Here is a 57,671-nt window from a genome sequence, read left to right as displayed (position 1 = left end):
GCAGCGAGGCGAGGTAGTCAGCAACCCCGCCGATTGTGGGTGCGTAGGAGCGACCGTTGTCATTGACGACAATCACGACCCGGCGCCGTTGGTCAGCGGCGATGTTGTTGATCGCTTCCCAGGCCATTCCGCCGGTCAGGGCGCCGTCGCCGATCAGGACAACGGCAGTGCGATCCTCCTCGCCGTTCAACACGCGCGCCCGCGAGATGCCATCCGCCCACGAAAGCGACGCCGAGGCGTGCGAGCTTTCAACGACGTCGTGGACTGATTCAGCACGGGAAGGATAGCCCGAGAGCCCGCCCTGCTGGCGCAGGGAATCAAAATTCTGACGTCCGGTCAGGAGTTTGTGCACATAGGACTGGTGCCCGGTGTCAAAGACAATACTGTCGCGAGGGGAGTCAAACACCCGATGAATGCCGATTGTCAGCTCAACAACGCCCAGGTTGGGACCCAGATGGCCGCCGGTTCGCGACACGGTACGGATGAGGAAGGCACGTATCTCCGCTGCCAGGCGGGAAAGCTGCTGTCCTGACAACCTGGTGAGGTCCTGTGGGCTGTGGATGGTCTCCAGGAGTCCCATCGCGCCTCCTTCTGCTACTTGTGATTCACGGCACCGGTGCGTTCTCACACGCTGTTAACTCTAACGCGGCCTGCCGCCCAGCCGTGCCCGCGGCCGTCGCGCGCCGCCGGTGCAACACAAAACACGCCGCTCCCAATACCGGGAACGGCGTGTTTTGCATGGACGGGGGCTCGGTCAGGACGCCGCTGCCAACTGGCGCAGGACGTACTGCAGAATTCCGCCGTTGCGGTAGTAGTCAGCTTCACCCGGCGTGTCGATGCGGAGGACAGCATCGAAGGTGACCGGACTACCGTCCTCTTCCGGAGTGGCCGTCACCTTGACGGTTGCCGGCGAGTTGCCGTTGTTCAGCTCGGTGACGCCCTCAATGGCAAACGTCTCAGTTCCGGTCAGTTTGAGCGTTGCAGCATTTTCACCGGCAGGGAACTGCAGGGGCAGCACACCCATACCGATGAGGTTTGACCGGTGGATACGCTCGTAGCTTTCTGCGATGACGGCCTTGACTCCGAGCAGCGCAGTGCCCTTGGCAGCCCAGTCACGCGATGACCCTGAACCGTATTCCTTGCCCGCGAGGACAACCAGCGGTGTCTCTGCGGCCTGGTAGTTCATCGCGGCATCGTAGATATAGGCCTGCGGTCCGCCGGTCTGCGTGAAGTCGCGGGTGAAGCCGCCCTCTACTCCATCGAGCAGCATGTTGCGCAGCCGGATGTTTGCGAAGGTGCCGCGGATCATTACCTCGTGGTTGCCGCGGCGTGATCCGTAGGAGTTGAAGTCCTTGCGGGCTACGCCATGCTCGAGGAGGTAACGGCCCGCCGGGCTGTCGGACTTGAACGATCCCGCGGGGCTGATGTGGTCGGTGGTGACGGAATCACCGAGCTTGGCGAGCACGCGGGCTCCCTCAATGTCCGCTACCGGCTCCGGTTGGGCCTGCATGCCCTCGAAGTACGGAGGCTTGCGCACGTAGGTGGAGTCCTCCGCCCAGGCGAAGGTGTCGCCCTCCGGGGTATCGAGCGCCTTCCAGCGGTCATCGCCGTCGAACACTCCCTCGTAGCCCTTTGAGAACATGGCCTCGTCAATCGAGGAATCGATGACCTGCTGCACTTCGGTGGGGCTCGGCCAGATGTCCTGCAGGAAGACGTCGTTGCCTGACTCGTCCTGTCCGAGCGGATCATTCTCGAAGTCGAAGTCCATGGTTCCAGCCAGCGCGTAGGCAATGACCAGCGGCGGCGACGCGAGGTAATTCATCTTGACGTCGGGGTTGATGCGGCCCTCGAAGTTCCGGTTGCCCGAGAGCACTGCAGCAACCGAGAGGTCGTTGTTCTGGATCGCGTTGGAGATTTCCTCCTCAAGCGGACCGGAATTGCCGATGCAGGTGGCGCAGCCGTAGCCCACGATGAAGAAGCCAAGCTTTTCCAGGTACGGAGTCAGCCCGGACTTGTCATAGTAATCGGTGACAACCTTCGAGCCGGGTGCCACGGAAGTTTTCACCCAGGGCTTCGAAGCGAGGCCCTTGTCCACGGCATTCCGGGCGAGCAGCGCCGCGGCCAGCATCACTGACGGGTTCGAGGTGTTGGTGCACGAGGTGATCGACGCGATGCTTACTGCACCGTGGTCGAGGATGAATTCCCGCCCGTCCGCCATATTGACCTTGACCGGCCGGGACGGCCGTCCGTTTGCCGATGCTGCAGCGGAATGCTTGAGCGTGGACGTCATGGCAGGGACGTCGGAGGCCGGGAAAGACTCCTCGAGCGCCTCGTCCAGCGCTGCGTCATCAGCGTTACCGGTGTAGTTGTGGATGTCCTTGCGGAACTGCTCCTTGGAGTCCGTCAGGGCGATGCGGTCCTGGGGCCGCTTTGGCCCTGCGATGGAAGGAACAACGGTGGACAGGTCCAACTCGATGTACTCCGAGAAACGGATCTCACGCGAGGGGTCATGCCAGAGGCCCTGTTCCTTGGTGTAGGACTCCACGAGCGCGACACTCTCTTCGGAGCGACCGGTGAGGCGCAGGTACTCGAGCGTGACGTCGTCGATGGGGAACATGGCGGCCGTTGAACCGAATTCCGGGCTCATGTTGCCGATGGTGGCGCGGTTGGCCAGCGGAACCTCTGCAACGCCTTCGCCGTAGAACTCAACAAACTTCCCGACGACGCCATGCTTGCGGAGCATCTCCGTGATGGTCAGAACTACGTCGGTTGCCGTTGCGCCGGCCGGGATTGAGCCGGTGAGCTTGAAGCCGACGACGCGTGGAATCAGCATCGACACGGGCTGGCCAAGCATCGCGGCCTCGGCCTCGATGCCGCCGACGCCCCAACCCAGCACGCCCAGGCCATTGACCATGGTGGTGTGGGAGTCGGTGCCGACGCAGGTGTCAGGATAGGCACGCAGCGTACCGTCTACCTCGCGGGTCATGACCGTACGCGCCAGGTATTCGATGTTGACCTGGTGCACAATGCCCGTTCCGGGGGGAACAACCTTGAAGTCATCAAAGGCGGTCTGGCCCCAGCGCAGGAACTGGTAACGCTCGCCATTGCGCTCGTATTCAATCTCCATGTTGCGCTCGATCGCCTCGGAATTGCCGAAGACGTCGATCTGCACGGAGTGGTCGATGACCATTTCAGCAGGTGCGAGCGGGTTGACGCGCGCCGGATCTCCGCCGAGCTCCTTGACAGCTTCCCGCATGGTGGCCAGATCCACGACACAGGGCACGCCGGTGAAGTCCTGCATCAGGACGCGCGCCGGAGTGAACTGGATTTCGGTACTCGGCTGGGCGTCTGCGTCCCAGTCTGCGAGGGCGCGAATGTGATCCGCAGTGATATTTGCGCCGTCCTCGGTGCGCAGCAGGTTCTCGAGCAGAACCTTGAGGCTGTACGGAAGGCTCTCGGCGCCTTCAACTGCATTCAACCGGAAAATCTCATATTCGGCACCGGCGACGTCTAGTACGCCTTTGGAACCGAAGCTGTCCACACTACTCATGTCAGGACTCCTCTCGCCGTCTTCTATCCTTGTTCCGGCGGGCGCGAGCTGCTAGTTAGGAGTACCTAAGACTCCAGCAGGAGCAGGTGTCGGGTTTTCGCGTCGATCATAAGGCCGCGAAGTCCACGCGGAACAACATTTTCATCCTATCGGTATGCAGCGATCGAGCGCTCACTCTCCGCGGAAGACTGCCACCGACTCCATGTGGTGCGTGTGCGGATACAGGTCAAGCACGCGCAGGGATTCAAGGCTCCATCCCGCCGCCGTGAAGTAGGCGGCATCGCGGGCGAAGGAAGCCGGATCGCAGGATACGTACACCACCGACTTTGCGCCGGTTCCGGTCATGGCCCGAACGACCTCCCTGCCTGCACCGGCCCGCGGCGGATCCAGCACGACGGCGTCCAGATGCGGCCGGCGCTCACGCAGCACCTTCTCCACCTTGCCCTGCACGATATCCACGTGGGCACGCCCGTGGAGATTCCTCCGCGCGTCACGGCTCGCTGCCGATGATCCCTCGACGGAGAGGACGGAACCCGCCTCACCGACGCGTTCCGCGAGCGCTGCGGTGAACAATCCCGCTCCGGCATACAAATCCGCCAACCGCAGGCCGGGCGCTGCATCGAGGCCCTCGAGCACCGCCGCTGTCAGGACCGCCGGGGCACTACGGTGGATCTGCCAGAAGCCCTCTCCGGTGACCCGGAAGCTATGGTTTCCAACGGTTTCACGCACCCAGGTCTTACCGCGGAGCTGCGTCAGCGAGCCCGTTTCAGGGTTCCACGCCGCCACCGACGCGCCCTGGATTTCCTCAGCTACCGTCCGGATCCTGCGGTTAGGCCGATCCTGTCGGGTGTTGAGCAGCACCAGCGGCTCATCATCCCCGGACCCCGCGGCGACTTCCACTCCATCCAGGCCGCTGAAGTCCAGGTTCCAGAGCGCCAGGCCATTGATCGCAGGAACGGCCAGCGGCATATCGGCCACCGGAATCAGCACGTTCGAGCGGTGCTCATGCATGGCAAGATGCCCGTCTGGATCGACGGCGAAACCCACCCGGGTGCGCCATCCCAGCCCGTCCGGCGCTTCATCGGGAACCGGTTCGACGGTGATGTCGCGCTCGATCTTTCCAAGGCGCACAAGCTGCTCCGAGAAGATTTCACTCTTCAGACGGCGCTGCGCGGACAGGTCGATGTGACCGAATTCCGCGCCTCCCACCGGACGGGTGCCGCGCAGTCCGGCGAGGCCGGCGTCAGCCAACGGCCATGGGTGGTTCACGCGGTCGGAAGAGGACTGGAGCACCTCCGTGGCGTCCGCGCGCCAGAAGCGGGCGTCGTCGTCGTGCTCGGTCAGGCGTGCCTTCACCACCTCTCCGGGCAGCGCGTGGCGCACGAAGATCACCCTGCCCTCGTGCCGGGCAACGCAGTGCCCGCCGTGGGCGGGCGGACCGATGGTTAGTTCGAGTTCTGGGTTCTGGGTCACCTGAGGTCCTGGGATTCGCGGGCGGCGTCGGAGGATGCCAACTGCCATGGCACGCTTGCCACCATAACCCCCGGCTCGAAGTGCAGCCGGGTCTTGATGCGCAGCGCGGTCTGGTTGTGGACCAGCTGCTCCCACCATTTACCGACGACGTATTCCGGGATATAGACCACAATGAGGTCCCGCGGCGAATTCCGCCGCATGGACTTGATGTAGTCCATGATCGGCTGGATGGTGTCCCGGTAGGGCGAGGCGAGGACGGTGATCGGCACCGGGAGCTCGAGCCGGTCCCAGTCCTCGAGCGTGCGGCGGGTCTCTTCGGCGTCGACATCAACCACGATCGCATCAAGTTTTGAGGGGCGGGACGCACGGGCGAAGGCCAGCGCGCGCAGGACCGGCTTGCGCACATGCGACACGAGAATGACGGCGTGGACCCGTGAGGGCAGGGCGCGGGCGGAGGCGGCGTCGTCGATCGCAAGTTCACGCGCCACCTGGTCATAGTGCATTTTGATGCTGAGCATGACCGCGAAGAGCACCACCATCGCAAGGACTGCGATCCAGGCTCCGAACTCGAATTTGGTCACCAGGACCACCACGAGCACTGCGGCGGTGAGTACAAATCCGATCGAGTTGATGGCGCGGGACTTGTTCATCTGCCGCCGGTGCTTCTTGTCGACGGTGCTGCGCAGTTCCCGGGTCCAGTGCTTGATCAGCGCGAGCTGGGTGGCGGTGAAGGAGACGAAGACGCCGACGATGTACAGCTGCACCAGCTGGGTGACGTCCGCCCGGAAGACAACGATCAGCGCAATGGCCCCGAGACCCAGCGCCATGATGCCGTTGCTGAAGGTGAGCCGGTCGCCGCGGGTACGCAGCTGACGTGGAAGGTATCCATCCTTGGCGAGGATCGATGCCAGCACCGGGAAGCCGTTGAACGCTCCGTGCGCGGCCAGCAGGAGGATGAGCGCAGTCGCTGACACAACCACGATGAACGGCAGGCTTCCGCCGTCGAAGATGGTTCTGGCAAGTTGGCTGATCACCGGGTTCTGGACGTAGGAGCCTCCCACGGGTTCACCACCAAGCAGCAGCTGCTCCGACGGATTCTGCACCACATGCACGCGGGTCGCGTTCGCCAGGTAAATAACCCCCGCCGTCATCGCCGACGCGACCACGCCCAGGACGAGCAGCGTGCTCGCTGCATTGCGGCCGCGCGGCGGTTCGAAACTCGGCACGTTTGCGCTCGGTGCCTCCACGCCGGTCAGCGCAGCCGCGCCCGAGGAGAACGCCCGCAGGATGAGCAGCGCTCCGGCCAGTCCTACCAGACCGCTCTCGAACGCCGGATCCGGAATGATCTCGAAGCGGGCACTCGGCGCCTCCCCCAGCGTCCCGGAGAGCCGCTGCACGATCCCGGCCACGCAGAGCGCGAGGATCGCCGCCATGAAGATATAGGACGGGACGGCCAGGACCCGTGCGTCCCGTGTGAATCCCCGCAGGTTCACAAGCACCAGAACGACGACGGCGCCCGCCGCCAGCGCGCTCTGCGTGCCCGCCAGGGCCGGCGCCAGCGAGATTAGATAGTGCGCGGCGGCGGAGACCGACACCGCCACGGTGAGGACGTAATCCACCATGAGGGCCGCGGCGACGGTCACGCCGGCCCCGTTGCCCAGATTGCGCCGGGCGATCTCATAATCGCCACCGCCTGAAGGATAGGCGTGCACTGATTGACGGTAGGACGCTATGACCACCAGCAGCACCACGATGACGGCGAGACCCACCCAGGGCGACACAGCAACAGCTGTAACGCCCGCCAGCGCGAGGGTGAGGAGAATCTCGTCCGGCGAGTACGCTGCCGAGGACAGCGCGCTGGTGGAGAACAGCGGCATGGCGATCTTCTTGGGCAGGGTCTCATGCCGGAGCCGGTCATTGCGGAACGGTTTGCCCACCAGCACCCGCTTGACGGCCTCGAAGAATGTCAGCACAGCCCACAGACTAGCGCGTTTGAGCGGCGTCGCCTCTACCGGACCACTACGCTTAGGTCTGACAATCGGGAAGCAGACAACCAGGGGTGGTCAGTGGCGCATTTCGTAATCATGGGTTGCGGCCGGGTGGGAGTCAGCCTTGCGCATACGCTCGACGAGTCCGGGCACAGCGTTGCGATCATCGATCAGGACGACCGCGCGTTCCGCCGGCTGAGGGGCTCATTCGGCGGCCGCAAGGTTACGGGTGTGGGGTTTGACCGCGACACCCTGAAAAACGCCGACATTGAAAACGCCTATGCCTTTGCGGCTGTCTCCAGCGGAGACAATTCGAATATCCTTGCAACCCGGGTTGCCCGGGAGATCTTTCACGTGCCGCACGTCGTCGCCAGGATCTACGATCCCGGACGGGCCGAAATCTACCAGCGGCTGGGAATACCCACGGTGGCGGCGGTCCGGTGGAGCGCCGACCAGGTTCTGCGCCGGATTCTGCCTGAACAGAGCATCAACGGTGACTTCCGTGAATCCTCGGGCAGGCTCATCCTCGGTGAACTCGCACTCCATGACGGTTGGCTCGGCAGGTCTGTGAAGGAAATCGAATCAGCGGCAGGGGTCCGCGTTGCTTACCTCACCCGATTCGGCGAGGGAATGCTGCCGGTCTCCGGGACCAGCTACCAGGAAGGCGATGTAGTCCACGCCATGATGGAAACTGTCGCAACAGACGAAGTGGCTCGGGTACTGTCGAAGCCGCCTCGGGAGGAGCAGGAATGAAGGTTGTCATTGCCGGGGCCGGGAGTGTCGGGTCATCCATCGCGCGCGAACTTCTCTCCAATAACCACGACATCCTGCTGATTGACGAGAAGCCGGAGGTGGTCGGCCGAAGCGGGTTGAAGGGCGCGCGCTGGCTGATCGGCGATGCCTGTGAACTCACCACCCTGAAGGACGCCCGGCTGGATGAGGCCGACGTCGTTGTCTCGGCTACCGGTGATGACAAGGTGAATCTGGTGGTTTCCCTCCTCGCGAAGAGCGAGTTCGGGGTAGGGCGCACAGTGGGCCGGGTCAACAACCCGAAGAACGACTGGATGTTCGACGACTCCTGGGGCGTGGATGTAGCGGTGAACACTCCGCGACTGATGACCGCGCTCGTGGAGGAAGCGGTGGAGATCGGCGACCTGGTGCGACTGCTGACGCTACAGACCGGTGTCTCAGCGATTGTGGAGTTCACTGTTCCGCAGGATTCCCCGCTCGTGGGACGGACTCTCGGATCGATTGAACTGCCGGCCGACTGCACGGCCGTGGCGATCCTCCGTGACGATGCCCCCATCACGCCCAGCCCCGATGATGTTGTCGAAGCCGGCGATGAACTGTTCTTCGTCGCTGCAATTGCCGCGGAAGACGCACTGAGAGCAGCTCTACGGCCCGCTTCCTGACAAGCCTGTGTCAGGCCGGGGGATGCTCCTTCTTCACAAGCGCCGGCCGGGAGACGAGCCAGGCGAACCAGAGCCCGAGCGCATAGAGCGGAACTCCCATCGCAACCCGGGCGGTGCCGAGCGCCGCGATATTGTCTGCCAGATACAGCGGCACCTGCACGATGAGCCGCAGCGCGAGCACGGCAACGATCAGCCAGGTGGCCAGCGAGTAGGCCCGGATCCTCGACGCGTTCCTGCGCCACTCGGTTCCCTCTCCCCGGATGAAGCCGAAGAGCAGCCCGGCCAGCGGCCACTTGACCGCAATGGAAACGACCATGCCCACGATATACGCGGCATTGGTGAAAAAACCCGGAAGGAAAAAGTCTTCCGCGTTGCCGGTCCGGTTGGCGACGAACGCGCAGATTCCCACACCAATCAGCCCGGACAGAGCCTGGGTGAGCGGTGTCTTGGTCAGCAATCGAGTGATCGTGAAGACGGCCGAGACGGCAAGGGCAACGATGAGCGAGATCTGCAGGTCCCGCAGGATGGTGAAAACCACCGTGAACAGAAGACCCGGAAGGATGCTCTCGGCCAGACCACGCGTACCCCCGATCGACTGGAGGACGTCAATTCGCCCGCTTTCGTCCTGACGAACCCCGGCCTTTGCCGCATACTGGCCGGCAAGCGCACTCATGCTCAAGTCTGGAACCGGTTCCCCGGGATTATCCGAGGCGTCGCCGCCGGTGCGGTCCTCAGCGGGCTGGTTCACAGTGACTCCTCAGGACGGCAGACAATCTCGTACCGCGGGTTGTGGATGGTGGGAATGCCGTCGATGAGGCTGACCATGCCCTCGAAAGCCAGATCGACTCCGGGGTCGATCCCCGGGATGCGGCGCTGACCGATCCAGACAAGCCGGACGCGGGTTCCCGGGGGCGCGGCTTCCGCGGCCGGGGAGGCAGCCCGCTGGGTGTGCAGGGCAATCGTGGCGTCGAACTGCGGCGCGGAGCTGCGTGGCAGAATCCTCACCCGTTCGACGAAGCCGCTGCCGGCGAACCGTCCGCGCGCCGGTAATGGAGCCGGTGCCGCTGCCGGGTTCCCTGGTGCACCCTGGTCAGCCAATGTGAGTGATCTCGGGGCCCCGCCGAAGCGGGTCATCCGGTGTCGCTTTTGGCTGCTCAGGCTGCTTCGGGGCTCCGGCGTCCTTCGGCAGCTTGAGCGGAAGGAGTTCACGCGGAGGCAGCGGATGGTCTCCTCGAACCACAACCACGTTGCGGAAGAGCTGCTCCATGGGCCCGGCGATGGCAGAATCCATGGCAGCGGGGCCGCCGAACACTCCCCGGAGGAACCACCTCGGACCGTCAACGCCGACAAATCTGGCAACGCGGAAACCGGCGCGGCCGTCCGGTGTCTGCGCGGGTAGCTTGGCAATCAGTTCAGTCCCGAACTCGCCCTGCCGCTCCGAGACGGTTCCGCCCTGCGAGCCCACCGAGGCACCAATCTGCTCACGGATTTCATCCCAGAGCCCCTCCGACCGTGGAGCGGCGAAGGCCTGGAGCTGCAGGTTGGAGCCATTGATATCCAGCGTCACAGCGATCACGCGTTTGGTCCGTTCCTCAACCTCGAGGCGGAGCTGAAGGTTCTCGGCAGCGGCAATGCGGAGGGCGCCGAGGTCGATGTACCCCGCCGCTGTGTCTTTCTCCGACTCATCGAATGGGCCTGTTGAAGCACGTCCGGGAGTCGGCTCAGCCTGAGCTGGAGCATTCTCTGCACCACGTTCTTCGCGGTCCCCTGCGGTTTCGTCAGGCGAGATCGATGCCGTGTCGTCTTGAGCTGTCTCTGCTGCTTCGCTCTGATGCTGGCTTTTCTTGCGGCGCCCGAAGATCATGATCGGGTTCCTCCTTCGATGGTCATGGGCAGCTGGTCGCTGCCGGTCGGTTGCGTCAGCGTGAGGCTTCTGCGGTCGGAGCGAATCCGCCCGTGGATCCGAAACCGCCGGCTCCGCGCGCTGAGTCCGGAAGGTTCTCCACCGCTACGAATGTCGCCTGCTCCACCTTCTGAATAACCAGTTGGGCGATGCGGTCGCCCCGGCGGAAAGTCAACGGCGCCGACGCATCGGTATTGAGCAGCGTCACGGCAATTTCTCCGCGATAACCGGCGTCTACCGTGCCGGGCGCGTTGACCACAGTGATTCCGTGCCGTGCAGCCAGCCCCGACCGGGGGTGGACGAACGCCGCGTACCCTATCGGCAGTGCGATGCAGACACCGGTAGGAATGAGTGCGCGCTCGCCCGGCTGGAGTTCAAAGTCGATCCTCGTGGACAGGTCGGCGCCGGCGTCACCAGCGTGTGCATAAGCAGGCGGCTCGAGTCCGTCGTCGAGCATTTTGATCTGCACGGATAGAGCTTCCGCGGTATCAAGCATGTCTTCTCCTGCACGATTCTTTGATGGCACGGTTCTTTGGGGGCGGGCACTGCACGCGCTGCTCACCGGCGCGATGCGCCGAAAGCGCGGAATGCGCCGGAGCCCTTTGCTCCTTTTACTCTAGCGCTTCCACCTGTGGGCCAGCGCCTTCGCGCCAGGATGAAAAGCGGTCGGAAAGGTGCTTAGCTAGCTGACATGCCTACAGGATCCGCCGGTGAATCGGTTCTTTACGAAGAGAAGTTGTGGCCGGCACCGTGGATCTGGATGGTGGTGGCCGGCGCAGCCGTCGCCTCGGTGTTCACGTTCATACCGATCAGCATCGAGGCGGGGATTGTTGCCGCCGTCGTTGTTGCGGCCGTATTGACCACCCTGCTGGTGCTGTCCACACCGCGAATTCGGGTAACCGCTGCGGAACTCCAGGTGGGCAAGGCACAGATCGAGCGCCGGTACCTCGGCGACGTCACGGCGTTCACAGGCGCCGACGCCACCGCGCAGCGCGGAACCGAGCTGCATGGGAGGGCCTACCTCTGCATTCGCGGGTGGATCTCGCCCGTCGTCAGGATCACGATCGAGGACGCAGAGGATCCCACGCCGTACTGGTTGACGTCGACGAGGCGGCCGGAGCAGCTCAAAGCCGCGCTGACCGCCCCGGCGCAGGGAGTGTGACGCTTCGGCACGCGACACGAACGGGTGAGAGCATCCGGAAGATAGCGGAAGTCAGCCTTCACAGTCCTTGCAGTAGGCCAACCCGCCCTTTTCCTTCGCAATCTGTGAGCGATGACGCACCAGGAAGCACGAGGCACACGTGAATTCGTCGGCCTGGGCGGGGAGCACGCGCACAAGCAGTTCTTCGCCGGAGAGGTCGGCGCCGGGAAGCTCAAAGCCTTCCGCAGCCTCCGTCTCATCCTCGTCGACAACCGCGGACTGCTTGTCCGTGCGGCGGGACTTCAGCTCTTCAATCGAGTCTTCGCTGACTTCGTCATCAGTCTTCCGCGGCGCATCATAGTCAGTCGCCATAGTTAGTAGTTCACGCTCCGGTGGATGTAAGTGGTCATAGGTGCCATGGTCAAATCCGCGCTACAGGAACGGTGCCGTAAAGCGCAGGAATCCTGTCCGTGTCACAACGCTGAGAGGGCCGCTTTTGTGCCCGCACCGCAGAGATTGTTGCTGATCGCTCCCTCAAAAGCCAATCAGAGCACAAGTTCCGCGCCACACCAGGGATGGAGTAGGAGCCAACCCCTTTGAATGGCAGAGTTTCACTGAAAGTAATGTATGTCGGCTGGAGGGTTTTTCATGCAGGAGCTACGGCTGGTAGGCGTGGATGAGGGCGGAGGTCATCTGCTGCTGAGCGGTGAGGGCGGGGCTTCGTTCCGCCTGCCCGTCAACGAGGCGTTGCGGATGGCGAGCTCGAGGCCATCCACACGTCCGGCGGCACGGCAGGAGCCGTCCGCTGATACCGAGCGGCCGGGCGGTGCAGCCAAGCGCCCCTCCCTTGCGCCCCGAGATATTCAGGCGAGGATCCGCAGCGGCGCAACCGCCCAGGACATCGTCGATGAGACGGGCGTCGAACTGCAGCACGTGCTGCGCTACGAAGGCCCGGTCCGCGCCGAACGCGACTACATGGCTCACCTGGCGCAGCGCGTGGAAGTCGCCTCCCCGCTGCCGTCCAATGACGGATACCGCTCCGCGTTCGGCGAAAACCCGGCCCAGCTTGAGGATATGGTGCGCTTCCGGCTGCGCGCCTTCGGAGTGGACCCTGATACAGCGCAATGGGACGCCTGGCGAAAGCCGGATGGTTTGTGGGCGGTCGTGGTCAGGTTCGAGCTGCCCACAGGATCCGCCGCCTCCGTCGGTGAGGAGCCGCCGGCGCAGTGGACGTTCAACCCGTCCCGGCGCGCGGTCCTCAACGCAAACCGCTGGGCGCAGGTCCTGAGCGAGCTTGAGCCGCTGGATGGTCCGCTGCCCTCCCGGAAGCTGAGTGCGGTCGCGGACAGGGTCTTCGATTTTGAAACGGATGCGGCCGTTGACTCCCCTGAAGAGGACGATTCCGACGAACTGCTCGAAGTACTGCGCTCACGCCGAGGGCAGCGGCTGGGTGCGGATGAAGACGGCGATGATGCGCTGGCCCTGATGCTCGCCAAGGGCCACATTCCAGCCGCTCACCCCCGCCAGGGAGCTGACGAGGCAGAGGGCACCGACGATTCCGGCAGCGCTGATCCGACTCCCTTCCCGGGGCTGAGCCTGGCTCCCTCCATTTTTGAAGGCAAAGACTCCGAAGACCACACGTACGACGACGGCACTCCCCGTCTTTTCGAAGGCGTCAGCACCGACACGCGTGAAGTAAGCGTCATCGCGAGGCCGCAGCGCTTCGCCCGCGACACTGACGAGGCTGCGGTTCCGCGGTCCGAGAGCAGGGGGTCGGACCGCCGCTCGGAAGGGTCACCGGAACGAGTTCCGGAATCGGAACCGGACGATGCTCCAGCCAAAGCAACTGATCAGAACGCTGACCGGAAACTGAAGCCCCGGCGTTCCAGCGTGCCCAGCTGGGACGAGATCGTGTTCGGGACCAAGGGCGACTAACAGTCCCCGGTCTCAGAGCCTTGCGGCAGCCGGATCGAAGGGCAGCGGCACGTCGCTGCCGGCGTGGGTGCGCGCAGTATGCGCCGTCACTCTGCGCATATGGTGCCTCCGGCAGAGCGTCTCATAACCGATCACCGGACCGGCCGGAAGATCGAGTTCATCGAGCCCTCCGCCCGTCAGCCGCGGCTGGCCGGGATCGCTTTCGGTGCTGGACGGTTCAACATCTCCGACCACCATCTGTTCTCCCTCGACGACCATGACGCCGTCAACCGTGCGCGCGTTGTGCGTGGCCCGGCGCCCGCACCAGCACAATGCCTCCACCTGAAGGACCTGCGTCCTGTCGGCCAGTTCAATCAGCCGCCGCGACCCCGGAAACAGCTGCGTGCGGAAGTCGGAGGTGATTCCAAAGGCGAAGACGTCTATGGCCATGTCGTCGACGATGCGCGCAAGCTGCTCAATCTGCACGGGCGTGTAGAACTGCGCCTCATCGCAGATGAGGTAGTCGACACGGGTTCCGTGAGTGCGGCTTCTGACCAGCTCCTCCCAGAAATCGGTGTCAGCGCGGACCTCAATTGCCTGAGTCATGAGTCCCAGCCGACTCGAGATGACAGACTCCCCCGCACGGTCATGAGAGCTGAAGAGCAGCCCGGCGCGTCCGCGGGCGCTGTGGTTGTGATCCATCTGCAGGGCAAGAGTGGACTTGCCGCAATCCATGGTCCCGGAGAAGAAAATGAGCTCGGCCATGGATTAGCGTCCGACCATTCGAACCGGACCGGGCCCCGGCTTCACCAGGGTGAGCAACGGCACTTCACGCTCGGCACGCGTGAGGGAGCCGTGCTGACCAACGATCTCGAGTGCTGACGCCGGGACCCGGCGGGTGTCGTAGAACGCTACCGGTTCCCTCGCTGCGATCAGGACATCCCCGATCCGAGGCTCGACGTCCGGCGAGACTGTCCCGAACAGTCCTGCGGTGATCGCCTCCTTTCGGGTGAGGATCCACGCATGCGCACTGTGCGCCGTCCGCCAGGAATCGACTAGACGCTGCATGCCGGCGTCAGGCAGGTCCGGCTCTGTATAGAGGTGAACCATGCGCGGCTCTCCTCCGGTATGCGCGACGCCGTCGACCAGCGAGGCATCAGCCGAGAAGTCGACGTGCTGCTCCGGCGCAACATCCACCATGCCGTGATCCGCCGTCAGCAGCAGCAGGGTGTGGGGCGGGACCTTCGCGGCGAGGGATCGCATGGTCCGGTCCAGGTCTTCAAGCCGGTCCCCCCACTCGGGAGAAGCACAGCCTGAGCGGTGCCCGGTCTTGTCGAGCTCATTCAGATAGAGGTAGACGAGCGCCTGATCGCTCGCACCCAGCGCCTTGCACACCGCCTGCACCCGTGCCTCGGGGGTACCTCCCGCCACGTACCTGCCGCCTCGCAGCGCTGCCCGGGTCAGCCCCGACCCGTCGAAGCGCGCGAGCCCTACGCTCGTGACTGGAAGTTCGGCTGCGACCCTCTCAAACACCGTGGGGTGGGGCTGCCATCGTCCGGGTTGCACCATGGCATCCCAGCCGCCGAGCATGTTCACCACTTTGTCCTGTGCAGGGTCCAGGACGTCGTAGCCCACCAGCCCGTGTTGTCCCGGCGCCAATCCGGTGCCGAGTGAGGCGAGCGCGGCCGCCGTCGTGCTCGGAAAGACGGATCCCAGCTTGCGGGACGAGTCGAGGAACTGCCGCAGGAAAGGTGCATGGCCGGAGCGTTTGCGCAGCAGCGCGGCGCCGAGTCCGTCCACCAGCACCACACACACCCGAGGCGCGGCCGGCAGGTCCAGTGCATTGGGAAATCCGGGGAGTCCGAGAGCTGACGCAGAACTGGTGAAGACCTCGGCGATGGTTGAGCGGCCGTAGGCGGGCGCGGCTGGGAGAGGCTCCGTGTGGAGCGGTGAGGTTGGCACGGGCAGGACTACCGCCCGTGATGGGCTCGGCTGAAACGGGTGGCCAGCCCGGGCTGCCTCCGGTTTGGTCCCGGCTGGTTCACGACGACGCCGGAGACGGCCGGATTGGCGGTGCTCACCGTGCGCAGGGCACGGGCGAAGGACTTGGCGTTCTGCACAGCCTGCAGACCGTCAGCTTCCGCGCTGACGCGAAGCACGATGTCTTCCTGTGCGATGGTGCCGGTGTACCCGTGATCGGCATCGCACTGCGGATCGCCGCAGCTCGCCGGTCCCATGTCCAGCCGCTGACCGCCGGACCAGGCAATGCCGAGGGTGAGTTCACGGACGGGATCGGACGGTTTGTAGTTCTGCGGCTGCGCGTACTGGTAGCTGAGCACAACCGAGCGGATCTGGCTGACCGGAACCGACTCGGTGGACACCTGCGCCGTTACTTGCTCTCCGGTGTCGTCCAGTTGTTGGTCATCCACGTGCGTGACCACCAGCATGTCCTCGGTCAGAACAAGGACGGTGATGTGCCGTCGAATTTCGGTCCGCTCGAAATGGGTCTCCAGATGAACCACGTGCGAGAGGGGTTCCCTGCCATCCAGGGCATCATGGACGACGTCGGCCACCAGCCGCGGGTAGAAGCCCGCTCGTTCGAGGGAGGCATCCAGGTCGCGGCGTTCCGCCGACAGCGATGGAGTCATGATTCCAGTGTGACTTATGCCGAGGGCGCACGCCTAACCGGCGTGGACCGCGGCACCGGCCCGGCGGGGCTGCCTGGGGCGAGTCAGTCGCGCATCGCCCGGCGTGCGCTGTCAGTGCGTTGCTGGGGGTTTCCTACGCTGATTTCTGCGCTGAGGACGGCGAGCCCGCTGGCTGAGACCAGAACCGGGTTGAAACGCAGCAACGCAATCTCGGGATGCCGGTCCTTGAGCAGGGCAACCCGCAGGAGGAGATCCTCGATGGCTGGGACGTCCACTGGCGGCAGCCCCTGGTAGCCGAAAAGCCGTCGGCTTGCCCGCGGCGTCCGGAGAAGATCTGCAGCGTCCAAAGTGGTCAGCGGCGGAATGCCGTGCGCCCAGTCGTCGAGCAGGTTCACCGCATCTCCGGCCATCCCGAATGACACTACAGGTCCAAGCAGGGGGTCCTCGATCGCCCTGATCACGCAGGCCTGCCCCGGCGGCGCCATGGGCTGGACTTCCAGGCCTGGACTCCCGAAGGGGCGAAGTTCGGCCCGCATGGCTTCGATCCCCGCGCGCAGGCCGGAGGCATCCGGGATGTTGAGCCGCACTCCGCCGAAATCGAGGCGGTGCCGCAAATTCTCTTCAACCGTCTTCAGCGCAACCGGCCATCCCAGCGAGTCTGCGGCCTCGACAGCCTCGTCAGCTGAATCGAAGGGAATCGAGGGCAGCACGTTGATGCCGTAACAGTCGAGGAGCTCGTGCAGCTGGCCGCTGTCGAGACGGCGCAGCCCCACATCCCGCACATCGGACAGGACACTGCCGAGCAGGGCAGCAGCGCCTTCCTCATCGACGCTGTCCAGCTGCGCGAACACACCATGCTCGCGCTCCCTCCAGCGGCTGTACCGGACGACCGCGCCCAACGCAGACACAGCGGCTCCGGGACTGGCAAAGCAAGGTACGGAGGCGTCACCGTCTCCGGGCTCGTCCCCGCGGCGTGAATAAGTACCGCGGGCGGCACGCAACCCCTCAAGCTGCGCGGCCGGATCCAGCACGCCGGTGAAGCATGCGACAACTGGCTTGGCCGCAGCGGCGCCGCACTCCTGCAGCACCGGCAGGATCGCCTCGAAGGAGAGCCCGACCACCGGAATGAGGGTGAGAATGAGGGAGTGCACCTCCGGATCCGCGAGTGCCTCGGTGAACGCCGTTTTGAGGGCGGACAGTGCCACGGACTGCCCTGCGTCGAGATCAAGGTGCGCATTCAGCCGCACCACGTTCAGTTCCTGTGCAAGCGCCGCGTCCGCGAGCACTTTCCCCAGGGCAAGTGAGTTGCTGAAGACAGCCACTCCCGTTCCGCCGGGAACAGGCTGGCCGACCACAATCTGCGCTACGTCCATCAGTTGTTCGGTGGTCTCGACGCGGATTACCCCGGACTGCCGCAACATCGCGTCGAGTGCGCCACTGGGCGCCTGCGTTGTGCGTACCGCATGGCCGGGCGGCAGCTGCAGTCCCATGACGTCGGACTTGGCGACGATAACCGGCTTCATGCGGGAAAGTCTGCGTGCGATCCGGGAGAATTTGCGCGGATTGCCGATCGACTCCAGGTACAGTGCTACGGCCCGGGTGTTCGGATCATCCTCCCAGTACTGCATGGCGTCATTACCGGAGACGTCCGCCCGGTTGCCGGCGGACAGCGCCGAGGACAATCCGATGGCGCGCCGGCTGGCGGCGGCATGGAGCATGACGCCGATTGCTGCTGACTGACTGAAGAGGCCCAGCCCGCCACGCTCCGGCAATTCGGGCGCCATCGATGCATTCAGCCGCACGGCTGGATCCGTGTTGATGATGCCCAGGGATGCCGGACCCACAACCCGCATGCCGTAGGAACGGGCGCTGTGCACCAGCGCGCGCTGGCGCGCGAGTCCTTCGCCGTCGTCGTCGGCGAACCCCGCCGTCGCGACAAGCAGCCCTTTCACACCTGCCCGCCCGCACTCCCCGGCGACAGCGAGCACCTGATCGTAGGGCACCGCAATCACGGCGAGATCCACAGGATGGGGTATCTCTGCAATGGAGCCGTAGGCCACCATGCCGTTAAGCTCGAACGCCTCGGGGTTGACGCCGGCAACCGGTCCAGTGAATCCACCGTCGACGATGTGTTCGAGCAGCGAGTAGCCCACGCTCCCCCAGCTGCGGCTGGCACCGATCACTGCAACCGAGGACGGCGCCAGCAGGGTCTGCATGCTGCGCGCCTCGGCGCGGTGCTCACGTGCTTCCATCACTGCGCGGGACTTGTCGGTCGGGTCGATATTGAACGTCAGCTCCACGACACCGTCATCGAAGCGGCGGTCCACCTCGTAGCCGGCTTCGGCGAACACCGTGATCATCTTCCGGTTTTCGGGCAGCACCTCGGCGGTGAATCGCCGGATGCCGTTCTCCCGGGCTGCGACGGCGAGGTGCTCGAGCAGGATAGACCCCAACCCCCGGCCCTGATAGGCGTCAGATACGTTGAAGGCGACCTCGGCCTCGTCGGGATCATCGAGGCGGTCATAACGGCCGATGCCGATGATGTCCTGGCCACGGGTCACGACGAAGGCCACGCGGCCCGCGTGGTCTACCTCGGTGAACCGCTTGAGTTCCCTGGCGCTCAGCGAGGCCTTATAGGTGAAGAACCGCAGGTAGATGGAGTTCTGGGACTGCCTCATATGGAATGCCTGGACGGCGTCCGCATCCAGGGGCGAGATGGGCCGGAGATGGCCGGTCGAGCCGTCCCGCAACACGACGTCCGCCTCCCAATATTCGGGGTATAGTCCGTCAGCCACCATAGACTCACAGTAGTGGGCGGCTGCCTTTTCCGTCAGCCGGAGCCCGGTTGCCGTCCGCCCACACGACCTACCGACCACCGCATACCACCTACGCGATCAGCTGCCGAAGGATTCGACACACCATGGCAAGGCGCCAAGCCACACCCCCCGAGAGGGATTACACCGAGAAGATCATCGACATCGACGTCACCTCCGAAATGGAGGGCTCCTTCCTGGAGTACGCCTATTCGGTGATCTACTCGCGTGCCCTCCCGGACGCCCGCGACGGCTTGAAGCCGGTACAGCGCCGGATCCTGTACATGATGACTGACATGGGTTTGCGTCCCGACCGCGGTCACGTGAAGTCGGCGCGCGTGGTCGGAGAGGTCATGGGCAAGCTTCACCCCCATGGCGATGCAGCCATCTACGACGCCATGGTGCGCATGGCCCAGGACTTTTCGCTCCGCCTTCCCCTGATTGACGGGCACGGAAACTTCGGTTCGCTCGATGACGGCCCGGCCGCTGCCCGCTACACCGAGGCGCGGCTCGCTGCTGCGGCCCTGACCATGACGGACCACCTCGGCGAGGACGTCGTCGATTTCATTCCGAACTACGACAATCAGCTCACCCAGCCCGAGGTCCTCCCGGCAGCCTTCCCGAACCTCCTCGTCAACGGGGCAACCGGAATCGCTGTCGGCATGGCCACCAACATGGCGCCGCACAACCTCGGGGAGGTCATTTCAGCGGCACGGCACCTGATCGACAACCCGGACGCCACGCTGGAAGACCTCATGCGCTTCGTTCCGGGGCCGGACCTCCCGAGCGGCGGCAAGATCGTCGGGCTGGACGGCATCCGTGACGCGTATGCGAGCGGCCGCGGCTCCTTCAAGACCCGCGCCACCGTGGAGGTTGAGCAGCTTTCGGCCCGCCGCACCGGGTTGGTGGTCACGGAACTGCCCTACATGGTGGGGCCGGAAAAGGTGATCGAGAAGATCAAGGATGCTGTAACAGCGAAGAAGCTGCAGGGCATTTCCGACATCGTGGATTTGACTGACCGTACGCACGGGCTGCGGCTGGTCATCGAGCTCAAGAACGGCTTCAATCCCAACGCCGTGCTGGCGCAGCTCTACCGGTACTCGCCGATGGAGGATTCCTTCGGCATCAACAACGTCACCCTGGTGGACGGCCAGCCCCGCACCCTCGGTCTGGTCGAACTGCTTCAGGTGTACGTCAGCCACCGGATCTCGGTTGTCCGGCGCCGTACCTCCTACCGGCTCGGGAAGAAGAAGGACCGGCTCCACCTCGTTGAGGGCCTGCTGATTGCCATTGTGGACATCGACGAGGTCATCCAAATCATCCGGTCCTCGGATGAGGCCGCAGCTGCCCGCGAGCGGCTGATGGCAATCTATGATCTGACCGAGATCCAGGCCAACTACATTCTTGAACTCCGGTTGCGCCAGCTGACCAAGTACTCCCGCATCGAGCTGGAGAAGGAGCAGGACGAGCTGCGCAGGGAGATTGCCGCACTTGAGGAAATCCTCGGCTCCGAGCAGAGGCTGCGCGGGCTGGTATCGGAAGAACTCGCCGCCATCGCGGAACAGTTCGCCACGCCGCGGCGCACCGTGCTTCTGGAGTCGGAGGCCAGCGCGCCCTTGAAGGGCACGGTTCTGCCCACGCCTGCCGGCAACGGAGCCAAAGCGCCTCTTGCCCTGGAGATCGCCGACGACCCCTGCTGGGTTCTTCTCTCGACCTCAGGACAGCTCGCCCGCACCACGGGACGGGAGCCGATGTCCGACGGCGGCCAACGCGTCAAGCACGACGCCTTCACCTCTGTTGTCGCAACCACCGCCCGAGCGGAGATCGGCGCCCTCACCTCGGCGGGCCGCATGCTGCGGCTCCAGGTTGTGGACATGCCCGCTCTGCCGCCGACGAACACCACACCGAATCTGGCCGGCGGGGTTTCCATCAAGGAGTTCATTACGCTGGAGCGCGGCGAATCGCTGGTGGGCCTCGTCCCGCTGGACAAGACGTTCGCGCTTGGAACCGCCCAGGGGATCGTCAAGCGTGTAGTCCCGGACTACCCGCTCAACCGGGATGATTGGGAGGCAATCACCCTCAAGTCGCGGGACAGTGTGGTCGGCCTTGCGGCCGCTGAGGACTCCGACGACCTCGTTTTCATCACCCGGGAAGCGCAGCTGTTGCGCTTCCCGGGTGGCGCCGTTCGGCCTCAGGGACGCACCGCAGGCGGCGTGGCCGGCATCAAGCTGGGAGCTGAGGACACCGTCCTCTTTTTCGGTGCGGTGCGCGCGGGAGATCCTGCCGCCGTCGTCGTCACCATCGCAGCCGGGAGCGAGGCGCTGCCCGGAACCACCCCCGGATCGGTGAAGGTGACGGAATTCGCGGAGTACCCGGCCAAGGGACGGGCAACGGGCGGCGTCCGTTGCCACCGCTTCCTGAAGGGCGAGGACCATCTGGTGCTTGCGTGGGCGGGACACGGGCCGGCGCGGGCCGTATCAGCCACCGGCGTTGCCCGGGCACTTCCGACCGAACACGGGCGCCGCGACGGGTCAGGGGTGGCGCTGTCACAACCCGTCGAGGCGATCGGGCCAAGTCCGGAGTAGGAGCCGGTACTACTCCGGCTGCGCGAGCTGCTTCTCGAAGACCATCGACCGGCGCGTTGGGGTGTACCCCATGCGCTCATATAGGCCGAGGGCGCCGGAGGGGTTCTCGGTGTCCACGCCCAGCCCGGCGTTCTCCATGCCGTCTGCCTTGAAACGGCGCATGGCTTCGGCCAGGAGCGCAGGTGCGAGACGACGCCCACGCCAGTCGCGTCTCACGCCCAGCAGCTCGGTGTAGCCCTCATCGTGGCCGACCAGTTCCCTGGACTCGGGGTCATAGCTCGCGATCTCGTACGCGGCCACCTCACCGGAGGAGTTGTCGATGACGGCAAGGCTCCACTCCGCCCGGAACTCCGGGTGGCTGACGGTGAACCGCCAGCTCTCCTCATCCCGAGGCTCACTCCCCCAGTGATCCTGGAAAGCCTCGTTATGCGCCAGGCGGATGGCCTCGGAGAGGTCGTCGCTGAACGCTACGATCTCGAATTCCGGGTCGAGATCGACCTCCGGGATGTCCGCCGAGAGATCGCGGGTCATTTCCGTGAACCACCGGGTGATGGTGCCGCCGGCCGACTCCATGAGCGCGCGATGCCCCGGATTGAGCTCCTCCACGTAGGAACGGATGAAGCCTCCTTCCACCCCTGCTTCCGCCAGTCTCTTACCCGCACGCTCGACCTGCCAGCCGTGAATCGCCCGGCCGATCCCCCGCCGTCGCCATTCCGGATCGACTCCCCCGAAAACGTGCACCAGCTGTGAACCCGGATTTGCACTGATCCGCCCGAAGGCGCGCGGTGTGCCGCCATCATCGAAACCCATGACGGTGTCCAGCACGGGATCATTCTTGGAAGCTTCGAGGACTTCCTCCAGGTCAGCGCGCTGTTCGATCCAGTCCGGCTTGTCAGCGACCGCCATCCGGCGTAGCAGCGACTCCCAGTCCTCAAGGTCTGTGGCTGTTATTGCCCGCCAGCTCAGCTGCTGGTGGGTTGGAATGAGCTCAGGCGTAGGCATGCTCCCAGCTTAAGTGATTGCCCTCGCTGCCGGCAGCCAGTTCGACGCCGGTGTCACAGCGGAACGCTTCGGCGCGGTCGTGGGTGACCAGGAGCACCGGCCGATCCCCCAGCCCGCTCCGCAGGTCACGCAGGAGGCGGAAAGCGCCGTCGGCGTCGAGGTGGGCAGTGGGCTCGTCGAGGATCAGCACCGACGCTCTGGTCAACAGCGCGCGGGCAACCGCGAGGCGCTGCCGCTCGCCGCCGGAGAACCTGTTCCCGCCCGGGCCGATTTTGGTGTCCAACCCGTCCGTGCGCCCCCGCATGGTATCGGCCAGCCCTACGGCTTCGAGAACACGCCACAGCTCATCATCATCAGCGTGTTCCTGCGGGGAACGGGCAAGCAGGAGGTTGGCCCGCACCGAGGAGTCGAACAGGTGGCCTTCCTGCGGGCACCAGGCGGCGGGCAGCATTCCGCCGTCAGCCGCGGCCCCTGCCAGGTACCTGCCGCTGCTGAGTGGCAGGAACCCGAGCAGTGCGCCGATGAGGGTCGATTTGCCGCTGCCCGAGGGACCCGTGAGTGCGGTCCAGGATCCACTCCGCACCGAGAGCGTGACGCCCTCTACCACTGGAGCACCGGGCTCGTACCCCACAGCGGCGTCCACCAGCGCGAGCACCGCCGCGTCCACGCCCTGCGCCGGCTCCGGGATACTCCGCCGGACCTCCACGCCGGCTGCGGCGCCGGCAGGATCCAGGTGAGCATCGAGCCTGCGCGTCACGGCTCCAAGCGGCGCCCACTGCTGCACGGCGCTCACCCCGGCTGCGAGAGGCTCGATGAGCGCAAGCTGCATAAGCACGACGACGGCCACTACTTCCGCGCTCTGCCCGGCCGAGCCTGCCAGGACGGCGACAGCGGCCAGGGCGCACGCGAAGACGACGAGTGCCTGTCCGATGCCGGCGGCCCAGGAGATGCGGCGCAGGCCGCGGGCGGCACGGGATTCCAGCCGAGCGAGGCGGTTCAGGGCGCCTGCAGTGAGCCCGTTGACCGCGACATCGCGTGATGCCCGCAGAAGACCCGTGGTCTGGGCAAGGGAAGCCGCACGCAGCCTGATGCCCGCTGCTCCCGCTGACCGTTCCGCCAGCAATGCGGCGGCGGGGGCGGCCAGTAGACCGGTACCGACGGCGAAGATCTGCCAGAGAATCGCGTCCGGCAGCAGCAGCGCCGTCGTACAAATGGCTGCCAGACCGGTCAGGACCGCCGTCAGCGGCGGGAAGACCGCCCGCGCGGCGGTGTCCCTCAGTTCGTCGATGTCGCCCACTAGCCGTTCGATGCCACCCGATCCGCGTGATAGCGAGCGCCAGGATTCCGCACGGCCCAGCAACGCATGCCACAGCCGCAGGCGCACAGCGTCAGCGGTCTGCAGGATACTCTCGTGCAGCCACAGCCGTTCGCAATAGCGCAAGAGGGAGCGTCCGATGCCGAAGAACCGAACCCCCACGATGGCTGCGAGAAGGTAGAGGATGGGCGGCTGTTCAGACGCTCGGACGATCAGCCAGCCGGACAGTGCTGTGAGGGCCACGGCGAAAACAGACGAGCCCGTACCGAAAGCGAGCGCTGCGAGGAACCGGGGGGACCACGGGCGCACCAACGAGAGCGCTCGCAGGGCTGTCCGAACGGCCCCGTGGCCCATCATCGGCTCGGCCAACCCGGATCGAGCGGGCGCAGATGGCGAGGTTTCGCGCGGGTCGGGGTTATTTCCGCCCGCTCGATTCGGGGTGTGCGCAGTGTGCGGCGCTGTAGCCAGGCTTCGGGCTGACCCGAGGTCGACCGTGCGGTCGGCGAGGCGTGCGGTCTCATCATCATGGGCGATCAGCACAACAGTGACCGTTGACGGCAGGTTTCGTACTGTCCGGCGGATAACCGCCGAGGTGTTCTCATCCACGTGGGCGGTGGGTTCATCGAGCAGCAATGTTCCCCCGGCGGGCCCGGTGCGCAGCAGGGCCCTGGCCAGCGCAACCCTCCGGAGTTCGCCCGGGCTCAGTTCTCCGGTGGACTTCTCCAGCAACTGGCTTCCGTCCACTGCCGCAAGCAGCCCAAGAAGCGCCTGGTCTTCCAGCGGTGACTCTGCGTAGAAGGCAAGTTCTTCACGAACGGTGTCCATCAGCGGCTCGGGATGCTGCGGCACCCAACCGAGCGGGCCGCTGAGCGGCCTGACCGCGCCATCAATATGAAGGCCGGGCTGGGGAACTCCTGCCAGCAGCCCCATCAGCGTTGACTTGCCGGAACCGCTGGGACCCCTCAGCGCGGTGATCCCCGGTGACAGGGTAAAGGTGAGATCCTCAACGATCGGTGCTTCTGAGCCTTCGAACCGCAGGGTGAGGCCTTCGGCGCCGGACGCACCGTCGTCGGCGTTTTCCGGGCGGCCGACCGGCACGGCGGCGGACGTCCGTGGCGCATCGATGATGTGCCGCACGGCCCGTCCTGCCTCCAGCCCGTCATCGCTCGCATGGTGCGCGGCCCCCAGGTCCCGCAGCGGCAGGTAGCACTCCGGCGCGAGGATCAGGGCGAGCAGGCCCACTTCAAGCCCCACATCACCGTGGATCAGCCGCACGCCCACGAACACGGCCACGACCGCCACTGAAATCGTGCTGATCAGTTCGAGCGCGAGGGATGACAGGAAGGCGATGCGCAGTGTCTCCATGGTCCGGCGGGAGTAGCCGGCGCCGATATCCTCCAGCGCACGCGTCTGGGCACTTGCCCTGCCGAGGCCAACGAGGGCGGGCAGCCCTTTTGCGAGTTCCAACAGATGGTCCGAGAGCCGATCGAGCGATGCCCTCGCCTCGGCTGTTCTGTCCTGCGTGTGCCAACCGATCAGCACCATGAAGACCGGGATCAGCGGGATGGTCAGGACGATCACGGCGGCGCTCACCCAATCCGCAGCCAGAATGCGCGCGCCGACCAGGAGGGGAACCACTGCGCAGGTGATGAGCGCGGGGAGGTATTGCGTGTGGTACTTGTCGAGGCCGTCCAACCCGCGGGTGAGGAGCACGCTGAGCGCGCCCGTACCCTGCTTCCCACTCGTGGTCCCGCCGTCGGCAAGCACCCGCTCAAGCGCCTCCCGCCGCAGCCGCTCCTTCACCCCGTATGCCAGGCGCTCAGCGGTTCCCTGCTGTGCCCAGGCAGCGCCTGCGCGCAGCACTGCACCGGCCACCCCGACCTCCAACAGGTCTGCTGACGGCAGGGCACCGCCGGCGAGCGCCGCGATGCCGCGGGCGATTGCTTCCGCGATCAGGACCAGCCCCACTGCCTTGACCGCAGCAAGGACACCGAGGAGGTACACGGGACGAACCGGAACGGACATGCCGGCGGGGCCGCGGGCCAGGAGCCGGTCGATCACAGGGGGCTCACCGAGTGTGCGTCGGGGATGCTCTTTTCGGTGACGCGCTTCCGGAAGACCCAGTAGGTCCAGCCCTGGTAGGCGAGCACGAGGGGCACCCCGACAGCCGCGACGATGCTCATCAATCCGAGGGTGTATGGCGAGCTCGAAGCGTTCTCCACCGTGAGGTTGAAGGCGTCGCTGAGCGTCGACGGCAACACGACCGGATAGGCCGAGCCGAAGATGCATGCCAGCGAAGCCGCCAGCGCGGCACCCAGCCAGATGAAACCCCAGCCATCATGTGAGGACCACTCGGCAAACCAGGACGCAGCCGCCGCAGCTACGGCGACGGCAAGGATAAGACCGGTCCACACCGTTCCGCCGGCGAGGTGCACTGTCGCTGCCCACAGCAGCAACGGCACGACGGCGAGCGGCAGCAGCCGTATCAGGAGCTTTCTCGCTCGTTCCCGGATGGGCCCGTCGGTCTTCAGCACCAGGAACGCCAGAGCGTGGGCGAGGCAGAAGAGGACAACGGCGGCCGCGCCAAGGAAGGCGTCAAACGTAACCCAGACGAATGGCCCGCCCACCCGGTCACCGTTCTCGTTGAGCGGAAGTCCGGAGGTGGTCAAGGCGAGGGCGGCGCCGATTCCAGCCGCTGCGGTGAAGGAGCCGAGGAAGATTGCCAGATCCCAGCGGCGGCGCCACTGGTCGCTGTTCATCTTTCCGCGGTACTCGAAGGCGACTGCCCGGAAAATGAGTGCGAGGAGCACCAGGATGAAGGGCAGGTAGAGCGTGGAAAGCAGCGAGGCATACCAGAGCGGAAAAGCGGCGAGAGTTGCACCTATCGCGGTGACGAGCCAGACCTCGTTGCCGTCCCAGACCGGCCCAACCGTGTTGAGGAGGACCCTCCGTTCCCGGTCGGTTCGCGCGAACAGCTTCATCAGCATGCCGACGCCGAGGTCGAATCCCTCAAGGAAGAGAAAGCCGGTCCACAGCACGCTGATCAGGATGAACCAGATCGTGGGCAGGAGCTCGGTCATGTGCGTGGTTCCTTTCCGCGCGGCGCAGTGGAGTTCGGCTCAGTAGGCAAAGGCGAGCACATCGTCGTCGTCCTTTCCGCGTGAGGAACTGTCGTCGTCGTGCCTGGCAGCCAACTCCGGCATGGCGGAGGCAACCCCGCCGCGCACGTAGGTGAAGAGCAGCTTCACTTCGACGACCAGCAGGACGGCATAGACCAGAGTGAGTGCGACCAGCGAGAAGACGAGTTCGGCGAGCGATACCCCCGGCGACACTGCGGCGGCCGTGAACATGAAGACGCCGTCGATGCCGCTGGGGTCAGGGTTGGGCGCCACGACAAACGGCTGGCGGCCCATTTCCGTGAAGATCCAGCCCGCGGAGTTGGCCCCGAAAGGCGCGAGGATTCCGAACACCGCAAGCCGCATCAGCCAGCGGGACTCAGGGACCGTCCCCTTCCGCAGAATCCACAGGTCTACCAGCGCAGCGAAGGCGGCGAGTGCGCCGAAGCCGATCATGATGCGGAAGCCCCAATAGGTGACTTCCATGACCGGCAGGTAGTCGATGCTCATGCCGGCGCGCTCGCCGTACATCGGATCGTCCGGCAGTGTCTGTCCGTACTGCTCCTTGTACTCGGGCAGGAGCGTGTTCACGCCTTTGACTTCGGTAGTGAAGTCACCGTTCGCAAGGAAGGACAGCAGGCCCGGAACCTCGAAAACCGCAACGATGTCGTCGCAGTCCTGCGATCCCAGGTTGCCGACCGAGAGGACCGAGAAGCCGGTTCCATCGTGGCAGGCGGCTTCCGCTGCCGCCATCTTCATGGGCTGCTGCTCAAACATCAGCTTTGCCTGCAGATCACCTGACACTGCGGTTCCGGCGAAGGAAATCAACGCGACGACGGCGCCGATCCGCGCTGAGCGCAGCCACACCTGGTGGTCAATCACTCCGCGGGAACCGGAAGTGTCAGTTCCGACGACGACCTTCCCGTCGCCGTCGACCGTGTCCAGCCCGTCATGGCGCCGCTTCCAGAGGTGGTACCAGGCAATACCGAGCAGGAAGCCGCCCGCAACAGCGAGGGCACCGAAGATGGTGTGGGTGAAGGCGACGAGGGCGGTGTTGTTGGTGAACACTGCCCAGGCGTCCACCATGCGGGCACGGCCGTCCACGAGCTCGACGCCCACGGGATGCTGCATCCAGGAGTTCGCCACGATGATGAAGTAGGCAGAGAATACCGACGCCACGACTGCGGCCCACAGCGCTCCAAGGTGCAGCACCTTCGGCAGCCGCTGCCAACCGAAGATCCACAGGCCCAGGAAGGTCGATTCGACGAAGAACGCAAGCAGCGCTTCCATGGCAAGCGGCGCACCGAAGACATCGCCTACGAACCGGCTGTACTCGCTCCACGCGAGCCCGAACTGGAACTCCTGCACCAGTCCGGTTGCAACCCCCATGATGAAGTTGATGAGGAAGAGCTTCCCCCAGAACTTCGTCATCCGCAGGTAATGGTCCTTGCCCGTCCGGTACCAGAGGGTCTGCATGGCAGCGACAACGAGGCCAAGCCCTATCGTCAGCGGCACCATCAGAAAGTGGTACACGGTGGTGATACCGAACTGCCACCGTGCAATTTCAAGTGCTTCCACAGGTCCTCAATTCCTCAAGCACTGGCGATGTGTGAGCTACTTCTACGCTCTGTAGAAAAACTCTTCTACATATCGTAGAACAACTTTCCCGCACACTTCTACATGACGTAGAACCTTGCGCGAAAAAGCTGTAGATTAAGAGGGGTTGGAAGTGGCATTGCACCGCGATCAGTCCGTCCAGCCGCAGATCAGGATCAACAAAGGAATAAGAATGGCCACGCTCGGTGAACTCGAACGCACAGTGATGGACCTGCTGTGGGGCACCCAAGAGGCCATGACCGCGAACACTCTTCGTGATGCATTGGCGCTAGCTCCTGAAGGTACGGCGGAAGGCAAGGAACTCGCGGTCACCACGGTGTTGACCGTCCTGTCCCGGCTGGAGAAGAAGGGCCTGGTTGAGCGTGAACGCGACACCCGCCCTCACCGCTACCGCGCCGTGACCAGCCGCGAAGACCACACGGCGGAGCTCATGCATGAGGTACTGGTAACCGCTCCTGACCGCGAAGCTGTACTGGCACGCTTCATCGGCAGTGTCTCTGAGAGCGAGGCCCGCACACTCCGGCGGCTCCTGGGCAGCAACTAGCCGCCATGTTCTGGGCCTCCCACTTCCTGGCGGCGCTGGCCGTGATTCTGGCATGGCCCGCACCGATCGCCCTCTCCCGCGCACAGTGGCCCTCACGCTCGCCGTTCACCGCGATGATCCTGTGGCAGGCAATCGCGCTCGCCGGAGGTCTGTCAATGATCGGCGCCATGCTGGTGTGGGGACTGGAACCGCTGGGAGATAATCTGCTCGAAGCGTTGCAGGGCCTCTGGGACATCCTGGTGAATAACCGCCCGGCAGACACTCTCGGCCTCGTCCACGTCTTCGCCCTCAGCGCCGCAAGCCTCCTGACCGCGCACCTCGTGTTCACCCTGCTGATCACCTATGCGCGGATCAAGGGCCAACGACGGCGGCACCGCAACCTGCTGAATCTGTTGAGTTCACCCTCACACACCAACCCCTCCACGCTGGTGATCAAGCACCCGGCCCCGGTTGCCTATTGCCTGCCCGGCGGCGCGCGCTCCGTGACGGTCCTCTCCGACGGACTGATGGGGCTGCTCTCCGAAGATGAACTGCGGGCCGTTCTCGTGCATGAGCGTGCCCATCTGAGCCAGCGGCATCACCTGCTGCTCTGGGCTTTTGCGGCCTGGCGTTCAGCGCTCCCGTGGCTGCCGACGTCGCGCCTGGCGCAGCGGTCGGTCAATGAGCTGATCGAGATGCTCGCGGACGACGAGGCCGTCAAGGAAGTGGACCAGGAGACCCTTGTAGGAGCAATAGCCATTGTGGCGACGGGCTCGCACGGTCCGTCTGTTTCACACGGGCGTTCGGGCGAGACACCGGATCATGCACTGACCGATGCCGCAGCAGCGCAGGATCCCGAGCAGGATGATGCCTCGCTCTCAACGGTTCACCGGCTGCGCCGCCTGCTCGAGCCGCAGGCGCCGCTCACCCCCGCACAGACCTTCGCGGCCCTCGCCACATCGGCGCTGCTGCTGACCGTGCCTACCGCCCTGCTGATCGCGCCCGGTTTCCTGGGCTGACGCGGCGGGCTTCCAAGGCTCCCTGATTCAGCTCCTGCGCAAGCTGGCTGTGCAGACTATGTCCCTGTACTAGGCGTCGATGCGTTCGCGATCCAGCGACGCGGCGCCGGCCACAATGAAGTCCTTGCGCGGTGCAACGTCACTGCCCATGAGAAGGTCGAAGACCCGCTCAGCCGATTCGGCCTCCTGAATCCGTACTCGACGCAGGGTGCGATGGCGCGGATCCATGGTGGTTTCCGCCAACTGTCCGGCATCCATTTCCCCCAGTCCCTTGTACCGCTGAATGGGTTCCTTGTAGCGCCTGCCCTCACGTTCGAGGGCGGTGAGCAGCCGGTGAAGCTCCTGGTCGGAATAGGTATAGACGGTTTCATTCGCTTTGCTGCCGGGGTTGAGTATTTCCACCCGGTGCAGCGGCGGAACGGCCGCAAAGACCCGCCCGGCATCAACCAGGGGACGCATGTACCGGAAGAAGAGCGTGAGCAGCAGGGTACGGATATGCGCGCCGTCGACATCGGCGTCCGTCATCAGGATGACCTTGCCGTAGCGGGCCGCATCAAGAGAGAAGCTGCGGCCCGACCCTGCGCCGACAACCTGAATCAGCGCGGCGCACTCGGCGTTGGAGAGCATGTCACCCACCGAGGCCTTCTGCACGTTGAGGATCTTTCCCCGAATGGGCAGCAGCGCCTGGTAGTCCGAGGACCTCGCCAGCTTGGCGGTCCCCAGCGCGCTGTCACCCTCAACGATGAACAGCTCGGAACGCTCGGAATCGTCAATGCGGCAGTCTGCAAGCTTGGTTGGCATGGATGATGTCTCCAGCGCGTTCTTCCGGCGCTGGGTTTCCTTGTGAACGCGCGCCGATACGCGGGACTTCATCTCGGCGACAACCTTCTCCAACAGCAGCGCAGACTGCGCTTTGTCTGCGCGGGCCGATGAATTCAGTTTCGCAAGGATCTGCGTTTCCACCACCTTGCCGACGATGGCGCGGACGGCGGACGTTCCGAGGATCTCCTTGGTCTGGCCTTCGAACTGCGGCTCCGCGAGCCGCACGGTCAGAACCGCGGTGAGACCCGCAAAGACGTCGTCTTTCTCCAGCTTGTCGCTGCCCGCCTTGAGCTTGCGTGCATTGGCCTCGACCACTTTCCGGAAGGTTTTCAGGAGCGCTTGTTCGAAGCCCGACTGGTGGGTTCCGCCCTTGGGCGTAGCAATGATGTTGACGAAACTTTTTACCGTGGTGTCATAACCGATCCCCCAGCGCAGCGCGATATCCACTTCGCAGTCACGCTCGACCTCGGCGATCCGGCTGTGCCCCTGATCATCGAGGACGGGAACGGACTCCTTGAAACGGCCGGACCCATGCAGGCGCCACACATCAGTGACGGCGTGGTCAATCGCCAGGAACTCAGCGAACTCGGAAATTCCGCCGTCGTGATGGAAGACTTCTTCGACTACCCCGTCCGTGCCGGGTAAGGCACGCTCATCGCGAAGCGTAATGCTTAGTCCCGGTACCAGGAATGAAGTCTGCCGCGCACGAGCCTGCAGCTCTTCGTAGGAGAACTTGGCATCAGGAGTGAAAATCTGCCGGTCCGCCCAGTACCGGATCCTCGTTCCCGTGACGCCGCGTTTGGTGCTCCCGACGACTTCGAGGCGGGAGCTGTCGACGAAGGGGGAGAACTCCGCTGTAGGCAACGGCTTGCGCTCATCGGCAAACCGCCCGGGCTCACCTCTCCGGAAGGACATCTGGTACGTCTTGCCGCCACGGTCAACCTGGACGTCGAGGCGCGCGGACAGCGCGTTGACCACGCTGGCGCCGACGCCGTGGAGCCCACCGGACGCGGTGTAAGAGCCGCCGCCGAACTTGCCGCCGGCGTGCAGTTTCGTGAAGACGACTTCCACGCCGCTCAGCCCGGTCTTGGGTTCGGCGTCTACCGGAATGCCGCGCCCATCGTCATGCACCTCAACGGAACCGTCGGCATGGAGGATGACCTTGATGCTCTGGCCGTGTCCCGCAAGTGCTTCATCCACCGAGTTGTCGATGATCTCCCAGAGGCAGTGCATGAGCCCCCTGGAATCAGTGGAGCCAATGTACATGCCGGGACGTTTGCGAACCGCCTCAAGCCCCTCGAGGACGGAAAGATGGCGGGCTGTGTATTCAGAGCGGGGTGCCACTTCCTTGGAAACTCCTTGGGATTGCGGTCTATCTCGGCGAGCGTCGGCGAGCCGGGAGCGGCGCACCCTCCCAAGCATATTCCCTTGTCCCCGCTGTGTATGGCAGGCATGCCGGGCCCACGGGCGCGCGGTTCGTCCCTGCCGGATGCCTCCCCGCGAGCGTACGCGCTCAGCGAAAGCACACCCAGCTTGCGAAGAAACGGCAACGAATAGTGGTTATATGAACTACAGGAACCACTAAGGAGGCATCCATGACAACAGCTACAGCAACCCGTGAGCTGACCGCTTTGCACCGTTGTGACCGGTGCGGGGCCCAGGCCTATGTGCGCGCAGTCCTTCAGTCCTCCGGTGGTGAGCTTCTCTTCTGCGGGCACCACGCCCGCGCCGTTGAGAGCACTCTCCGGCCGCAGACGTCAGAGTGGCAGGATGAAACCGCCCGGCTGACCGAAAAGGCGCAGAGCACTGTAGAGGCATAGCCGCGCACAGGCCGTCCGCCGAAGCGCAGCATAGTTGGAGCCTCCTGAACGGATGGCACATAAATAGGAAGAACCCCCTCCGCGGAGGGGGTTCTTCCTATTTATGTGCCTGCTGCCGCCGTTCCTAGTCGAGGTAGTCCCGAAGTACCTGCGAACGTGACGGGTGCCGCAACTTAGACATGGTCTTGGACTCTATCTGGCGGATGCGCTCACGGGTGACGCCGTACACCTTGCCAATTTCATCGAGGGTCTTCGGCTGGCCGTCAGTAAGACCGAACCGCATGGCGACCACACCTGCTTCCCGCTCCGACAACGTATCCAGGACGGAGTGAAGCTGCTCCTGCAGAAGTGTGAAACTCACCGCATCCGCGGGGACGACTGCTTCCGAGTCCTCGATCAGGTCGCCGAACTCGGAATCACCGTCTTCGCCGAGCGGAGTGTGCAGGGAGATGGGCTCGCGGCCGTACTTTTGAACTTCGACGACCTTTTCAGGCGTCATATCGAGTTCAAGTGCCAGTTCTTCCGGTGTGGGTTCCCGGCCGAGGTCCTGCAGCATCTGCCGCTGGACGCGGGCCAGTTTGTTGATGACTTCGACCATATGTACCGGAATACGGATGGTGCGGGCCTGGTCTGCCATGGCACGGGTGATGGCCTGGCGGATCCACCACGTTGCGTAGGTGGAGAACTTGAAACCCTTGGTGTAGTCGAACTTCTCTACAGCACGGATCAGACCCAGGTTGCCTTCCTGAATCAAGTCCAGGAAGAGCATTCCGCGGCCGGTGTAGCGCTTGGCCAGCGACACCACGAGACGGAGGTTTGCCTCGAGAAGATGGTTCTTGGCGCGCTTCCCGTCATGGATGACCCACTCAAGTTCCCGACGCAGCTTGGGATCGATGTTCTCATTCGCCGCCAGCTTCTCCTCGGCGAACAGGCCCGCCTCAATGCGCAGAGCGAGGTCTACTTCCTGCTCGGCGTTGAGAAGGGCGACCTTGCCGATCTGCTTCAGGTAGTCCTTGACCGGGTCCGCAGTAGCGCCTGCGGAAACGACCTGCTGTGCCGGTGCATCGTCGTCGTCAGCATCCGAGTAGACAAACCCGCTCCCAGTCGAAGCTTCAGCCGCCTCCGGCTCTGCAGCCTCAGTGTCTGCACCTTCGACTTCTGCGGCACCCGGCGCGGTCTCCTGCTCTGCAGGAACGTTTGCGGGGCTGCCCTCAGGGGCCTTCGTGTCTACGCTGCCATCGGCTGCCGCGGGCTTGGCGCCACGAGCGGTAGCGGCCTTCGATGCCGGCTTAGCAGCGGCGGTCTTGCGCTTGGTTGCAGTTGTACCGGGTTCTGTTAACACCGGTGCTGTTGTCTTCTTGGCCGACACTCAAGAACCTTTCATACGGCGGTTTGCGGCGCCGCCAAGGAGGGCAACACCACTATGACCCTGTCAAGTCCGTGTTTGAAATCAGACCTATCAACGGGAACTGTTCGTACGTACAACAGCTCTGCCGAGTGCGCTATTCCCCTTGCGGACGTGTGGTGGTGTGAATACCAACATCCGAAGTGCCTGAAACGCGTCGATCTGAAACACGAACCCAACCGGGTCTCGTTTCCATTGTCGCACGCTTTGCGAACCTCACGTAAATTCCGAACCGACAGCCGGTGCTTCCGGTGAATCCCGCTCTTCTTTCCTCAACGAGTCCGTGTACGGTTCAGGCCACGCTGCGGGATTCGGAGGTCCAGGCGGTCTCGCGCCGGCGAGCCCACGGTGCAAGGGAACCGGTTCCGACCAGCGCCATCAGGAGTTCAGCGAGGGTGTATCCCGGAGCTTCGTCCAAAGCCTCCTGCAGATAGTGATGAGCACGCGACCCCCTGCCACGTGCCCATTCGAGCCAACCCAGAATGCTGAGAAGAGCCGCCCGCGGCTCCCCGCTCGCCACTGCGGTCAACCCGAGAAAGCGGGTGTGCGCTGCATCAAGGCGATCCCAGTCCGGCACGCTGAGCGTGGCAAGGAAGACATCCCGAAAGAGTGTTGAGGGATCCTCGTTGTCCTCCTGGTCTGCGGGTCGCGGAAGACCTCCCGTCGGTCGCAGAGCCTGCAGGCCCGTCATCAGGGCGTCGCAGGCGTACGGAAGTTCCTCCTCCTCCGGATCCGCCGGCAGCACGCCGGCTGCGACTGCGGCTTCCTGCGCAGCGTCCGGACCCGCGGCTGCCAGCACTATGAGGCTGTCCCGCACGGGCGCGCTAGTCAGACCGGCCAGAAGGAAAGCAACAACCTGCGGCGAAACTGCCGGTTCCTGCGGATCTGCCGTGCGTGAAAGAAACGCGTCCCAGAGGATGAGGGAATCACGGCCAAGGCTTGTCTTGTCCCACCTTCCACACCACTGTTCCACGTAGGAGGCCGCCAGTTGATTGATTTCTTCGCTGTGCCCGGGGTCGGGTGTTCCGACCGCGGCTGCCAGGGAAGCGGCATAGGTACTCCCCTGATAGACCAGCTCCGCGTTGAGGACGCTTTCGGTGATCCGGGCAAGCGGGTGGCCCGGCCAGGGACAGCAGGACGCATCCTCGCAGAAGTAGTCCCGCCAATGACTTGAGCTGACGAGCCATCCGTCCAACAGCGGCAGTCCTGCGGCGTCGAGCACCAGGTCGAGGCAGTGGATCAACGGAGCGTAGGGCGGGGAGCCCGGCTCGGCCCACTCGGCGTCGGTGTACACCGCCATCAACACTCCGTCGGCCGAAGAGTCCGATTCGAGGTAGTCGCGCACCGTGGATGCATAGTCCAGTGGATCAGAGTCCGCCGGCGGAAGGTCGAGACGCAGTGTGGCGCCCATGCGTTTGCCCGACATGGTGAGGAAGACGAGGCTCTCCCGCGGTTGGAAGCCAAGGATATGGGGAACGTAACTGAGGATGTCGGCCGGCGTGCTGACCTTGATGGGTGCTTCGGGGTTAGGTGCGTTTGCTGTCATGAATACGACTGTGACGCTGATGCACCCGCATGTGGCCTTTCAAAGGCGCTATGTGGGTAAACCTCGAAAATCGGCTGCATGTGGAGGGAAGGTCGCTACCTCTGCACTTCGCGCCGTCGTCGTATTTCCCTTGCAATTGCCTGCCGCAGTGGCGGCACGATGATCGATTGACGAGCCAGCTGGGCGCGCACGCGGCGCCGGAGCACCAGGACTGCGACGGTTCCAATTCCGAGAACCACAAACTGCACAGCAAAAGCGATCCTGAATGATTCGAGTGCATACAGGTCACCGTTGGAGAATCCGCTCGCCAGGAGCAGGTCCAGAATCAGGCCTACGGCGAACATGGTGAGAAGCGCTGCCGTGAATCCGCCAATGTTGACAATGCCGGTCGCGGTACCGAGCCGCGAGGCAGGATTGAACGTGCGGGCGAAGTCGAAACCAATCATCGACCCCGGTCCGCCGACGGCAAGCGTCACGACCAACAGCACGAGCAGCCAGACGGGTGCCTTTCCCGGATAGGTCAGCACCACCAACCACGCGAGCGCAGTCGCCGCGGTAATTGCCAGAACCATGGTCGAGCGGCGCAGCGGGTGCCGGGCTACATACACTCCCAGGAGTGGCCCACAGATCATGCCCACTACAACAAAGAGGGTCATCAGCACCGAAGCCGTCCCTGCGGCGAGTTTCTCAGCACTCACCAGATAGGGGTAGCCCCACATCAGAACGAAAACCGTGCCTGAGAACTGCGTAGTGAAGTGGCACCAGAGGCCGAGGCGGGTCCCGGGCTGCTTCCACGCCTCGGTGAGGGAGACACCAGTCTGGCGCAGCGATGCGCGGCTTCGCTGGCCATTTCCTTCCGGATGATCCCGGATCAGGGCAAGACCGAGAACGGCCGAGAGAACTCCCAGGCTGGCCGCTGACAGGAACGCAGTACTCCAGCCGGCCAAATGCAGGACGGCCAGGAATGGGATGACGCTGAGAATCTGGCCGAGCTGCCCGAGGATGCCCGTGAGCTGGGTCAGCACGGGAATTTTCCGGGTCTCAAACCATGCCGGCAGCAACCTGAGAACCGCGACGAAAGTCATTGCGTCACCGCCGCCAACCAGCAGCCGGCCCACTATTCCTGCCGTGATGGACTCGGCGAATGCAAGCTGAGTCTGGCCAAGCGCCATCAGAACCGCGCCGCTGACGATCATGATGCGCGGGCCGAATCTGTCGACCAGGACGCCCACCGGAATCTGCAGTCCGGCGTAGACCACTAGCTGCGCGACCGTGAAGACAGCCAAAGCAGACGCTGTTGCGTCGAACCGCTCGGTCGCCTCGACTCCTGCAACACCGAAGGAGGTGCGCTGCGTAACTGCTATGAGGTAGGCCAGTACCCCGGCGCCCCATACCAGCCAGGCGCGCCGGTCCGTTCCGGCAGCCGGATCAGCGCCCAGTCTGTTTGCCTCCGTCTTCGGTGTCACCCGCCGCGCCGTCGCCACTGCGTCCAGACCCTGTGCTGCCGGACGTGCCGCTTTCTCCGCCTGCTGCGTCACTTTGCGGGGCGTCCTCGTCCAGCGTCGCGGCGAGCTCGTCGGCCGCATGCGGACCTGCGAGAAAGGCCTCCACGGCCGAACCCAGCTCCTCGGCGTCGGCCAGCTCCATATTCTGTTTGACAAGCAGTGACCGACGCGCGCCGTCGGAGTGCTCGTCGTAGCGTTTCTCCAGCGATGACACGACGCCCTGTACCTCGGCCGAGTTGTCCACCTGACGCGCTATCTGCCGCTCCACGTCGCGGCCTGCTTCCCGCAGCCGGTCAGTGGGCAGAACACGGCCGATGGATGCGCCGAGGTACTCCAGCGCCGTCACTGCGGCAGGCGGATACTCCGCTTCCGCCAAATAGTGGGGAACGTGCACCACGTATCCGACGACGTCGTGCCCGGACTGTGAGAGACGCAACTCCAGCAGGTGTCCGATGGAGGCCTGCAGTTCCGCGGTGGGCCGCCAGGTGGAACCCATCCCTTCGATCAGGTCTCCCCGGTTTCCGTGAACGGTTACACCGAGCGGACGCGTGTGTGGGACGGGCATCGGGAGCGAGTGGACCCAGGAAACCAACGGCACTTCGAACAGGGAAACGAGTTGTGCGACGGCGGAGCAGAACCTTTCCCACTGCAGGTCCGGTTCCATTCCGCTCAGGAAGAGGAATTTTTCGCCCAGACCGTCCTGGAGAACCCGGAGCTCAAGGGCAGGCGGCTGGTAATCCCGCAGATGATCCTGTTCGAACGTGATTCGGGGCCGACGGCTCCGGTAATCGATGAGCTGGTCAACGTCGAACACCGCCAGGACTTCGTGGTCGAGCGTTCCGAGCAGCTCATCGCGCACCTGCGCAACCACCTGCCCCGCATCGACGAATCCGGTGAAACCTGCAATAAGGGGTAGCCCCCGAAGGGAAGGATCATGACGAATCGAGCTGCTGACGTTGTACAGGCTTTGCGGCTCCAACATTTCATCCTCCTCAATTCGTATCAAGACACTGCGGGCAGTGCAGCGCGCGTCATCCCGGCGGCTTTTTCAGTGTTCACTCCAGCGCTGCGCCGTTGCGTCAACCCTAGTTGATGCACCATCACGTGCCCGGTGTGTGTAACACCCCAGCTCGCTCCTCTCATTCCCGCGGCCTGTCCGTAGGACGCATGTCACAGGCTGCGACTACGATCGATAGGAAAGCATGGGCGTCACCAGACCCGCACGCCCGCTGCAGCACTGCCCAGCCATCGGAAGCGAGGAAGAACCTTCGTGAGCAACACCAGCGATATTCACCTGACCGCAGTCTCCCGGGACATCAAGAAATCCGCGTGCGAGGTCCTGGTGATCGGCACGGGCCAAAGCCCGGATGGTCCCGTGCTTCTGGAAAACCCGCTCTCGGCTAAATCTGCCCGCGCCCTCACCGACAGTCTCCCCTCGCTGGGAGTAACCGGAGCCGCTGACGAAGTGCGTCGATTCCCCGGACTACCTGAAACCGGCGCAGACGTACTCGTTCTTTCCGGTACGGGACGCACCGTCGCCGGGACCCCGCTGTCAGAGGAGACGCTACGCCGGGCAGCAGGAGCCGCTGCGCGTCAGCTGGGCGGAGTTGAGAGCCTGGCTGTTGCCCTCCCCGCCGCCTCGGTTGCACAGGCCGCCGCGGTGGCCGAGGGCATTCTCTTGGGAAGCTACACCTACACAGAGCACTATTCGGCAGTTGGCGGCAAGGCGCCGCGGCCCTCCGCCGCCGTTCTCTCGCGAGTCGTTTTACTCACTCCCGCCGCGCAGGACCGGACGCTGAAGGCGGCACTTGAGCGTGCACAGACACTTGGACGCGGAGTCAATGTGACTCGCACGCTTGTCAACCAGCCGCCGAGCCACCTCTACCCGGAATCGTTCGCGCAATTCGCCCGGGAACATGTCAAGGGACTACCGGTGAAAGTAACCGTGTTGGATGAAAAGAGACTGGAGAAGGACGGGTACGGCGGGATTCTTGGGGTGGGGAAGGGATCTTCCCGTCCGCCAAGGCTCGTGAAGCTCGAGTACTCCCCCGCCAAGTCAAAAATCAACCTCGCACTGGTCGGCAAGGGCATTACCTTCGACTCCGGCGGTTTGTCCCTCAAGCCGGGCGCCGGGATGCAGACGATGAAGCTGGACATGGCAGGCGCCGCCGTCGTGCTTGCTGCCGTTGCGGCGATTGCGCGGCTGGGTCTTCCGGTCAGCGTCAGCGGTTGGCTCTGTCTCGCGGAGAATATGCCCTCCGGGACAGCGCAGCGGCCCTCGGATGTACTGACCACTTTCGGCGGGCGCACTGTGGAAGTTCTTAATACCGATGCCGAGGGCCGGCTGGTCATGGCCGACGCCCTGGCTGCGGCGAGCCAGGAATATCCAGACGCGATTATCGACATCGCGACGCTCACCGGTGCACAGATGGTTGCGCTTGGCAAGCGCGTGTCCGGTGTCATGGGCGACGACGGGGTAAGGGACGCCGTGAAAGCAGCTGCAGATCGCGTGGGCGAACAGTTCTGGCCCATGCCGCTGCCCGAGGAACTGCGTCCAAGCCTCGATTCCACGGTTGCCGACATCGCGAACATCGGAGAGAAGTTCGGCGGCATGATGACGGCTGCAGTATTCCTCCGTGAATTCGTCGGAGAAATGGACGGGAAGAAGATTCCGTGGGCACACCTGGATATTGCCGGCCCAGCCTTCAACGAGGGTGGCGCGTACGGTTACACCCCCAAAGGTGCCACCGGCGTAGGTGTCCGCACTCTCCTCGCCTACGTGGAAGACGTCATCGAGCGCGCCGAGAAGCACTCAGCCTGAACACGTCCGTCACGAGGTGACACTCGACACACAGGGGTGTGCAACAGCCTTCATCAAGTGGCTGATGGTGTGATCTGGCGATAGGGTGAACCCAGATCACACCAAGCATTCCGCCAGACTCAATCGACGCGCGAACCTAAGTGCGTCACCGATTACGCGAGGGAGCGTCCACGTGGCCGATACGGCAACTGCGCAAGAGTTCGACATCCTGGTATTGGGCGGAGGCAGCGGGGGCTACGCCGCCGCTCTTCGCGCCGTTCAGCTCGGCTTCTCTGTCGGGCTCATCGAAAAGGGGAAGCTCGGAGGAACCTGCCTTCACAACGGGTGTATTCCCACCAAGGCGCTGCTGCACTCAGCCGAGGTCGCGGACAGTGCACGCTCCGCGGAGAAGTACGGCGTCAAGGCAACGTTCGAGTCGATCGACCTGAACGCCGTGAACGCCTACAAGGACGGCATCGTCGCCGGCAAGTTCAAGGGCCTCCAGGGACTCATCAAAGCCAAGGGCATCACCGTGATCGAGGGTGCAGGCAAGCTGACCGGTGAGAACACGGTTGAGGTCAACGGCACCACGTACACCGGCAAGAACATCGTTCTCGCGACCGGCTCATATTCGCGGTCCCTCCCCGGACTCGACATCGGCGGCAAGGTCATCACCTCTGATCACGCCCTCACCATGGAAACGATTCCCTCCAGCGCAATCGTTCTTGGCGGCGGGGTGATCGGATGCGAGTTCGCCTCCGTGTGGAAGTCGTTCGGCGTAGACGTCACGATCATCGAAGGACTGCCCTCCCTGGTTCCCAATGAGGATGCCTCCATCGTCAAGAACTTCGAACGTGCCTTCAAGAAGCGCGGCATCAAATTCAACACCGGCACCTTCTTTGACAAGGTCGAGCAGAACGACGACGGCGTCAAGGTGACTCTCGTCGACGGCAAGACCTTTGAGGCGGACCTGATGCTGGTCGCAGTCGGCCGTGGGCCCGTTACGGACGGCCTCGGGTATGACGAAGCCGGGATCACGCTCGATCGTGGATTCGTCATCACCAACGAACGCCTGCATACCGGCGTTGGGAACATCTACGCTGTCGGTGACATCGTTCCCGGACTTCAGCTTGCACACCGCGGGTACCAGCAGGGCATCTTTGTGGCCGAGGAAATCGCCGGACTCAAGCCGGTCGTCGTCGAGGACGTCAACATCCCCAAGGTGACCTACTCGGAACCCGAGATCGCCTCTGTCGGGCTCACCGAGAAGGCTGCCCGCGAGAAGCTCGGTGATGACAAGGTCGAGACCCAGGAGTACAACCTCGCAGGTAATGGAAAGAGCTCCATTCTGGGCACTGGCGGAATCGTCAAACTGGTGCGTGAGAAGGACGGCCCGGTGGTGGGCGTCCACATGATCGGTACCCGCATGGGTGAGCAGATCGGCGAGGCCCAACTCATCGTGAATTGGGAAGCCTACCCCGAAGATGTGGCCCAACTGGTCCACGCGCACCCCACGCAGAACGAGTCGCTGGGCGAAGCGCATCTTGCTCTCGCCGGCAAACCGCTCCACGGCTGACCGGCTCCGGCCCCTCTGCTGCACCGCTGCACCACACTCCACATAAAGCATCACTGGCAACCTCAAACCGACCGGCTGTTCCCGGTACCGGCGGTCGAAGGTAGAACGAACAAGGAGAACCGGACACCATGTCTGAATCCGTGAACTTACCGGCCCTCGGCGAAAGCGTTACCGAGGGTACCGTCACCCGTTGGCTCAAGCAGGTCGGCGACCGCGTCGAAGTCGATGAGCCGTTGCTCGAGGTATCAACGGACAAGGTCGATACAGAGATCCCCTCCCCCATCGCCGGAGTTATCGAGGAGATCCTCGTCGCCGAAGACGAGACCGCCGAGGTTGGCGCTCCGCTGGTAAGGATCGGAGACGGCTCAGGCGGCTCGGACAGTTCCGACAGTGGGGATTCAGGTGTGGAGTCATCTTCGGGCGATGCAGCTGAAAATGCTGGTGGGGACCAGCCTGTCGAACAGAGCGAAGAAGAAGCAGAAACCCCTCCCACGCAGGAGTCCACGGAAGCCGAGGGCTCCACGGAAGCCGCGGGCGGCGGTCAGGGAACCGAAGTCACTCTGCCCGCCCTCGGGGAAAGTGTGACGGAGGGTACAGTAACGCGTTGGCTCAAAGCAGTAGGCGATGACGTGGAGGTGGACGAGCCGCTTCTCGAGGTGTCCACCGACAAGGTAGATACGGAAATCCCTTCCCCCGTCGCCGGCACCCTGCAGGAGATCCGGGTCAACGAAGATGAGACCGCAGAAGTTGGCTCCGTACTGGCTGTCATTGGATCTGCCGGCGCCGCTCCTGCACAGGCGGAGCCGAAGAGCGCCGAACCCGTCGCTGCGGCGCCGTCGGCTGAGCGCGAAGAGCCTACTGCAGAACCGGAGGCAGCCCGGCCGGAGCCCGAACCACAGCCGGAACCGTCCAGGAGCACTGAGCCCACTGAGGCAAAGGAAGCGCCGGCTCCCGCAAAGTCACCGAGCGACGAAGCAACAGGCTCAGATTCCGTATACGTCACTCCCCTGGTCCGCAAACTCGCCAACCAGCATGGCGTGGACCTGAGCTCCATCAAGGGTACCGGCGTGGGTGGACGCATCCGGAAGCAGGACGTGCTTGAGGCAGCCGAATCCTCGAAGGCTTCACAGCAGGACGCTCCGAGTGCTACTCCTTCCGCTCCTGCACCCGCACCCGCGGCCGCGCCTGCAGCTTCGAAGCTGCGCGGGACCGTGGAGAAGGCCCCGCGCATCCGCCAGACGATTGCGCGACGCATGCGGGAGTCGCTGGAGGTTTCAGCGCAGCTTACGCAGGTCATCGAAGTTGATATGACCCGCGTTGCGCGTCTCCGTGCGAAGGCGAAAGAAACTTTCCAGGCGCAGAACAGCGCGAAGCTGACCTTCCTGCCGTTCATTGCCAAGGCAGTGACAGAGGCCTTGAAGCAGCACGCCAAACTGAACGCGTCCTTCGACGAGGAAGCCAAGGAAGTCACCTACCACGACGCCGAGCACCTCGCTATCGCGGTGGACACCGAAAAGGGCCTGCTGGTTCCGGTAATCAACGATGCCGGCAACCTTAATTTGGCGGGCCTTGCCAAGAAGATCGCCGATGTCGGTGCGCGTACGCGCAGCGGCAAGATCGGACCGGACGAACTCTCGGGCGGTACCTTCACGATCACCAACATCGGCTCGGTCGGCGCCCTGTTCGACACTCCGATCATCAACCAGCCCCAGGTCGGCATTCTGGGAACCGGGGCAATCGTGAAGCGTCCCGTAGTGGTCACCGATGCAGATGGCGATGACACCATCGCGATCCGCTCCATGATGTACCTGTCCCTCACGTACGATCACCGGCTGGTGGATGGCGCGGACGCAGGCAGGTTCCTTCAGGCTTTGAAGTCCCGCCTCGAGGAAGGCGCTTTCGAGGCCGACCTCGGCCTGTAGTTCACGCAGATGCAGAAGGCAGCGCTCCGACGACCGGGTGCGCTGCCTTCTGCCTTTGAGGATGCACCAGCAGAACGCTTCCGCATCACCTGATGCGCAAGACACCCGGGCGCCCGTCCGGTGCACGTGATTCAATCATTGAAGAGGAGAACTGATGGCTACAGTACGCTCAGCACATACCGTCTGGAGTGGAGACCTGCCCAGCGGATCAGGACAGGTTTCTCTGGACACCTCCGGACTTGGGACCTACGACGTCACCTGGAAGGCGCGGGCAGAGGAGGCTGAAGGAAAGACCAGCCCCGAAGAACTCATCGCCGCAGCACACTCGGCATGCTTCTCCATGGCCTTCAGCCATGCTCTTGGCGGAGAAGGAAAGACTCCGGACCGCGTCGAGACCAAGGCCGAGGTGGATTTCCAGCCAGGCGTTGGCATCACCGCCATCCGGCTCACCCTAAAGGCATCGGTGCCGGATCTGAACGAGGAGGATTTCCAGCGCCTTGCCAACGAAGCGAAGACGGGGTGCCCTGTCTCCCAGGCACTCGCCGGCGTCAAGGACATCTCGCTGGATGCAACTCTGGAGTCCTGATACCTGCTTTCATCCGGTAGCACTGTGCCCCCGTCACCAACTACGGTGACCGGGGCACAGTGCTACCAGCGACAGATCAGCTGCGCGGCGGCAGGGGCAGCGGTGCAAGCTGCGGATGATTCCTGCGTGCCGGCGGTACGTCCGTGGGCAGTTCTTCAAGCATCTCGCGCAGAATTCCGACGGCGTGCTCTAACTGAGGATCTTCCTGTGCGGCGTACGCGTGCGGCGGAAACTGCACCTCAATGTCGGGGTCCACGCCGTAGTTTTCCACGCCCCACTCAATGCCTCCGGTCATCCAGAACGCGTAGCGCGGCTGTGTGACTCCGGTTCCGTCGGCGAGGCTGAACCGACCGTCGATGCCGACGACACCGCCCCACGTCCGGGTGCCGATGACCGGCCCGATCCCCCGAAGCTTCGCCACCTGGGTGATGATGTCGCCGTCGGAACCTGCGAACTCATCAGTGAGGACAACGACCGGACCCCTCGGTGCATGTGCCGGATAGGTACCCGGCTGCTCACCTCGCGGGAGTGACCAGGCCGTCACTTTACGGCCGATGAGTTCGGCTACCAGCTGTGAAGTGTGACCGCCCCGATTGCGGCGCACGTCGATGATGAGACCGTCGCGGGCAGTCTCGCGGTCGAGGTCCCTATGCAGTTGCGCCCATCCCCTGGCCACCATGTCCGGAACGTGCAGGTAGCCGAACCGGCTATCCGAAGCTTCGTGGACGATCGTACGGTTCGCGCTGACCCAGTTCTGGTAGCGGAGCCGTTCCTCACTGCGCAACGGTACAACCGCGACCCGGCGAACGGCGGGTTGGCCGCCGTCATCGTTGTACCGTGCCACGGTGAGTTCGACGGGCCGCCCCCCTGCCCCTGTGAGGAGTACGGCCGGACCAAATTCCGGAGGCACGGGCACGCCGTCCACCGCCTGAATGATGTCTCCAGGCTCCACAGCCACTCCTGGCGCTGCCAACGGCGCAGCTGCCTGCGGGTCGGAGGACTCGCCGACGAAGATACGGTCTACCCTCCAACCACGCTCGGCTCGACTGAGCTCGGCTCCGAGGAAACCCTGGGCGCCCGCGCCCGCCTCGCTGGGTAGGGCCGGAGTGACGTAGGCGTGGGACGTCCCGAGTTCGCCGTGCAGCTCCCACAGGATGTCGACCAGATCATCGTGCGAGCCGATACTGTCCAGCAGCGGTCGGTAACGCTCGCGCACGCCCTCCCAATCCAGGCCGCCCATGTCTTCGGCCCAGAAAAAGTCGCGTTGCAGACGCCACGCATCCTCAAACGCCTGCCGCCAAACGCTGGGAGGATCAAGCAGTACACGGATCCGGTTGAGATCCACCGTTACCCGCTCAGCAGAGTCCGGTTCCGCAGGACCGGAGGTGGGCACCGCTGTAACGGCTCCCGCGTGGACTATTACCGCACGATTGCCGTCGCCGCTGACTTCGAAGGAGTCCACCTCCTGAACGAGTGTGGAGGTCTCACGCTTGGCCATATCGAAGCGCTCGAGCCGCCTCGCCGGCTCTTTGGCATCCGTGGTGGCGCGGCCGTCGCCGGTGATCCCCATCGTGTCAGCTGCCGTCCAGAGCAGCGCGTTCTCCACTGCCCGCATACCCTCATAGGATCCCTGCGTCACCGGCACGGGAATGATGCGTTCGGCAAGGCGGTCCGCATCAACCTCGACAACTAGCGAGGGAGATTTTTTTTCCTCGGCCGGCGCCGGCCGATCGTACACAGCAGGCCCGAACGGTGACGCTGTGTCAGCCGCGAGAGCCACCAGGAACGGTTTCGTCGAGGCCGGGAAGCTGAGATCGAAACGATGAGTGTCATACACCGGGTCGAAACTACGGTCGGACAGGAAGGCAATGAATTTGCAGTCCGGGGTGAATGACGGAGCATGGTCCCGAAAGCGGCCATCGGTGACGTTCAGGATCTCGGTATTCTGAAGTACGCGGCTCAGCCGGACGCGCGTGCGCGCCCCTTCACCCGTGACGGGCTCCGCCCAGGCAAGCCAGGCTGAGTCGGGTGAAAACGTCACGTCGTCGATTGCGCCGTGGGCGGTGGTGGACAGGGTGAAGAATCCTTCAGTACCAATCTCGTGAATCAGTATCTCGCCCATTTCACCTGCAACCGCGATGATTTTCGCGTCGGGACTCACTGCGAGGTTGCTTGCCCTGAAACGGTCTCCAAACCGGATGCAGGAAACAACTGTGCTGCCCGCCTGGTCCTGGGCAAAGACGGCGGCGTCCGGCGCCCCACGCTCAACAGGCTCAGCTTCGCCCGACTCCTGATCTTCGCTCGTGCTGTGCGGCTTCGCTGCCGGCACCGGCGCGGGCAAACCATCATCCGCTGCCAAAGTTTCCGGGCGGGTTGAACCGGTGGTGACAGGGACATCGACGTTGAACGCGCTGCGGATGTACAGCGCTTCCTCACCCTCATGGTCGGCAATGTAGGCAACCCGGTCTTCGCCAACCGGACGACCGAGCCGTGCCCGCACACCCGCAGTTGCATCCACAACGCGGGAGGGCCCATCCCGGTGGCTCAGAAGATGCAGGGTCCCGTGAGATTCAACTACGCTGGCGCGGCCGTCTTTGACGGGAACAGCGGCCGCGAGATGCCGCGCTACGTTGAGCGGCTGTGGGCGCCTGCCGGTGGAGGCTGAGCCAAGCTGGATATCGAGTGGCCGCGCTTCCGCATCAAGGGCTTCGAGCAGCCAAAGTTTCCCTGTGGATTCGTAGACTACGCGGCTCCCGTCCGTGCTCGCATGACGGACATAAAAGGCCTCGTTATCTGTGTGGCGCCTCAGATCCTGACCACTTGCCGTCACAGAGTAGAGGTTCCCGTACCCCTCGTGGTCCGAAAGGAAGGCAAGACGGCCACCGACCCACATCGGATCGGCCAGGTTGCCGTTGAGTTCAGGCAGGAAGCGCCGAAAATCACCGGAACCATCCGGATCAATCCAGAGCTTGCCCGCGGTACCTCCCCGATACCGCTTCCACCAGGCCTGTTCACGAGTCATGACGCTGCTGATGACAACGGGGCGCTCGTCCCCGACAGCTTCCCCATGAACAATGGCGTCAAGCGGTCCATAAGGCACGACGTTACCCGGGGAGCCATCCACGGGAAGCGTGTACGCCCAGGTATGCCGGGGATCCTCGTGCCGGAAAGCGCTCGTCGCGATGACCTGACCGTCTGCAGTGAAGCCCTTCACTCTGGTGCTCTGATGCCCCCAGTAGGTAAGCCGACGGAAGTTCCCCCCGTTTGCATCAGCAGCAACTACCTCCGGTGCGGCGCCCTGTACCACTGTCCAAGCGATGGTGGAGCCATCGGGGGAGAATCGCGGGTTCCGTACCGGCTGTTGGAGCGACGATATTCTCCACGCGCGCCCGCCCGAGACCGGGACAACCCAGACATCGTTCTCCGCTGCGAAAGTGAGGAGATCTCCGGACAGATGCGGATAGCGTAGGTAGTGAGAGGAAGCCATCATCCGATCATAACCACTCCCGTACCGCCCGCTCAGACGGCGTCGCTATTGTGGACACTGGCGATTCTCCATACTCCTTCCTCTCTAACCAGGACGAAAACGAGGTCCTGCAGCGTCGATTCCGCGACCTCGCGCACGGCAGCACCTGAAGCGTCCATTTCGGTGTAGCCGGACATGACGGCCGTCGCGGTGACCGCTGTGGCGCCCTCCGGAACGGGGAATGACTCCGCCGGCGCGGCCTTCTCCAGACGGATACTCAACCCATTGAAGACGTGGCCACGTTCCTGCAACCCGGCCATGATCTGCCGGTCGGCGGCCATAGCGTCCGAATCCTTGACGTTCACAACCGGCAGGAGGCCCGCTTCCCCTGTTGCGAGGAACATAGCTCTCACGGCAACGAGGGCGGACAGAGCTGTTACCGGGTTTTCGTCCGCCAGACGCTGCGTCATCTCGTCAGTGAGTGCCGTGTCCTTCGCTGGGGCATTCCCGCTTCTGGAGTCCGCCGGAGCGCCTCCCGCTGCAGGCTTTGCCGGAACACCCGAGGGCGCATCCAGCGTGTCCTTGAATTCAGCAGACCCACGTTCTGAATGAGGAACACTGCTGCCCAAGGTGTCCAGAAGTTGCGAACCGAGCAGCAGAACTCCACACAGCACCAGCAGTGAGGCGGCGCCCCTGATGACAGAACCCATCCCCGTTCCTTCCGAGTTACGCGCGCTCCGGCGCCGGGCCCTGGAAGGTTGTCGGTTCAGCTTCCCGCGAGAACCGTCCGCGCGACGCGACCGCTCCGTGCGGGTTGATGGGTGTGCGGACTTCGTCTGCTTCCGGAGCGTCGTCGGGATCTTCGTCGCGTATATCCGCGCGAGGGCTTCGGGCAGCCGGCGCCGGGTCCCCTTCGTGGAATCGGCAGTGGCGCGCCTGGTGAGCAGTTGGGGCAACACAGAAGGGTGCACGGCTGCGACGAGGTCCAGCGGCTGTGCTGGCGCCGCTCGCAGCACGGCATCCGCCAACTCATTGGCGCTCGGGCGTTCGCCGTGGTCGTCGTGCAGTGCGGCTTCAAGGATATGGAGCAATTCGCCCGGCACGCCAGGCACGAGCAGGCTCAGCGGCGCCCGATCCCTGGCCCGGTCGGGTGGGTTGCCGGTCAGTGAGTACCACCCGACTGCGGCAGCTGAGAACACGTCGGAAGCAAAACCGGCGGAGAGGCTTGGCAGCAGGCCCGCCTCGGCGAAGCCCGCCGTGCCGCGAGCATGATCTGCCGCTTCCCCCAGCATGCGTCCGACGCCGAGATCAGCAAGTAGCGGCTTTCCATCGGCCGTGAACAGCACGTTGCCCGGCGATACATCGCCATGCTGAATGGCGGAGGAGTGCAGGTATGCCAGTGCCTGTGCTATCGGCCCAAGGACAGTGATGCATTCACCGACGCTCAACCGACCGCGGGCCGTCACCAAATTGAGGAGTGATCCTCCGCCGGCATAGTCCATCAGGAGTCCCGGACCACGGTCTGTACTGACGACGTCGCGGATTCCCAGGAGATGAGGGTGCTTCAGCGCGCCCAGAACAGCGAGCTCCCGATCAAGTGGAGTTAGGGACCCATCCCTGCCTTCAAGCTCTGCTCGTGAAAGAGGTGTAGTTGTGGGGAACACTTTGAGAGCGCTGAAAATACCCGTGCGTTGATCCTCGACCAGCCAGACATGAGCGCTACTGCCGACGCCCAGTAGCCTTCCTGTGCGATACCCACTGAGCCTGGGAGGCTGCTGTGCCTCTGGACGATCGGTAGATGTCGCTTCCCGTGCTGCGGCCGTCTGGCGTCGAAAGTTGTCCATGGTGACAAGTCTTGGCTACTCGCGCTCCCGGCGCAGAAGTTATCCACACCCCGTCCACATTCACGAATGTGGGATCGCCGCCCACCCGGGTCTACGCTTGAGGAATGACGCTGGAGTTCTCCCGAATCGGATTCGATCCCCACTTCGTCGACTACCGGGACGGATGGGACCGACAAAAGACGCTGCATGAATCAGTGATCGCCGGTACGTCGCCCAGCACTGTTCTCCTCCTCGAACATTCGCCGGTCTACACCGCAGGAAAACGGACCGAGGAAGACGAAAAGCCGTTCGATGGGACCCCCGTTGTACCGGTTGACCGGGGAGGCAAACTTACCTGGCATGGCCCGGGTCAATTGGTGGGCTACCCCATCCTCGCCCTTCCTGAGCCCACCCGCGTTGCCGACTATGTCGGAATTCTCGAGGATGTCATCATCGCGGTCCTCAGCGACTATGGGATCACCGGAATTCGAATCGAAGGCAGATCCGGAGTCTGGTTATCAGGTGATTCCCAACGACCGGCGCGGAAGATTGCTGCTATCGGCATCCGCATCAACCGGCGGGTAACCATGCACGGATTCGCGATCAATTGCAGCAACGATCTCGCGCCCTTTGCGCAGATTGTGCCCTGCGGTATTACTGACGCCGGTGTCACGAGCATCTCCAAGGAGATCGGTCGCTCCGTATCACCGGTCGACATCGTTTCGCGCATTGAAGAAGAACTGCGCAACAATGAGGCGTCGCTGGTGCTCGGTCCCGAAGGCAATCGCCAGCTAGCCGAGACAGCACAGGCCGTCGGCAACGACCGGCCGGAAGGAGTCTTACTGTGAGTCTGGCCCCCGAGGGAAGGCGCCTGCTGCGCGTCGAAGCACGGAACGCCGCAGTCCCGGTCGAGCGCAAGCCGGACTGGATCAAGGCCAAGGTCAACATCGGTCCCGAGTTCGTGGGAATGAAGAACCTCGTGAAGAAGGAAGGCCTGCACACCGTCTGCGAGGAAGCAGGTTGCCCCAACATTTTCGAGTGTTGGGAGGACCGGGAGGCAACATTCCTGATCGGCGGTTCAGAATGCACCCGGCGGTGCGATTTCTGTCAGATCGACACAGGCCGGCCTGCACCGCTGGACCGCAGCGAGCCCTTCAAGGTCGCGCAGTCGGTACAGACCATGAACCTGCGCTACGCCACCGTTACGGGGGTGGCACGCGATGACCTCGAAGATGAGGGGGTGTGGCTCTATGCGGAAACTATTCGTCAGATCCACTCGCTCAACCCGGGAACCGGCGTCGAGATCCTGATTCCTGACTTCTCCGGCAAACCGGAACACATCGCCGGAATTTGCGACGCCCGTCCGGAGGTTTTCGCCCACAACGTGGAGACGGTCCCGCGCATCTTCAAGCGCATCCGTCCAGCCTTCCGCTATGAACGGTCGATGGACGTCATCACGCAGGGCAGGGACCACGGCATGGTGACAAAGTCGAACCTGATCCTCGGGATGGGTGAAACCCGCGCGGAAATCTCGGAAGCACTGCGCGACCTTCATTCCGCAGGTTGCGACCTGATTACAATCACCCAGTACCTGCGTCCCAGTGAGCGGCACCTTCCGGTGGATCGCTGGGTCAAGCCGCAGGAGTTTGTGGAACTTCAGCAGGAGGCTGACGAGATCGGCTTCCTCGGCGTCATGAGCGGTCCGCTTGTGCGGTCTTCCTACCGCGCCGGCCGTCTCTGGGCACGGGCGATGCGAAAGAAGGGCCTCGAATTACCTCCTGAGCTTGCTCACATTGAGGATTCGGGAAGCACTCTGCAGGAAGCTTCGAGTCTCATTCCCGGCTGACGTAGCGTCACGAGGCGCAAACCTTCGCTCGGACGTTCGCGCTGCGCGCGGACGTCCGATGCGTTAGGTATCCCGTAGACTTAATGCACTATGGCCAACAGTACTGACAACAGCTCAAACGCCACCTCGGACCCAGACGGATCGGGCTCGCGGCGCCGCCTCTTCTCACGGAAGCCGAAGGCCGCCAAGCCGGCCAAAAAGCCGGGAACGCTGAAGCGTATCGGCGAGGTCTTCGCGATGACGCGGCGCAACGATCCAAACGTTATCTGGATTATGGTGCTGGCGTTCCTGGCGGTTGTTGCCGTCGGGCTGCTCATCGGTTTCCTGATCCGCAACGTCGTGACCATGCTTATCATTGCCATCCCACTGGCATTCCTCGCAGCACTCTTCATCCTGTCGAGACGGGCTGAACGCGCTGCGTTCTCGCAGATCGAGGGGAAACCCGGCGCATCAGGAGCGGCCCTCAGTGTCCTGCGCCGGGGCTGGATCCTGAAGGATGAGCCGGTCGCAGTGAACGCTCGTACCCAGGACGCCGTTTTCCGTGCGATCGGGCGGCCCGGCATCGTCCTCGTGGCGGAGGGGCCAGTGAATCGCGTCAAACCGCTGGTCAACGCAGAACGGGTCAAAATGAACAGGATTGTGCCCGGTGTGCCGGTTCAGGTTGTCCATGCCGGCAACGGAGAGGGGCAGGTTCCGCTTCAGCGCATCTCGAAGAAACTGCAGAAGATGAAGAAGAACCTCACGCGTCAGGAAGTCTCTGCCGTTGACAAGCGGCTGAGCGCGCTGGGTACCCGGATGCCGATTCCCAAGGGAGTGGACCCGTTCAAGGCCCGCCCGGATCGCAAGGCGATGCGGGGCCGCTAGATCCGCACCAAGGCGGTTCGAACGGCTCTGTCATGCAAGCCGCGCTGATCCTCATCGAAGACAACTGCCGGAATCACCAGGCAGATGAGCAGGGTACGCACAATCGCTGCTCCCAGCCCTGCGGGCGTGCCCTCCAGCCGTTGCACCTGCATGCCGAAGACGCGGTGTCCCACGCTATATCCCAGTGACCCGACGAGCAGCATCTGTTCGAGTGCGAAGATGCCGAGCGTTGCAGTACCGTCGTATCCAAAAAATGCCGCCGAGATCAGGCTGCACAGCGCCCAGTCGATAGCGAGAGCGCCTAGCCGGCGCCCAGGACGGGCGATTGAACCTGCGCCGTTCCGTGGCCGGCCCAGGCGCTGACCCGGCCAGTGGCCGTCACCCCGCGACGGCGGTCCTTCAAGCCACGAACTGATGTCTCTGCGGTCAACCACCGCTCCACTCTATCCTGCATCACTCGGGCATTCCGGCTCTGTGGACCTGCTCTGTCCAACTGGATGCAGTCCCCCCGATACAGTCCTACTCGTAGCGCGGGGGCGCTACCGATAGGGTGGAACAAGAGCACGTATGCGTAGCTGCCGGCTTAAGTTACATGCCGGAAACATTTGCGACACCAGTGGGTAACTGCGCATTCATAGTGTGGAGGCTGTTGCGACCGCAGCAGGTCAACCCTTGTGGCGTCTCCCCCGCGCTACCGGCCCCGGTCGCTCTTCCCGAATATGCGTAAGGAGCATAATCCGATGTTCAAGAATGCGGACGAAGTCCTCAAGTACATCGTCGACGAAGATGTGAAGTTCGTCGACGTCCGATTCACCGACCTCCCCGGCGTGCAGCAGCACTTCAATGTCCCGGCGAAATCGGTTGACGCCGACTTCTTCGTTCACGGTCAGCTCTTCGACGGATCCTCGATCCGAGGGTTTCAGGGCATCGCCGAATCCGACATGCAGCTGATTCCGGACGTCACTACCGCATTCATCGATCCTTTCCGGATCGAGAAGACGCTGGCACTGAATTTCTCCATCGTCAACCCCCGCACGGGTGATCCGTACCATCGTGATCCGCGCGGTGTCGCAGAGCGCGCCGAAGCATACCTGTCCTCTACAGGCATCGCGGACACCGCGTTTTTCGCTTCGGAGGCAGAGTTCTACATCTTCGAGAACATCCAGTATGAATCCAGCCCGCAAGGGAGCTTCTACAAGGTTGACTCCATTGAAGCCCCTTGGAACAGCGGTCGTGAGGAGGTTGGCGGCAACCTCGGCAACAAGACCCCGTTCAAGGGCGGCTATTTCCCTGTTGCCCCGGTGGACAAGCAGGCGGACCTCCGTGACGCAATCTGCGTTGAGCTGGATGCAGTGGGTCTTGAGGTTGAGCGTTCGCACCACGAGGTGGGAGGTGCGGGGCAGGCGGAGATCAACTACAAGTTCACCACAATGGTCCATGCTGCCGATGACCTGCAAAAGTTCAAGTACATCGTCAAGAACGTTGCCAATGCCTGGGGAAAGTCGGCAACATTCATGCCCAAGCCGATCTTCGGTGACAACGGTTCCGGCATGCACTGCCACCAGTCACTGTGGAGCAACGGCGAGCCGCTGTTCTACGACGAGCGCGGTTATGCCGGCCTGTCGGATCTTGCGCGCTGGTACATCGGCGGCGTACTGAAGCATGCCTCGGCCGTGCTCGCGTTCACCAACCCCACCGTGAACTCATACCGCCGCCTGGTGAAGGGCTTCGAAGCCCCCGTCAATATGGTCTACTCGCAGGGCAACCGCTCCGCAGGTATCCGCATCCCGATCACCGGTTCCAACCCGAAGGCCAAGCGCATCGAGTTCCGCGCTCCGGACCCTTCATCCAACCCGTACCTCGCCTTCGCCGCGCAGTTGATGGCCGGCCTGGACGGAATCAAAAACCGCATTGAACCGGCCGACCCGATCGACAAGGACCTCTACGAGCTCCCCGCTGAAGAGGCCAAGGATATCCAGAAGGCTCCCGGTTCCCTTGAGGAAGCGTTGCTGGCTTTGGAAGCCGACAATGAGTTCCTGCAGGCCGGTGGTGTGTTCACCCAGGACCTGATCGACACCTGGATTGCGTACAAGCGAGAGGTGGAAATCACTCCGCTCGCTGCACGCCCGAACCCCTACGAGTTTGAGCTGTACTACGGCGTTTAGGCACCACGCACCTCAATCAGCAGCAGGGCCGCACTCCGGTGCGGCCCTGCTGCTGTCTCACTGCTGCTGTCCAAGGTCACTCGCCGTCAATCGCCATACCCGTAAAACGAGCGCTCGAAAATTGCACGGCTCCGCCTGGTCAAGCGCAGGTAGTCCTCCTCAAGCTCCGTCCCCTGCCCCGGACCGTAACCACACCAGCGCGCAACGGCTTCAAGGTCTCGGCGGGAGGAGGGCAGCAGGTCCGATTGCCTGCCGCCCCACACCGTGTTTGCAGCCCTCACACGTGAGGCGAGCCGCCAGCTTGATCGGAGAGTGTCGACGTCGCCGGCAGGCAGAAGCCCCTGCTCCTCGACCGCGTCCATCGCCTCGAGCGTCGAGGTTGTCCTCAGGGACGGCGAGCCGTGCGCGTGCTGCAGTTGCAAGAGCTGAATGAGCCACTCAACATCGCTGAGGCCGCCCCTGCCCAGCTTGACCTGGCGTGATGGATCGGCACCGCGCGGCAGCCGTTCCGATTCCATCCGCGCTTTGAGGCGGCGTATCTCCCGCAGGTCACCCTCTGTCACGTCCCGTTCGTAGCGAAGAGGATCTATCAGCTGCAGGAAATCCGATGCCAGCCTGTCGTTTCCCGCCATCGGCGAGGCCCGCAGCAGCGCCTGAGATTCCCAGACCAGGGACCATCGCCGGTAGTACTCGCGGAACGATTCGAGGGAACGAACGATCGGGCCCTGCTTACCCTCCGGGCGCAGGTCTGCATCGATCTCCAAAACACGCTCCGCCATGATCGGAGGCGAGCAGGGCTGCTGTAGGAACTGCCGCAGCCTGCCGACGATCTGCTCGGCCTGCTTCTGCGCAGCAGCTGGATCAGCTCCATCCCGCGGCCGGTGGACATACATGACGTCGGCGTCGGAGCCATAAGTGATCTCCCGTCCGCCCTGGCGACCCATGGCAATAACGACGACGTCGGTCAGCGCCTGCTCCCCGGCATACACCTCCGCCTCCGCTACGTTGAGAGCGCCAAGAACGGCGGCCCGGTCCGCATCGGCAAGTGCAGGCCCGACGTCCTCCTGCTTGAGCAACCCTGAACTGTCCGCGATGGCGATCCGCAGAATTTCACGACGGCGGATCAATCGGATGAGGCGCATCGCCTCCTTTGGTGCGGGGTGGCGGGACATCTTCGATTGGATCTCCTGCCATTGTGTTTCGAACGCAACGGGCCTCAGCTCCTTGTCCGAGCCGAGCCATTTCGTTGATTCAGGAGAGACCTCCAGCAGATCGGTGATGAATCTGCTGGAGGACAGGATGTGGCACAACCGCTCCGCCGCTGCCTTGGAGTCCCGAAGCATTCCGAGGTACCAGTGCGTCTCCCCCAGTGCTTCGCTCAGGCGTCGGAAACCCAACAGCCCTGCATCCGGATCCACACCGTCAGCGAGCCAGTCGAGCAGGACGGGCAACAGTTGCCGCTGCAATGCCGATCTTCGGCTGATTCCCGTTGTTAGTGCTTCAATATGTCGCAGGGCCCCGCGTGGATCCAGATAACCGAGGGCAGCAAGACGAGCGCTGGCTGCCTCCGGAGTCAACCGGACCTCGTCAGCGCTGAGATTCGCCGCCGCGTTGAGCAGCGGCCGGTAGAAGATGGCCTCATGCAGGCGTCGTACCAGGCGTTTGGTCTGCTGCCATTCTTCGGTCAGCGCAGCTGCGGTGGGCCGGGTCTCCAGCAGAGAGCTGGCTGATGACTTGGCGAGCGCCTTCAGGCTCGCTTCGTCGTCGGGCATGAGATGGGTGCGGCGCATCTGAACCAGTTGGATGCGGTGCTCGAGGACGCGCAGGAAGCGGTAGGCCTGGTCGAATTGCTGGGCATCCCGCCGGCCGATATAGCCGGCTGAGCTCAGTGCGGCGATGGCCGTCGTGGTGGCGCGGGTCCTGAGCGTTTCGTCAACTTTCCCGTGGACCAGCTGGAGCAACTGCACCGTGAACTCAACATCGCGCAGTCCTCCTGCCCCGAGCTTCAGCTGCCGGTTGACCTCGTGGGAGGGGATGTTGTCGGTGACCCGCCGGCGCATCGCCTGAACGGATTCAACAAATCCATCGCGTTCCGATGAGGTCCAGACGAGGTCGGACACCGCTTGGGCATAACGCTCGCCCAATGCCGGATCCCCCGCGATTGGACGTGCCTTGAGCAACGCCTGGAACTCCCAGGTCCGGGCCCAGCGCGCATAGTAGGTCAGGTGGGAGTCCAGGGTGCGGACAAGCGGGCCGTCCTTTCCCTCAGGGCGAAGATTTGCATCCACCTCCCACAGTCCCGGTTCCCGTCCGGCCGACGTCACCGCCCGAGAAATGCCGGCGGCCAATGCGGTCCCGACGCGCACGGCGGTTTCTTCCTCAAGGCCCTCAGCGTCGATGACGTAGATGACATCGACATCCGAGATGTAGTTCAGCTCTCCGGCTCCGCATTTACCCATTCCGATCACCGATAACTTGACGGCCGCCACCTGTGCAGTCGGGAAGGTTGTCGCCAGTTCCGCGCGCGAGATCGCCAGGGCTGCCTCGAGTGCCGCTGCGGCAAGGTCGGACAGCTCCTGGCCGACCGTGGGGAGAAAATCGGTGGGTGATGCCGCACCGAGGTCCCGTATGGCCAGCTCGGTAAGGTGCCGGCGATAGACCGTGCGCAGGGCGCGGTATGCGTCCTCGCCGGATACCGCCGCGACGGGATTGGCATCTCCCGCGTCAGCACCGACAGACCGCAAAAGCGATTGCCGCAGCACCGCCGCGTCCACCCGCCCGGGCTCTGCACTTGTCCCAACCCGGACCACATCGGAGTGCTCCGGATGGCGCATGAGGAATTCAGCGAGCGCTTCAGAGGCCCCGAGCAACCGAAAGAGGGACTCAGCGCCGGAGCCCCCAAGCCGCACGAGGTCGGCCAGTTCGGGTTGGACCGCGAGAAGGCGAACGAGGGACTGAAGTGCCAGGTCCGGATTAGCCGCGACAGTGAGCCCGTTGAAGAGCCGGTCCTCCGGTATATCCGCAAGTTCTGCCGCAGCCAGAAACCGGGTGCTCTTGTCGAGGTCCGTGAAACCCCTGCTGATCAGTTCCCTGTTCAGGCTCATGGACAACTTCCTTTATGCCTAGAGGATGCCGAGGTTGCGCCTGAGCTCGTAGGGGGTTACCTGGATTCGATAGTCATGCCACTCCGCACGCTTGTTGCGGAGGAAATTCTCGTAGACCTGCTCGCCGAGGATCTCAGCCACAAGTTCCGAATCCTCCATGGCCCGCACGGCGTCGTGAAGGCTCGCCGGCAACGGATCGTGACCCATGGCGCGCCGCTCCGCGGCTGTCAGGCTCCAGACGTCATCCTCTGCTCCCGGCGGCAGTTCGTAGGCCTCCTCGATTCCCTTCAGACCGGCACCCAGCAGCACGGAGTACGCGAGGTATGGGTTTGTTGCGGAATCTATACCGCGGTATTCAATGCGGGCGGATTGCCCCTTGTTCGGCTTGTACAGCGGAACGCG

Annotated in this window: 43 protein-coding genes (2 of these 43 cut by a window edge); 16 read left to right on the top strand and 27 right to left on the bottom strand. The window is 63.8% G+C overall.

The features are described 5' to 3' along the window. From dxs to AC1MBU_RS09270, 4 genes are all read right to left on the bottom strand, one after another. Nucleotides 1–580, bottom strand: the beginning of a protein-coding gene (gene dxs / locus AC1MBU_RS09285) for a 1-deoxy-D-xylulose-5-phosphate synthase (RefSeq protein ID WP_471673337.1). 1,394 nt of this gene lie to the left of the window's left edge; 580 of the gene's 1,974 nt are visible here — the first part of the coding sequence; the start codon lies at nucleotides 578–580; the stop codon falls past the left edge of the window. 174 nt (nucleotides 581–754) lie between these two features. After that, nucleotides 755–3,550 (bottom strand): aconitate hydratase AcnA, encoded by a 2,796-nt coding sequence (gene acnA / locus AC1MBU_RS09280; protein ID WP_277359711.1) that lies wholly within the window; start codon nucleotides 3,548–3,550, stop codon nucleotides 755–757. A 171-nt stretch (nucleotides 3,551–3,721) separates the two neighbouring features. Next, nucleotides 3,722–5,023, bottom strand: a complete 1,302-nt coding sequence (locus AC1MBU_RS09275; protein ID WP_479787047.1) for a class I SAM-dependent RNA methyltransferase — start codon at nucleotides 5,021–5,023, stop codon at nucleotides 3,722–3,724. Then, nucleotides 5,020–6,996, bottom strand: coding sequence for an APC family permease (locus tag AC1MBU_RS09270; protein WP_479787045.1), 1,977 nt, complete (start codon nucleotides 6,994–6,996; stop codon nucleotides 5,020–5,022). Before AC1MBU_RS09270 ends, AC1MBU_RS09275 begins: the two co-directional genes overlap by 4 nt. Before the next feature lie 93 nt (nucleotides 6,997–7,089). Between AC1MBU_RS09270 and AC1MBU_RS09265 the strand changes: the two genes are divergently transcribed. Beyond that, nucleotides 7,090–7,764: a potassium channel family protein gene (locus tag AC1MBU_RS09265; RefSeq protein ID WP_056547271.1), complete on the top strand. Its 675-nt coding sequence runs from the start codon at nucleotides 7,090–7,092 to the stop codon at nucleotides 7,762–7,764. Further along, nucleotides 7,761–8,423, top strand: a complete 663-nt coding sequence (locus AC1MBU_RS09260) for a potassium channel family protein (RefSeq protein WP_056547268.1) — start codon at nucleotides 7,761–7,763, stop codon at nucleotides 8,421–8,423. The genes AC1MBU_RS09265 and AC1MBU_RS09260 overlap by 4 nt, the downstream gene beginning before the upstream one ends. A 10-nt stretch (nucleotides 8,424–8,433) precedes the next feature. Here the strand turns inward: AC1MBU_RS09260 and AC1MBU_RS09255 are convergent, their stop codons facing one another. The 4 genes from AC1MBU_RS09255 to dut all read right to left on the bottom strand — a co-directional run bounded on the left by AC1MBU_RS09255 (nucleotide 8,434) and on the right by dut (nucleotide 10,822). Continuing rightward, nucleotides 8,434–9,171 (bottom strand): DUF3159 domain-containing protein, encoded by a 738-nt coding sequence (locus tag AC1MBU_RS09255; protein ID WP_479787044.1) that lies wholly within the window; start codon nucleotides 9,169–9,171, stop codon nucleotides 8,434–8,436. Next, nucleotides 9,168–9,428, bottom strand: a complete 261-nt coding sequence (locus AC1MBU_RS09250) for a hypothetical protein (RefSeq protein ID WP_346028348.1) — start codon at nucleotides 9,426–9,428, stop codon at nucleotides 9,168–9,170. Before AC1MBU_RS09250 ends, AC1MBU_RS09255 begins: the two co-directional genes overlap by 4 nt. A gap of 85 nt (nucleotides 9,429–9,513) precedes the next feature. Beyond that, nucleotides 9,514–10,287, bottom strand: a complete 774-nt coding sequence (locus AC1MBU_RS09245) for a DUF3710 domain-containing protein (RefSeq protein ID WP_479787043.1) — start codon at nucleotides 10,285–10,287, stop codon at nucleotides 9,514–9,516. 55 nt (nucleotides 10,288–10,342) lie between these two features. After that, the gene (gene dut, locus AC1MBU_RS09240; RefSeq protein ID WP_277359506.1) at nucleotides 10,343–10,822 is read right to left on the bottom strand and encodes a dUTP diphosphatase; all 480 of its coding nucleotides are present in this window, start codon (nucleotides 10,820–10,822) and stop codon (nucleotides 10,343–10,345) included. Nucleotides 10,823–11,017: 195 nt separating this feature from the next. Here dut and AC1MBU_RS09235 point away from each other — a divergent pair, with 195 nt between their 5' ends. Beyond that, on the top strand, nucleotides 11,018–11,488 hold the full coding sequence (locus AC1MBU_RS09235) for a DUF3093 domain-containing protein (RefSeq protein WP_056547256.1): 471 nt from the start codon (nucleotides 11,018–11,020) through the stop codon (nucleotides 11,486–11,488). A 51-nt stretch (nucleotides 11,489–11,539) separates the two neighbouring features. Here the strand turns inward: AC1MBU_RS09235 and AC1MBU_RS09230 are convergent, their stop codons facing one another. Continuing rightward, nucleotides 11,540–11,839 (bottom strand): DUF4193 domain-containing protein, encoded by a 300-nt coding sequence (locus AC1MBU_RS09230; RefSeq protein WP_056547253.1) that lies wholly within the window; start codon nucleotides 11,837–11,839, stop codon nucleotides 11,540–11,542. Between the two features lie 276 nt (nucleotides 11,840–12,115). Between AC1MBU_RS09230 and sepH the strand changes: the two genes are divergently transcribed. Further along, the gene (sepH, locus tag AC1MBU_RS09225) at nucleotides 12,116–13,402 is read left to right on the top strand and encodes a septation protein SepH (RefSeq protein WP_479787042.1); all 1,287 of its coding nucleotides are present in this window, start codon (nucleotides 12,116–12,118) and stop codon (nucleotides 13,400–13,402) included. A 12-nt stretch (nucleotides 13,403–13,414) separates the two neighbouring features. Here sepH and AC1MBU_RS09220 read toward each other — a convergent pair whose 3' ends face one another. From AC1MBU_RS09220 to AC1MBU_RS09205, 4 genes are all read right to left on the bottom strand, one after another. Then, nucleotides 13,415–14,146 (bottom strand): thymidine kinase, encoded by a 732-nt coding sequence (locus AC1MBU_RS09220; RefSeq protein WP_479787041.1) that lies wholly within the window; start codon nucleotides 14,144–14,146, stop codon nucleotides 13,415–13,417. Between the two features lie 3 nt (nucleotides 14,147–14,149). Next, complete coding sequence (locus AC1MBU_RS09215; protein ID WP_277359510.1) at nucleotides 14,150–15,343, bottom strand: alkaline phosphatase family protein; 1,194 nt, start codon at nucleotides 15,341–15,343, stop codon at nucleotides 14,150–14,152. Nucleotides 15,344–15,351: 8 nt separating this feature from the next. Next, nucleotides 15,352–16,029, bottom strand: coding sequence for a DUF5998 family protein (locus AC1MBU_RS09210; RefSeq protein ID WP_277359511.1), 678 nt, complete (start codon nucleotides 16,027–16,029; stop codon nucleotides 15,352–15,354). Nucleotides 16,030–16,112: 83 nt separating this feature from the next. Next, nucleotides 16,113–18,827 carry a bifunctional acetate--CoA ligase family protein/GNAT family N-acetyltransferase gene (locus tag AC1MBU_RS09205; protein WP_479787040.1) on the bottom strand — a complete coding sequence of 905 codons (2,715 nt, stop codon included), beginning with the start codon at nucleotides 18,825–18,827 and terminating at the stop codon, nucleotides 16,113–16,115. 122 nt (nucleotides 18,828–18,949) lie between these two features. On the opposite strand from AC1MBU_RS09205, the gene AC1MBU_RS09200 reads away from it, so the two are divergent. Then, the gene (locus AC1MBU_RS09200; protein WP_479787039.1) at nucleotides 18,950–21,427 is read left to right on the top strand and encodes a DNA gyrase/topoisomerase IV subunit A; all 2,478 of its coding nucleotides are present in this window, start codon (nucleotides 18,950–18,952) and stop codon (nucleotides 21,425–21,427) included. A 9-nt stretch (nucleotides 21,428–21,436) separates the two neighbouring features. Here the strand turns inward: AC1MBU_RS09200 and AC1MBU_RS09195 are convergent, their stop codons facing one another. Genes AC1MBU_RS09195 through AC1MBU_RS09180 form a run of 4 tightly spaced genes read right to left on the bottom strand, consistent with a single transcriptional unit; the run spans nucleotide 21,437 to nucleotide 28,438 of the window. Continuing rightward, a complete protein-coding gene (locus AC1MBU_RS09195) occupies nucleotides 21,437–22,429 on the bottom strand; it encodes a GNAT family N-acetyltransferase (protein ID WP_479787037.1) in 993 nt (330 codons plus the stop codon). Continuing rightward, complete coding sequence (gene cydD, locus AC1MBU_RS09190) at nucleotides 22,416–25,805, bottom strand: thiol reductant ABC exporter subunit CydD (protein ID WP_479787036.1); 3,390 nt, start codon at nucleotides 25,803–25,805, stop codon at nucleotides 22,416–22,418. The genes AC1MBU_RS09195 and cydD overlap by 14 nt, the downstream gene beginning before the upstream one ends. After that, nucleotides 25,802–26,824, bottom strand: coding sequence for a cytochrome d ubiquinol oxidase subunit II (gene cydB / locus AC1MBU_RS09185; protein WP_346028355.1), 1,023 nt, complete (start codon nucleotides 26,822–26,824; stop codon nucleotides 25,802–25,804). The genes cydD and cydB overlap by 4 nt, the downstream gene beginning before the upstream one ends. Before the next feature lie 39 nt (nucleotides 26,825–26,863). Further along, on the bottom strand, nucleotides 26,864–28,438 hold the full coding sequence (locus AC1MBU_RS09180; protein ID WP_479787034.1) for a cytochrome ubiquinol oxidase subunit I: 1,575 nt from the start codon (nucleotides 28,436–28,438) through the stop codon (nucleotides 26,864–26,866). Between the two features lie 211 nt (nucleotides 28,439–28,649). Here AC1MBU_RS09180 and AC1MBU_RS09175 point away from each other — a divergent pair, with 211 nt between their 5' ends. After that, nucleotides 28,650–29,021, top strand: a complete 372-nt coding sequence (locus tag AC1MBU_RS09175; RefSeq protein WP_056547226.1) for a BlaI/MecI/CopY family transcriptional regulator — start codon at nucleotides 28,650–28,652, stop codon at nucleotides 29,019–29,021. A gap of 5 nt (nucleotides 29,022–29,026) precedes the next feature. Beyond that, the gene (locus AC1MBU_RS09170; protein WP_277357793.1) at nucleotides 29,027–30,019 is read left to right on the top strand and encodes a M56 family metallopeptidase; all 993 of its coding nucleotides are present in this window, start codon (nucleotides 29,027–29,029) and stop codon (nucleotides 30,017–30,019) included. A 69-nt stretch (nucleotides 30,020–30,088) separates the two neighbouring features. Here the strand turns inward: AC1MBU_RS09170 and AC1MBU_RS09165 are convergent, their stop codons facing one another. After that, entirely contained in the window at nucleotides 30,089–32,185 is a 2,097-nt protein-coding gene (locus tag AC1MBU_RS09165; protein WP_277357794.1) for a DNA gyrase/topoisomerase IV subunit B, read from the bottom strand. Nucleotides 32,186–32,436: 251 nt separating this feature from the next. On the opposite strand from AC1MBU_RS09165, the gene AC1MBU_RS09160 reads away from it, so the two are divergent. Continuing rightward, on the top strand, nucleotides 32,437–32,661 hold the full coding sequence (locus AC1MBU_RS09160) for a DUF7455 domain-containing protein (protein WP_056547219.1): 225 nt from the start codon (nucleotides 32,437–32,439) through the stop codon (nucleotides 32,659–32,661). A gap of 124 nt (nucleotides 32,662–32,785) precedes the next feature. On the opposite strand, the gene AC1MBU_RS09155 is transcribed toward AC1MBU_RS09160, so the two are convergent. The 4 genes from AC1MBU_RS09155 to AC1MBU_RS09140 all read right to left on the bottom strand — a co-directional run bounded on the left by AC1MBU_RS09155 (nucleotide 32,786) and on the right by AC1MBU_RS09140 (nucleotide 38,099). Further along, nucleotides 32,786–34,030 carry an RNA polymerase sigma factor gene (locus AC1MBU_RS09155; RefSeq protein WP_479787032.1) on the bottom strand — a complete coding sequence of 415 codons (1,245 nt, stop codon included), beginning with the start codon at nucleotides 34,028–34,030 and terminating at the stop codon, nucleotides 32,786–32,788. A 328-nt stretch (nucleotides 34,031–34,358) separates the two neighbouring features. After that, nucleotides 34,359–35,612 (bottom strand): DUF4192 domain-containing protein, encoded by a 1,254-nt coding sequence (locus AC1MBU_RS09150; RefSeq protein WP_479787031.1) that lies wholly within the window; start codon nucleotides 35,610–35,612, stop codon nucleotides 34,359–34,361. A 95-nt stretch (nucleotides 35,613–35,707) separates the two neighbouring features. Beyond that, a complete protein-coding gene (locus tag AC1MBU_RS09145) occupies nucleotides 35,708–37,051 on the bottom strand; it encodes an MFS transporter (RefSeq protein ID WP_277357856.1) in 1,344 nt (447 codons plus the stop codon). Then, on the bottom strand, nucleotides 37,041–38,099 hold the full coding sequence (locus AC1MBU_RS09140; protein WP_277357797.1) for a proteasome assembly chaperone family protein: 1,059 nt from the start codon (nucleotides 38,097–38,099) through the stop codon (nucleotides 37,041–37,043). The genes AC1MBU_RS09145 and AC1MBU_RS09140 overlap by 11 nt, the downstream gene beginning before the upstream one ends. Nucleotides 38,100–38,387: 288 nt before the next feature. On the opposite strand from AC1MBU_RS09140, the gene AC1MBU_RS09135 reads away from it, so the two are divergent. From AC1MBU_RS09135 to AC1MBU_RS09120, 4 genes are all read left to right on the top strand, one after another. Continuing rightward, nucleotides 38,388–39,938, top strand: coding sequence for a leucyl aminopeptidase (locus AC1MBU_RS09135; RefSeq protein ID WP_479787030.1), 1,551 nt, complete (start codon nucleotides 38,388–38,390; stop codon nucleotides 39,936–39,938). Nucleotides 39,939–40,110: 172 nt separating this feature from the next. Beyond that, the gene (lpdA, locus tag AC1MBU_RS09130; protein ID WP_346028360.1) at nucleotides 40,111–41,493 is read left to right on the top strand and encodes a dihydrolipoyl dehydrogenase; all 1,383 of its coding nucleotides are present in this window, start codon (nucleotides 40,111–40,113) and stop codon (nucleotides 41,491–41,493) included. 128 nt (nucleotides 41,494–41,621) lie between these two features. Continuing rightward, nucleotides 41,622–43,415 (top strand): 2-oxoglutarate dehydrogenase, E2 component, dihydrolipoamide succinyltransferase, encoded by a 1,794-nt coding sequence (gene sucB, locus AC1MBU_RS09125; protein ID WP_479787028.1) that lies wholly within the window; start codon nucleotides 41,622–41,624, stop codon nucleotides 43,413–43,415. A gap of 154 nt (nucleotides 43,416–43,569) precedes the next feature. After that, nucleotides 43,570–44,001, top strand: a complete 432-nt coding sequence (locus AC1MBU_RS09120) for an OsmC family protein (RefSeq protein WP_056547199.1) — start codon at nucleotides 43,570–43,572, stop codon at nucleotides 43,999–44,001. Between the two features lie 76 nt (nucleotides 44,002–44,077). On the opposite strand, the gene AC1MBU_RS09115 is transcribed toward AC1MBU_RS09120, so the two are convergent. Further along, nucleotides 44,078–47,488, bottom strand: coding sequence for a S41 family peptidase (locus AC1MBU_RS09115; protein ID WP_479787027.1), 3,411 nt, complete (start codon nucleotides 47,486–47,488; stop codon nucleotides 44,078–44,080). A 32-nt stretch (nucleotides 47,489–47,520) separates the two neighbouring features. Continuing rightward, nucleotides 47,521–49,311 (bottom strand): serine/threonine protein kinase, encoded by a 1,791-nt coding sequence (locus AC1MBU_RS09110; protein ID WP_479787026.1) that lies wholly within the window; start codon nucleotides 49,309–49,311, stop codon nucleotides 47,521–47,523. A gap of 104 nt (nucleotides 49,312–49,415) precedes the next feature. Here AC1MBU_RS09110 and lipB point away from each other — a divergent pair, with 104 nt between their 5' ends. The 3 genes from lipB to AC1MBU_RS09095 all read left to right on the top strand — a co-directional run bounded on the left by lipB (nucleotide 49,416) and on the right by AC1MBU_RS09095 (nucleotide 52,000). Beyond that, nucleotides 49,416–50,138, top strand: coding sequence for a lipoyl(octanoyl) transferase LipB (gene lipB / locus AC1MBU_RS09105; RefSeq protein WP_277357803.1), 723 nt, complete (start codon nucleotides 49,416–49,418; stop codon nucleotides 50,136–50,138). Further along, nucleotides 50,135–51,136, top strand: a complete 1,002-nt coding sequence (gene lipA / locus AC1MBU_RS09100; RefSeq protein WP_056547190.1) for a lipoyl synthase — start codon at nucleotides 50,135–50,137, stop codon at nucleotides 51,134–51,136. The genes lipB and lipA overlap by 4 nt, the downstream gene beginning before the upstream one ends. 90 nt (nucleotides 51,137–51,226) lie before the next feature. Then, nucleotides 51,227–52,000: a DUF4191 domain-containing protein gene (locus tag AC1MBU_RS09095; RefSeq protein ID WP_277357804.1), complete on the top strand. Its 774-nt coding sequence runs from the start codon at nucleotides 51,227–51,229 to the stop codon at nucleotides 51,998–52,000. On the opposite strand, the gene AC1MBU_RS09090 is transcribed toward AC1MBU_RS09095, so the two are convergent. Continuing rightward, the gene (locus tag AC1MBU_RS09090) at nucleotides 51,997–52,434 is read right to left on the bottom strand and encodes an RDD family protein (protein WP_277357805.1); all 438 of its coding nucleotides are present in this window, start codon (nucleotides 52,432–52,434) and stop codon (nucleotides 51,997–51,999) included. The genes AC1MBU_RS09095 and AC1MBU_RS09090 overlap by 4 nt on opposite strands. Before the next feature lie 306 nt (nucleotides 52,435–52,740). Between AC1MBU_RS09090 and glnA (AC1MBU_RS09085) the strand changes: the two genes are divergently transcribed. Continuing rightward, the gene (gene glnA / locus AC1MBU_RS09085) at nucleotides 52,741–54,165 is read left to right on the top strand and encodes a type I glutamate--ammonia ligase (RefSeq protein ID WP_277357806.1); all 1,425 of its coding nucleotides are present in this window, start codon (nucleotides 52,741–52,743) and stop codon (nucleotides 54,163–54,165) included. Nucleotides 54,166–54,251: 86 nt separating this feature from the next. On the opposite strand, the gene AC1MBU_RS09080 is transcribed toward glnA (AC1MBU_RS09085), so the two are convergent. Together AC1MBU_RS09080 and glnA (AC1MBU_RS09075) are read right to left on the bottom strand one after the other, a co-directional pair. Beyond that, on the bottom strand, nucleotides 54,252–57,269 hold the full coding sequence (locus AC1MBU_RS09080; protein WP_479787025.1) for a bifunctional [glutamine synthetase] adenylyltransferase/[glutamine synthetase]-adenylyl-L-tyrosine phosphorylase: 3,018 nt from the start codon (nucleotides 57,267–57,269) through the stop codon (nucleotides 54,252–54,254). An 18-nt stretch (nucleotides 57,270–57,287) separates the two neighbouring features. After that, a protein-coding gene (glnA, locus tag AC1MBU_RS09075; protein ID WP_479787024.1) for a type I glutamate--ammonia ligase crosses the window boundary here: on the bottom strand, nucleotides 57,288–57,671 show its 3' end. The gene runs 957 nt beyond the window's last position; 384 of the gene's 1,341 nt are visible here — the last part of the coding sequence; the start codon falls outside the window, past its right edge; it ends in the stop codon at nucleotides 57,288–57,290.

It is taken from the genome of Arthrobacter sp. PTI12 (assembly GCF_056679915.1).
This window is presented reverse-complemented; position numbering and strand designations above follow the sequence as displayed.

Bases quoted from the DNA above. Each gene is read 5' to 3' on its own strand.
- acnA (WP_277359711.1), bottom strand. From the start codon at position 3,550: ATGAGTAGTGTGGACAGCTTCGGTTCCAAAGGCGTACTAGACGTCGCC.
- AC1MBU_RS09260 (WP_056547268.1), top strand. From the start codon at position 7,761: ATGAAGGTTGTCATTGCCGGGGCCGGGAGTGTCGGGTCATCCATCGCG.
- AC1MBU_RS09245 (WP_479787043.1), bottom strand. From the start codon at position 10,287: ATGATCTTCGGGCGCCGCAAGAAAAGCCAGCATCAGAGCGAAGCAGCA.
- dut (WP_277359506.1), bottom strand. From the start codon at position 10,822: ATGCTTGATACCGCGGAAGCTCTATCCGTGCAGATCAAAATGCTCGAC.
- AC1MBU_RS09235 (WP_056547256.1), top strand. From the start codon at position 11,018: ATGCCTACAGGATCCGCCGGTGAATCGGTTCTTTACGAAGAGAAGTTG.
- AC1MBU_RS09230 (WP_056547253.1), bottom strand. From the start codon at position 11,839: ATGGCGACTGACTATGATGCGCCGCGGAAGACTGATGACGAAGTCAGC.
- sepH (WP_479787042.1), top strand. From the start codon at position 12,116: ATGCAGGAGCTACGGCTGGTAGGCGTGGATGAGGGCGGAGGTCATCTG.
- AC1MBU_RS09220 (WP_479787041.1), bottom strand. From the start codon at position 14,146: ATGGCCGAGCTCATTTTCTTCTCCGGGACCATGGATTGCGGCAAGTCC.
- AC1MBU_RS09210 (WP_277359511.1), bottom strand. From the start codon at position 16,029: ATGACTCCATCGCTGTCGGCGGAACGCCGCGACCTGGATGCCTCCCTC.
- AC1MBU_RS09205 (WP_479787040.1), bottom strand. From the start codon at position 18,827: ATGGTGGCTGACGGACTATACCCCGAATATTGGGAGGCGGACGTCGTG.
- AC1MBU_RS09200 (WP_479787039.1), top strand. From the start codon at position 18,950: ATGGCAAGGCGCCAAGCCACACCCCCCGAGAGGGATTACACCGAGAAG.
- AC1MBU_RS09195 (WP_479787037.1), bottom strand. From the start codon at position 22,429: ATGCCTACGCCTGAGCTCATTCCAACCCACCAGCAGCTGAGCTGGCGG.
- cydB (WP_346028355.1), bottom strand. From the start codon at position 26,824: ATGACCGAGCTCCTGCCCACGATCTGGTTCATCCTGATCAGCGTGCTG.
- AC1MBU_RS09175 (WP_056547226.1), top strand. From the start codon at position 28,650: ATGGCCACGCTCGGTGAACTCGAACGCACAGTGATGGACCTGCTGTGG.
- AC1MBU_RS09170 (WP_277357793.1), top strand. From the start codon at position 29,027: ATGTTCTGGGCCTCCCACTTCCTGGCGGCGCTGGCCGTGATTCTGGCA.
- AC1MBU_RS09160 (WP_056547219.1), top strand. From the start codon at position 32,437: ATGACAACAGCTACAGCAACCCGTGAGCTGACCGCTTTGCACCGTTGT.
- AC1MBU_RS09150 (WP_479787031.1), bottom strand. From the start codon at position 35,612: ATGACAGCAAACGCACCTAACCCCGAAGCACCCATCAAGGTCAGCACG.
- AC1MBU_RS09140 (WP_277357797.1), bottom strand. From the start codon at position 38,099: ATGTTGGAGCCGCAAAGCCTGTACAACGTCAGCAGCTCGATTCGTCAT.
- sucB (WP_479787028.1), top strand. From the start codon at position 41,622: ATGTCTGAATCCGTGAACTTACCGGCCCTCGGCGAAAGCGTTACCGAG.
- AC1MBU_RS09120 (WP_056547199.1), top strand. From the start codon at position 43,570: ATGGCTACAGTACGCTCAGCACATACCGTCTGGAGTGGAGACCTGCCC.
- AC1MBU_RS09115 (WP_479787027.1), bottom strand. From the start codon at position 47,488: ATGGCTTCCTCTCACTACCTACGCTATCCGCATCTGTCCGGAGATCTC.
- AC1MBU_RS09110 (WP_479787026.1), bottom strand. From the start codon at position 49,311: ATGGACAACTTTCGACGCCAGACGGCCGCAGCACGGGAAGCGACATCT.
- lipB (WP_277357803.1), top strand. From the start codon at position 49,416: ATGACGCTGGAGTTCTCCCGAATCGGATTCGATCCCCACTTCGTCGAC.
- AC1MBU_RS09095 (WP_277357804.1), top strand. From the start codon at position 51,227: ATGGCCAACAGTACTGACAACAGCTCAAACGCCACCTCGGACCCAGAC.
- glnA (WP_277357806.1), top strand. From the start codon at position 52,741: ATGTTCAAGAATGCGGACGAAGTCCTCAAGTACATCGTCGACGAAGAT.
- AC1MBU_RS09080 (WP_479787025.1), bottom strand. From the start codon at position 57,269: ATGAGCCTGAACAGGGAACTGATCAGCAGGGGTTTCACGGACCTCGAC.